This is a genomic window from Robertmurraya korlensis, assembly GCF_023715225.1.
Lineage (GTDB): Bacteria > Bacillota > Bacilli > Bacillales > Cytobacillaceae > Robertmurraya_A.
In genome coordinates this window covers 172,337-230,007 of record NZ_JAMBNS010000005.1, presented here as the reverse complement: position 1 = coordinate 230,007, position 57,671 = coordinate 172,337, and the positions used below count along the sequence as shown (strand labels likewise).

Genomic DNA, 57,671 nt, shown 5'->3' with positions numbered 1-57,671 from the left:
TACAACCGTAATTCTATGATGTCATCACTGTATTTACGTGCATTATCCATAAAAATATAGATAAGCTGTTTGAGTCTTTGATAATCCGCTTCAACAACGGAATGATCTTCAATATGGATCTGTATTTGTCGATGGTACGCCTGTCGAAAGGAGTGAGCAATGTCTTGAATCAATGGTGATAGCTCTATTTTCACATTGTGGACTTGCCATTGCTCGTCGTGCTTGGCCAATAAAAGGAGATTATTGGTTAGATCCCGCATCCGTTCTGTTTCAGAAAGAATCGCATGAACGGATTCATCAAACACTTCTGGCCTCTCCTTCCCTCTTCTTCGTAATAAAGTAGCATATGATTCAATCACCGTTAAAGGTGTTTTAAGTTCGTGTGAAGCATTGCTAATGAACTCACCTTGTTTTTGATAATTCACCTCTAATAAGTCGATCATTTTATTAAATGCATCTCCCATTTGGTAAAGTTCATCATTTGTTTTCTTCGGTAAAGGAAGTCTTTTAAAATGACCGCTATTTTGTATTTCCTTCATGGTGTGAATCATGGATGTTATCGGTCTCGTGATGACATTTCCTAATAGCCTCGACGAAATCAAAGCAGGAATGGTGGCTAAAAATGTGACAGAAATAAGAAGTAGTTTTAATATGTGAAGCATTTCATCGGTGGAGTGTAAACTTACCATTACCTGAAGATCCACAATTTCACCATTCAACCAAATGATGGGGAGTGATACAAATGCAAAGGAAATACCGTTATTGGTAATAATTTTCTTCTCTTCTTTGCCGTAGTAGGTTATGGGTAAACTTCGTAATTCCGATAGTTGTGCCGTATCAGCTGCTGCCCCTGCCCCTTGGCTGCCATCAGGCTTTATAACTTGTAGAAGGCCATCTACGGGTACATATGCTCGGAGAAGCTGTTGGACGGGAACGGACGCATCCGACTGGTGAATACCAGTTGTTGCTTGTTTCACCTCTTCATACACTCTATCTATTTCACGGTTCTTCGCCATTGCGCTAAAAGAGAGATAAATGGTTAATACAATAATGATTAACAGAACAATAAACATGACTGCTGACGATAAATTAATTTTATTTTTAAGTTTCATTCTGTTTCCCTAAGTACATAACCAACTCCGCGAATCGTATGAATCAAATTCGTAGGATAGGGCTTGTCGATTTTATTTCTTAAATAGCGTATGTAAACATCAACAACGTTTGTGTCGCCGTAATAATCATAGCCCCAGACACCGTTTAAAAGCTGTTCTCGGCTTAGTACCTGACGTGGGTGTTTAATGAGATATGATAGTAACGTAAATTCTCTTGGAGTCAATTCTATCCGATCATCCCCTCTTATCACTTCGTGTGTTGTCTCGCTAAGTTTTAAATCAGAGAAACTTAGCCAGCTGGATTCAGACACCTTATCGAGAATCGGCCGTTTATTACGTAGACACACACGAATTCTTGCAAGAAGTTCTTCAATTTGAAAAGGCTTTGTCATATAATCGTTTGCTCCAAGATCCAGTCCAGATACCTTATCCTCAACAGAATCCTTTGCGGTTAACATGATAATTGATACGTTCGACTGTGCTGAACGTATCCGACGCAAAAGTTCAATACCACTAATACCAGGAAGCATCACATCTAATAAAATGACGTCCCAAGTTTCTGATTGAAACAACTGAAAACCTTCTAAACCATTTAGAGCTGTCTTCACTTCATAATCTTCATAGGATAGTTCAAGCTCAAGAACACGGGCAATCTTTTCTTCATCCTCAATAATTAACACCTTTGGTTTATCCATTAAAACCTCCAGAAGATGGAATTTACCGTCATTTTATCATAAATAGATGAGGATTACTTAATTTGAGCTTCGGAGTAAGGTTAAAGGAGAATAATGAAAAGATAAACCCTCCATTATCCAATGGAGGGCTAAAACGTCTGTATATTTAATACTATTAATCTCTCAATATTCGAGTTTTTTCTCCCCATTGTTTGGCGAGTCGTGCCAACTCTGAAACAAGCTCTTGCTTTCCTTCTTGGTATCGATGATGATCATCGGGATATTTGGTGGCTAGCTCGAGCTTTTTTTGTCTGTATCTGGCAGCTTGTTCCGGGTGTTGTAGTAAATACCTTTTAAAGTCTAGGTGGAAATTAATCTGTTTATCTCCTTGTTGAAAAACATGGACATGATGGGTACGTTGGTCCCCGCCCTTTTGAAAGAAACGTCTTCCAGATATCCCGTTTTCACCTTTAACTTCATACCCAAGCTCGAGCATCGATGAGTTTAAACGGTCAATACTGGAGATGTCATCAACGACTATTAATATATCGATTATAGGCTTGGCGTAACCAATTGTTTTAATGGAGGTACTTCCTATGTGATGAATGTGGATCGCGGTATCCTGAAAAATTTTATTGAGAATCATAGCCTCTTTTTCAAAAATGCTAGCCCATTCTTTCGACCATGGTACAATATTTGTTTTTCGCATAAAATGATTCCGTCCTTTTTTAGGAGCTTGCAGTCATAATTCCTACAATTGAAATGATTGGGATGGCGGAAAGCAGGGCTGCCCCGATAAAGAATAATGTGTTTACCATACCTTTTGATTCCTGACTCATCTTTGGTGTGCCCATCAAATCCCTTTTGATTCGAAGAAGAAAAACAAATGCAACGACTAGGATACCAATAATGACTACGAGTGGGATCATCACATTTGCCTCAATTACCTGGCCAATTAATGTAAATGCATAAACAATAATGAGAATAGGGATCGCTTCAGCCATTGCGACTTGGATAAAAAACTTCGTTTGCGCTGCTTGCATCGTATTCAGGTCTAGTTGGTCTCCTTTTTCTACAATTTCTTGGACCTGTTGCATCATTTTGTTAAAAGCAAAAGAAATACCAACAACCGCTATAGCAGATGCAAGAACAAATAACCAAGAAGTACTCATCTTCATCTCTCCTCTATGTCGAAGGTAAAGGGTGCAATAATTCTTGCACCCTTTTCCATTTTATAACTTATCAAGCTCATACTCAATTTGATTAACTCTTTTTGCGTTTCCTTCAGCCATATTATGTAGTCTTGTTTTAAGTTCATGGTCTTCATGAACCGCTTCTGCAGTAATGGCGTATGTGCGTAAAAGTTGATTTTCAAGCTCAAGTGTTTCTTCTAAAGTTTGCTTTAGCGTTTTTCGGGTCATGGTATCTTCTCCATGATCATGGTCGTGTTTCACAAACCATCACTCCTTATTAGAAATTGATATTAGTATGAACATCCCTCGAGTGCTTATACGGTTTTCGCTATAGAAAGTAAATGATTAGAGGTTTGCTATCAGTTTGTTAGCATAGTGTAGCATATTACTATCCTTAAATGATGCTTTACTTTTATTATAAAAACGTTTATATTATCATTATCAATATTGATAATATATTTTGATAAGGAGCAGCTTTTATGAGTGAATCAAAAACAGATGTGATCCTACACCCTGTTCGAATGAGAATTATCCAGTCGCTTGTTAGCGAGCCCTTAACTGTTCAACAAATGAAGGAACGGATGCCTGACATTCCTCAAGCCACACTTTATCGTCATTTAAAAAAACTATTTGAATCAAAAGTTGTGTTTGTAGTTGACGAGCAACAAATTCGGGGAACGGTAGAAAAATGGTATGCCCTTCAACCAAAAGAAGTGAACTTAGGGACAGATGAACTTGCTAACTATAATAAAGAACAATATATGACCCTTTTCATGAAGTATATGTCTAATATCATGGCTGAATATGAACGGTACGTATCTCAGGAAAAGGTAGACTTTGTAAAGGATGGTGTTTCATTACGCCAAGCTTCCCTTTATTTATCTGACGAAGAGTTTACCTCCCTCATACAAGAGCTCGGGCAAGTGTATTCTAAAGTTCTAACGAATAAGCAAGCACCTGATAGAAAGAAACGAACATTTGCGAATATTATCATACCAGAACCTAATGAATAGGGAGAGGATGTTTATGAAAGAAACAGAGGTTGTCATTCAAAGCAAAGTTACCATAAGTGGAAGCCTTACCCAACCTGAAAATGTTGAGAAAAAGTCTCCAGCCATTTTGCTTATCCCTGGAACTGGTAAACTGAATCGGGACGGTAAAGTGAATAAAAAGTTAGACTTAAAAGTATACAAACAGTTGGCTCAGTTTTTTACAGAGCTTGGATTTATCACTTTACGTTACGACAAACGCGGAGTTGGAAAAAGCGAGGGTGATTATAACCGCACAGGTCTTTGGGATCTCGTGGACGATTCTCAAGCTGCAATCCAATTTTTAAAAATGCAGGATGGTGTTGATGCAGACCAAGTTATCGTTGTTGGTCATAGTGAAGGTTGTCTGATTGGAACAGCTCTTGCAGCTAGAGAACCATTGGCAGGCTTAATTTTACTCGCGGGAGCCGTGGAGCGTTTAGAAGAAGCGTTAAAAAGACAAAGAGAGATTGCGGCTGTGGATATGAGAAGTGCCAAAGGGTTTATTGGGTTCCTTTTGCGATTATTTAAAACGGATAAAAAACTTGAACCGCAGGCTCAAGCCTTTATGCAGAGAGTGATGGCATCCAAAGAGGATACGATGAAGGTTCAATTTCAGACCATTAATGCAAAATGGATGCGTGAACATTTTGCCTACAATGTACGTGAGGATCTAGCCAAGGTAACTTGTCCCGTTCTAGCAATTACTGGGGCTAGAGATATTCAAGTAAACCCTTCGGTTTTAGCAGATTTAGCTAGTTTTGTTAAAGGTGATTCTGAATATCATATCGTGGAGAACATGGGTCATTCACTGAAATTTCAAGCTCAGACGTCTCATATGCTAACGGTTAAGAAAGATTTAATGCTCGAGTCTACCCTCCCCCTTCATCCAGAATTAGAGAAGCTTTTACGAAACTGGGTAGAAAAACAATTTTTAGAAGTGAAAAATCAAAACCACTTTATCTCATAAATGAATGAAACGACCATCCTTATATAGGTGGTCGTTTCATTCATTTATGTTAATTTGGGTGCTTGTGGTGGAGATTCAAACCATCCATGTTCAATCAAAATATTCGCTCCATCTTCTGTATATCTGGCAACATCAGCCATTAAGCTAGTAAAAGTTCTGAAAATATCGCTTCTCATTGAACTAGTTAAAGCTACACCATAGTTGGCGATTCCTTGTGAGTTTAAAAAATTGATAAGAGAAATCATTAGCTTTGTGGAAAAAGGAGCCGTTTTGGAAGAAGTCGTACTCACGCTCCAAGCACCTGGAGTGGAGATTTCTTCTTTCTGGAAAATCTCACTTAATGTGTTCAAGTGCTTTGTGGCTATTTCCTTCCCTCTTATCATATACGATTTGAATGGCTCATCATCTGTGACCTGAATAAATCCTTTCATCACAGTAAGTCCTACTTCATTTGTTAATATATTGTAAAATATCATTGAAATTTCTTGTCCTGTCAACGGACGATGTTCCCCCAGCCACTTCGTTAGATAGCTTTGTTTTTGAACAAATTGAACCTCACTTGGTATGGGTATATACGGTGACCGAATCCATAATCCCTTGCCGAGTAGTAGACTTCTTGCCGTATCCAGCAGTTCTAAAGATTCGGTATTAAATCGCTTAAATAAAGCAAATACATCTTCCCGAGCAATTGTATTCAAGGCAATGGATGAATAATTTAAATTTCCTTTTGAAACAAACCAGTGATAATAAAGGATGAGTGGTTCTGTAAACAGTTTTCCTGCTTGTAAGTTTACATCTTGGTCCGTAAAGGCAACAGGAATTGGAAATTCTTCATTATTCATAATGGTGGTTATTTCACCTTGTATTGTTAGACAACATGCTAAAATTTCCTTATTTAATCCCTTAATTTCATCATCTTCTACGATTTGGTCAAAATACTTTAGAATACACATATTCATGGACAAGGACTGGTACATCGACCAAAGATAGCCTTGTTCACTTGCGGTCAAATCCATTTGCATTTTCAACTATGATCGCCCTCTCAATAAAAACTTTATTTCTTATTGTTGGCGAAACTAAATCAATTAATGAATGATATATCCTTTTTATGAATTTTCTTTTATGATGGCTCTAGACGCATAATATCCACTTAGTGCAGCCGATAACGTTCCTGGTCCAGGAAAGGCTTGTTCCCCGACGATATACCAATTGGGAAGTTTTGTACGGAAGCTTCTTGGTTTCCATACGGCATTCTTTACGGTTAAAGGAAAACCTCCAACCTTTGTTTTTCCGACAAATCTTTTGTACGTAAGTGGTGTACCAGCTTCAGCAAATAATAGATAATCTTTGAATGGACAAACCTTTTCTACTTCTTGCATCAATAGATCCATCAAAAATTTTTTCTCTCTAATATAAGACTCTTTTGAAAGCTGTACCCATCTTTTATCTTCTGTATGAACAGAAATAGTCATTAATACTTCATCTATTTGATGCAACTCCCCTCTACTTTGGGACTCATGAAACGTTGCATAAATAGGATTGTGACAATAGGTTGCTAACTGAGGATGGTCGGAAACAATTTGGTATGCAAACGGAGTAATGTTTCCCTGTAATTGATTAGTTACTTCTTGTCTTAAAGTAGCATCAATTCGAAAAGCACCCCATGAGAAATCATTATTTTCATAAGATGTGTGATCACCAAAAGAGATTCCGGAGTTATTGATGATGATGGAGAAGGATTCGTTGCATTTTTTACTTTCTACTTGCCATAACTTATTAGTTTGATCAAATTGTACTTTTTTTAAGGGAGAAGAAAGATAAACACGACCACCACATTGGATAATAAAGTCCTTCAGTTGTTCGCAAAGTTGGCCAAATCCATTTTCAAGGGCGAAACTTCCTTTTCTGTAGATGGTTAATGCTACACTTGTAGGCAGCAGTGCGGCCTCTGATACATCAGTTTGAACGGCATCAATCAACTGTGCATCAAGGAACTGTCTTAGCGGTAGATAGGTATGCAGATTATATGTTTTTAATAGCTTTTCAACGGTCCAGGTCGCATACTTGGCTAGCCTTGTTACTGATAAAGGATTGTTTAAGGCAAACGACGGAAAACTTCCTAGATCGTACAATCGTTGTATAGGTAAAGATACTTCACTTTTTGTGACTGATAAAACGTCTTCTCCGATCTGTTCAAGTTTTTTCCAAAATAATAAAACGTCCCTATCCCTTTCGGAGAACCTCCTTTCTAATTCTCTTTCCCATCTTGTTTTATCTTTGTAAATTGATACCTTTCGATCGGGTAATATCACATCCATCGGGTGAAATAGCTCCTTTTTCGGAGGCTGAATATCGAGCTCATTTAGTAATTTAGTTAGGATACCATCTTCCTCCAGCCCAAATGCAACGGTAGCTCCCGTTGGAAACCTTCTATCCTTTCTCGTATAAAATCCCGCAGAACCTCCTACACTAGTTGCTTTTTCAAGTATGGTAACGTCATATCCATTTTTGGCTAAAAACGCGCCGGCGGTTAACCCACCCATTCCTGATCCAATAATACAAACTGATGGTTTCATCTAATTATTCTCCTCAATGGGATATTGTTGTATCTATTTTCAACGGAAAGGGCTTAGAATACAATTTTGAATATGCAACCTAAAAAAAAGACATGTATGGCAAATAGCCACACACATCCTCTATACGATCTTTGAAATGTCCTTCCAACCATATACAAGCTCAATTACTTCTTTCCCAGCCAATGTATCTTGTAGCTGATCAATTTCTATCGCTCCAAGAGATTGATAAAAATGCTTTGAAGGATTCTCCTCCAATACCAACACCGTCATTGAACCAATTCCATCATTAGTGAACTGTTCTATTAACGGCTTCATGAGTTGTCGTCCAATCCCTTTCCCTTGGTACTCGTGCAAAAGGTAAATCGCATATAATTCTCCCTCATACCCGGGATAGTCTCCTGTTCTTTCTTTCCCACCTGAAGAAAAGCCAACGATCTCCCCTTGATGATTTTCAGCGACATATACATATCCGTTAGGGATGACACTAGTCCATAAGTTTTCTCGGCTTTCATACGAAAGTGATTGTAGGTAATCTTCAGGGAAAATAAGCTTATAAGTGGTGCGCCAGCTATCAACATGAACTTTGGCGATACCCTTTGCATCTGCTGGTATGGCTTTACGAATCATCATTCTGACCTCTCCCCTCATGAACTTTTTTATAGCCCTATTATATCAAGGAACCTTTCGTTCTCAGTAGTTATGAAATTAAATTCTAGAGGTCCTGTATTAAAAACTAGGACCCCTCCTGTTAGCCTACAAACTGATAGTACAATTTTTTTGCTTCTGAAATATCCTTTGTTCCATGAATAAGCACACGTCCATCTGTAAAGAAAACAAGTCGGTGTTCCCCCTTTGTCAGGGACAGTAAATAATGGTTTTTACTCACTTGGCCAAAGGGTGTTAATCTTTTAGCAAGTGTTTCAAGATTTATACTGGTGTTCGACGCCGGTCGAATTTGTACGGTATTTCTTCCGCAAAGAACTGCTGTTTTTGTTGAGTTGGTTTTATCTAAATACGGATAGCTTGGAGTCTTTCCGCAAGATGGACAATCGTGTTTTTTCATTTTCTCTACTGAAATCGATGACGATGAATTCAGCCACAAATCAAATGAATAAAGAGAGCCTCTAAGTGCTGCTTGGTTTCTAGTAAGAAGCTTAAGAGCTTCTGTTACTTGGTGTGCAACAACGATATGAACTGCGGGTGAAATGATACCGGCTGTGTCACAAGTCATTCCACCTAGAGGAATACTGTCTAACAAGCATTGCAAGCAAGGTGTTTTACCAGGAATAATGGTATAAGATAACCCATAACTCCCCACACATGCTCCATAAATCCAAGGAATGTTCGCTTTTTGCGATATATCATTGATGAGCAGTCTTGTGTCAAAATTATCGGTTGCATCTAATATAAGATCAACACCTACAATTAACTGCTCCATCTCCTCGATACTTACATCCATCACATGTGGAACCACTTCAACATCAGTGTTGATATCTTGTAGCCGTTTTTTTGCTGCCACAGCCTTCGGAATCCGATCACGAGCGTCTGATTCGCTATATAGCTGTTGGCGTTGAAGATTGCTCCATTCGACGTAATCGCGGTCAACTATGGTCAATTTTCCTATCCCTGCTCGTGTCAGAGATTCAGCAAGTGCTGTTCCTAATGCACCAGCGCCAATAATTAAGGCGTGTGATTGCTGTATTTGTTTTTGACCTTCTTTCCCTATTGGTGAAAAAAGTTCTTGTCTGGAGTAACGATCATACAAATCCATCAGCCTCCCCCAACAAAATGTACGAGTTCGATATAATCCCCTTTTTCAAGAATCGTTGACACATAGTTTTCTTTTGCAACGATATCTTTATTACGTTCAACAATGACAACCTTAGGATTTAGTCCGTAAGATTCAATGAGCGTCATGATTGTCTTTGTTTCAGTTCCTAATAACTTTTCCTTTCCGTTTACGTAAATCTTCATCTTTCTATCACCTCAAGTTCCTTATGATAATTTAATGCAGCTCTTGATGGATCATCCGCTCCAAAAATACCCGATAAGACAGCTACTCCACACGCTCCTGCCGTAAGTACGTCCTTTACATTTGAAGGGGCAATTCCGCCGATAGCAATGACAGGAATAGCTACGTAGGCAGTGATTTCTTGTAATGCATGCAGACCACGAGGACGGAGTCCAGGCTTTGAATTACTTTCGAACACATGGCCAAAAAGTAAAAAGTCGGCACCTCTTTTTTCTTTTTCCAATGCTTCACTGAGCGAATGTGTGGAGCATCCAACTCGTAACATAGGATAATGTTTTTTTACCATTAGAACATCTTCGCCTCTATGGGAAAGCTGAACACCGCTTACTCCTCCAGCTAACGCCACACTTGAGGACCCATTCAGTATCACCTTTGAAAGGGGGATATCTGCTTCTTTCATGCCTTGAATGAGGTGAAGAATTTCTTCTGGTGACCGATGGTTCTCTCGTATATGAATATAATCCACATATGAGTGAATGCTTCGGGAAATTTTAATCATTTCTGCTTTTTCTTGCTGTCCCGTTGAAATGACATGCAATTCTTTTTTCATCATACGCTCCTTATTTCATCGTATATCCGCCGTCAACGATGATGGTTTGACCTGTAACAAATCGTGCCCAATGGCTAGCTAAATAAAGTGCTGTTCCTGTAATATCTTCAGGTCGGGCAATTCTTCCTAGTGGTGTTTCAGCAAATATGGCTGATTTCACTTCCTGCTTTGTTCGTTTACTTGCTTCTGTCGGGTATACTAGCCCTGGAGCAATACAATTAACGGTAATCCCGAACCTTCCTATATCAGCGGCTAAGTTTTGCGAATAGGTCATGACGGCTCCCTTTGCTGTGTTATAGTCGTGGTAAGGTACAATCGGGCGATACAATAAATTGGTTGTCATATTGATGATTCGACCGAAGTTCATGTCTTTCATATGCGGTATTGCGTATTTACTCAGGAGAAAGGTCCCCTTTAAGGAACCATCGATTTGTTTTTGATAATCATCCCACTCCACTTCCCATGCCCATTTTCTTTCTGTGGGATCAAAAAGGTATCCATGGAGGGCATTATTAACTACAATGTCGATCCGATCAAACTCTTCGATTACTAAGCTCATCAATCTTTTTACATCGTTTTCATTCGTAACATCCGCTTGAATCGTAAGACAATCTACTCCGTATTCTCTTTGTAGTTTTTCCGCAAGTATTTCTGCCTTTTCTGCATTTTTTAAATAATTGATTACTACATGACACCCTTCGGAGGCGAAACTTTCAGCAAATGCAGCTCCAATGCCTCGACTTGAGCCCGTGATAACACATACCCTTCCTGCTAATGACAGATTCACATTAACACCCCTTACTTCAACTGCTCAACCAGAGCATTTGTTGTAAGATCTTCAATATTGACCGCTTTTTGTAGTAATCCCATTTCTACGTAAGACGCTTCAACCTCTTTTAAAACAGTAAAGTCGAACATACCGAGTCCGTTGTTGTTCTCACTTGTTTGATTTCTAATGGCAATAATCTCTTTGTTTCTTGTAATATCGGTACCGTCCACTGCATGCTTCGTTGCAATTTCAGCGGCCTCATCAGGGTTCTCCATGGTATACTCTATGCTATCTTTATACGCCTGCAGAAAGCGTATTAGCAAATCTTTCTTTTCATTAAATACCTTTTCGGTAACAACAAACACATCAGATGGAGTATTTAGTACATCTTTCACTTCAATGATATTTACATCGCCTAAGCCTTTTTGCTGGGCATCATATAAACCGGTATCTGTAGCAGCGGTTGCAGCCACTTGACCTTCCATTAAAGGGGCAAAATTTAGAACACCGGTTGCCGTTACAGTAATATCCTCTTCCTTTACCCCAGCGTCATGCAACAGCACTTGTAAATTTTGATACGTACCGCTTGCCAAGCTATAAACACCGACGTTTTTTCCTTTTAAATCCTCTATCGATTGAATATTGCTCTCCTTTAAGGAAACCAAGTTAAATACATTTTCAGGATAAATATTATAAATGATCTTCAATTTTTCGCCTTTTTCGGCAGCTAACAGGACGGCCTCTAGGTTAGCGAAAGCTATATCAGCATTTCCAGCCAGGATGTTCTTAACTGCATCTCCTCCACCAGCGCCAGGTATGTATTCAAATGTTAGATTTTCTTTATCAAAAAAACCTTTTTTCTCAGCTACGTATAAGTTGCTTTGTTCGACAATTGGCTTGCTCCATGAGGCCATTCGAATCGTTTCCTTTTGTTTTTCCGTTTCTACTGGTTGGCTACTTTCCTTTGAACAACCTGCTATGATGACTGTTAAAACTAGTAAAATAGGTAGTAATACTTTAATGGTTTTCACGAGTTTTTCCTCCGATAAGATGTATATTTTCTTAAAAATAGATGTTCGATGGCATATATCGAAGCGTACAAAAGGATGCCAATAGATGTTAAAAGGATAAAGGCTGAAAATAATAAGGGCGTATCCATCATTCCTTGTGCCACGATAATTAACGCGCCCAATCCCTTATTCGCACCAATAAACTCACTTACAACTGCTCCAACCACACTAAGGACAACCGCCACCCTCGTGCCCGAAAGCAAGTAAGGGATAGCGGTCGGCAACTGTAGTCTCCACAAGGTTTGCCATTTGCTAGCTTTTAATAGCTGAAAAAGGGCTAAACGGTCCTTGTCGACTACTAATAAGCCCGTAATCGTACTCTCAAATAATGGAAAGAAACTGATTAATGCCACAATCAATATCTTTGGCGTGTATCCGTACCCAAACCATAGAATGAGTAGCGGAGCTAAAGCGACCTTCGGCATAGCTTGGGTTGCGATAATATAGGGCCTCAAGATAAGTTGAAGGGTGTTCGACTGAGCAACCAAAAGCCCTAGCCCGATTCCAATAAGAGCACCTACAAAAAATCCACTAATAATTTCAACTAGAGTTGTAAAAATATGTGGTGTAAAATATCCACTCAGTAACGAGGTGAAAAGATTTTCTGCTATGGTTGTTGGTTTGGGTAAAATTAACGGTGAAATTTTCTTCACCTTTACAATTGTCTCCCACAAAATAAGCAGGGAAATAAATAGTAGAGTCGAATATAGATAGATTTTCTTCATGATTGAAGCCTCTCATGCAGATCTTGCTGAAAGTTGAAAAAAGACTGATCAATTAAAATAGACTTCTGTCTTGGTCGAGTAAACGGTACTTGGTACTCTTGAAGAATCCTTCCAGGTTTCCCACCTAGAAGAATGATCCGGTCAGACAGATAAAATGCTTCCTGCAAATCATGAGTGACAAATAATACGGTTGGTTTGTACATATCAATTAATTCATTAAGCTGAACATGCAACTGATCTCTTGTAAAAGAATCTAGTGCAGAAAATGGTTCATCCATCAAAAGTATTTTTGGCTGATCAAGTAAAGCGCGAATGATTGCCACTCTCGACTGCATTCCTCCTGAGCACTCATATGGAAATTTATGAATCGCATCCGAAAGTCCAACACGATCTAGCATTTCCTTTGCTTTATTCATATCCTTTTCTGTCAATTTTCTCTTTAGCTGGAGTGGAAGTAAGACATTCTCTAAGATCGTCTTCCATTCTAGTAAAATTGGTTTTTGAAAAACGTATGAAAGCTTATCAACCGGTTCTTTCACCTCATGTCCACCTATTGTAATCCATCCAGTTGTAGGAATTTGCATTCCTGCAACCATTTGTAGAAGACTCGTTTTTCCGCAGCCACTTTTTCCAACGATACTAATAAATTCGCCTTCCTTTATATCAAGGGAAAATCCACAGATGGTATCTCTTTGATCTTTGTCATAGGAAAGACCGATCTCTTTAAATTGTATATATGGTGCCTGCATTTCCCTTCTCTCCTTACATTCGGTTCGGATCATACGCATCCATTTCAATTTCTACGCTAGCTTCCACGTCGACCCAGCGAACCAAATCGGCTAAGTGAGGTCTGCCATCATGATGCCAACCAGGTTCCGGTTCTCCCATTCTGCCTAAAAAAGTAACTCGACTGACTCCACATTGGCCGAGCACTTCTATGATGGAACGAAAATTATTTGGCGTGCAGGCGACTCCAAAGGTCTGTAATAATCCTCGTACTTCATGTAGATAGGAAGGAACATCGTCAATGGACATAACGGGAATCACATACACAAAGCGGTTTAATGGTGATATCGGAAATGATGTCGTTTTCTTATCGTAAACAACGGTCCAAGAAGTACTTTTTTCGCTTTCCAAAAGTGCTATTTTATTCGTTTGAAAAGCTTGAAATTGAAAGGTTGAGCGTGCCTGAATGATCGCTTGATTTTCCTGTTCGCTTAATCTAGCTCTTGGCATTTTCACCTCGTAATTATTCATTTCCTGGGCTAGCAGACTAGCAAATTCACGTACCGTTACATTCCCCTTTTCCTCCACAAAAAAGACATGAGGAGAAAGACAGGCTTGTTGATCAAATTGAGAGGCATCCTTTGCGGCCCTCCTGGCAGTTTCGGTTACGAGAACGCGCTGTAAGCAGTCTTTTGCTATAAAACCAGCACTCAATTTATGTCCATGTGCATATAGGTTGACGTGAGGTGGAACTTTTTTTCTAATCGAATTAATGGACTTCTCGCTTCCATATGCAATCACTGCCTCTGACGAAGAGTATGCTATACGCTCTAATTCTTCTTCTCCACCTTTCCACCAAATGATGGCAATTGATTCCGCCAAGTCTCTATCAATCTCTCTCAATGTTTCAACAAACAGACTTGGAAACAAAGGCTCGGAGGAAGAGAGCTTCCCAAGTGTACTAGATTTAACTAATAAACCACTCACTAAACTCCATAATGGCAAGGCAGGAACATTTCCGGAAAACACATGCGTAATGAGCTCGGGTCCATAGGCTCTGGTTAAGCCACCTGATGAACGTGGACGAAAGTCGTCAAGAACAAGAGGATTGGGAAAATCCACTTCTACCATTCTTTGCAGCTTTTCTTTCCGAAACGAACGTAAATATGAATATAAAAACACACGTATCATTTCCGAGTCATATCCCGTTACAATTGGAAGAAGCTCTTCCGCTAGTTTTCGATAGTGGTAGTTCGAATCAAGCCAGAGTTGAATAGCCTGATCAAGGATGTCAATAATGTCATTCGTTTTACGAGCTTGTAGTTTTCTTTGTTGGTGTTTTAGATGTAATATGACTTGTTTCAGTTCCTCACTCGTAAGTTTTGGTACAAGAAGAGATAGTGAATCAAATGTTCGTTCTTCATAAGATGGTGAGATGATGCTTGGGACAAATCCAATTTTTAGTTCCATTTGCTAACTCCATGACGAAACTGCTCTACAGCAAGGGAACAGCCCTTGGCTTCTGCCCCCTCGCTTCTTCCTAACAAGAAAAAAGCATCTTTTTCTGCTATCCCCAAGTCCTCCGTCATAACCCCAAGGACCGAATGGAAGTTGGCTAGATCATAATGAACGAGTATTCCTCGCTCTCCATCTTGTACACACAAACCATTTTCCGGATTGATAACTACTGTTCTTACCCAATGAGGGGCTTTTTGTTGACCAGTTCCCTTTTGATCGTAAAATTGGGAGCTTAATTCGGTCATCCCATACATGTTCACGCAATCCTCAAGGGGCAAATTCAACGCTTCTGCCACCATTTGTTTAAATTGAGATGAACTCATTTCAATAGCCCGACCCTTAGAACCACCTGTATCCATTAACCGGCTTCCTTTTGGTAATTGAAATTGGAGGTTTTTGTCTTTCATATACTCAACAAAATGGATAAAGGAAAACGTAGCCCCTAACAACAATACAGGGGTGCTAGTGCGTTCAGATTCTACAAGGAACGAGACGAGTTTTTCGAAATCATAGGCACCATTATTGGCAATGTAGACACTTTCCTCTGATCCGTAATCGCGAATGGCTGTATACAAATACTGTGACAAAGAGGAATGTGGCATTTCCTTTGGATGAGGAAATAGAATGGCCATTTTCACACGGCAATTATCTTTCATGATATTTTCTTCAAAATGTGACTTCATCGAAGCTGTCCACACTTCTAAGTCACGGTGAAAATTTCTTCCTTGCTTTCCACTTGTCGTTCCGCTTGTTTGAAAGTACGTCTCTGCGTCATCAATCGGTGTACAAGCGATGTCCGCCTCCTTAAACGCACCTACTGGTACAGGGGGGATTTGTTGATATGATTGCACCATTGATGGGTGAACCTTTCTTGATCGACAAAACTTCCGGTAAATACGATTGTTTTCGTATTGGTAGGCGAAGACCTGTAATGCTAATGCATTAAATGAATCTCTTTTTTCATTTTCAATAAAAGTGAGAATTCTTTGCTTGATATCTTCGTAGTGCATGATGTGAATCTCCTTAAGATGAATGTGTTAGTATTTCCCAATCTTTTACGACAGGTTGATAGCCAAGTTCTCTTAATGATTCCTTTACCTCAGCTACACTTCTTTTGTCAGAAATTTCAAATTGACTATGTGTATGTTCTTTATTGGCATATCCCCCAACAACGGTCGATGAGGCCGCAGACATTTTGGTCACTCCTAATGGAAGTAAGTGACGTCTTAGTTCCGCGCTTTCTCGTGTGGATAGAGTCATACCTGCACGTGGCAAAAATAAACGGGACGCAAGCATGGCTTGAACCAGGTTTCTATCTGATACATCGACCTTTGGTTGAAAGCCTCCAAGATTTGGCCGAATTCGAGGGAACGATAAAGCAATATCCGTTTCAAGATAATTTTTTTGTAAGTACTGAGCATGTAGTCCAGTGAAAAAGACTTCCTTCCTCCACTCATCCATTCCTAGTAGTGCACCGATATTGACCGATCTCATGCCAGCTTTCGCGCCTCTTTCTGGTGCATCTAGTCGATAACGATAATTCCGTTTCGGTCCCTTTAAGTGATGCTCTTTATAGATATCTTCGTTGTATACTTCTTGGTAAACCGTTAACCCATCAATGCCACGGGCAACAAGCGTTTGGTACTCATCTGTGTCTAATGGCTGTATCTCAATGGATAAAGAAGAAAAATACTTTTTCATCACATCAATCGTTTCACACAAATAATCAACGGAGGAATGTAGGCGGGATTCTCCCGTTAGCAGAATAATATGGCGTAAGCCCATTTTGACAAGTGCCTTCGATTCTTCTTCAATCTCAGCCAATGTCAGTTTTCTACGTGGAAAATCATTATCAATACTAAAGCTGCAGTACGTACATTTGTTCACACAATAATCGGTCAAATATAATGGTGCGTATAATTGAATCGTACGTCCAAAATGCTGTACGGTACGTTGATGAGCCATTTGTGCCATTTCTTCTAAACAATGTTCAGCTGCTGGAGATAATAGAATTAAAAAGTCTTCTGTATGAAGGCTCTCTTTTTGCAAAACCTTCCTTACGTCTTGAATAGTGATGGTGGAGAAAAAGTGGTCAAATGGATAATTTTTTATTTGTACATACTCTTCATAAAATGACATGTCACTCACCTACCCTAAAAATCCTGTTAATGGAGATGACGCTTGTGCAGTCGTTGTCGTTGGCCCTACACCACTTAAGTAAGCTTTCCTTCCAGCCTTGACTGCAAAATCGAATGCAATGGCCATTTCAACAGGATTCTTAGCTGTAGCAATGGCTGTATTTACCAATACAGCGGCTGCCCCCATTTCCATCGCTTCCGCTGCTTCAGAAGGCTTTCCGATTCCAGCATCAACAATGATTGGAAGCTCCATTTCTTCTATTAAAATTTGGATCAGTTCCTTCGTGCGGATACCTCGATTTGAACCGATCGGAGAACCAAGTGGCATGATCGCTGCTGCTCCAGCATTTTGCATCGCTTTTGCTGCCATTAAGTCAGGGCTCATATATGGTAGAACGACAAACCCTTCATTTGCTAGAATCTCAGTTGCCTTAGCTGTTTCATAATTGTCAGGAAGCAGGTACTTTTGGTCGGATATGACCTCAATTTTAATCCAGTTTCCCATACCGGCTGCTCTTGCAAGTCGAGCAATTCGAACCGCTTCATCTGCAGTTCTCGCTCCCGATGTATTTGGAAGTAAAATCATGTCTTTAGGAATGTCTTCTAGAATGTTCTCTTCTCCAGAAGCATTCAAGTCTACTCGTCTTAAAGCAACAGTAACCACCTGTGAACCTGATTGGGTTAGTGCTTCTTTCATTAGCTTGTGATTATAAAATTTCCCAGTTCCTGTTAGTAGTCGGTTATGTAGCTGTGTGTTTCCAATCGTTAATAAGTCAGTCATTATGGTTCCTCCTATTGGTTCATTTTGGATAAATAAAAAAGACTTACCAATCTTGGCAAGTCTTCACATTCATACATAGATCTTTTCCCTTAAAAAGAGCTCATGCAAAATGATTGCTTTCCTACGTTGGTTCTAACCAAATCAGGTTCAAGGGTTGGAAAGATTCCTCTCAGCCTATAGGCACCCCTAGCTAATTTAATATTTTATTTGATTCCGATTTTTTCTTTGGTTCTTTTGTAAGCCCAATGATTGGTTGGTCCGTGACCGGATCCGATGTGTAAATCCTCCTCGATGGCTGCCTGAATAAAGTCTTTTGCCACCTGCACCGCTTGAACAACGGAGCTCCCTTGTGCGAGTTGCGCGGTTATAGCAGCGGAAAAGGTACATCCTGTGCCGTGAGTATTTTTTGTAGAAATCCGATTTGATGTAAAGCTGTGAAAATTTTGACCATCATATAAAAGATCAATCATTTCTTCACTTCCTGGATCATGGCCGCCCTTAATCATAACAGTCTCAGCACCCATCTCATGGAGCAATTTTGCTGCTTGTTTTCGGTCATCCATCGTCTCAATTTTAATCCCTGTTAGTTCCTCTGCTTCGGGAATATTTGGTGTAACGATAGTCGCGAGGGGAAGTAATTTTTCTTTTAATGCTTTTACTGCTTCGCTTTGTAAAAGTGAAGCCCCCCCTTTTGCAATCATTACCGGATCTACGACGATCTGTTTCATTCCATAATATTCTATAAATCTCGCAACTGCCTCAATGGTGTCACTGTTAAATAACATTCCGGTTTTAATCGCATCTGGACGCAAATCTTCAGCAATCGATTGAAGTTGTTCTTGAATTCCATCTAAAGGTACACTATAGACACCTTGTACCCCTGTGGTGTTTTGTGCAGTTACGGCTGATATCACAGACATTCCGTACACATCTAGTTCTTGAAAAGTCTTCAGGTCGGCCTGTATACCAGCCCCTCCACCACTATCCGACCCTGCGATGGTTAATGCCTTCTTTACCATAATGAATAACCTCTCCTTGCCTAAAATTCATCAACTAATCTACGTAAAAGCTTGGAATGCTCTCGGATATGGCTGTTTCTACAAATATCGGAAATGATGGCAAGACCATTAGCTCCTGCTTTCATTACAGTTTCTCCGTTGGTAGAATTCAATCCACCAATCGCAACAAGAGGCAGAGAGATTCCTGCGTTACGAAATTCAGTGAAAATATCCACGCTTTGTTGCTTTTCCGTATCCTCTTTTGAAATTGTTGGGAACATTGGACCAATTCCTAAGTAATCAGCTCCGTCTTGAACCGCTTGAAGTCCCTCTTCCACGGTGTGAGTGGATACACCAAGAATTTTATTTGAACCGATGGTCTCCCTTACATATTTGGCATTTTCATCGTCTTGACCAATATGAACTCCATCAGCATCTAGAGCGATCGCTAGTGGTAAATCATCATTGACGATAAATGGGATCTTATATTTTGCGCAGAGTTCTCGCAGTTTTTTTCCAAGCTCGTACTTCTCTACTTCTCCAAGAGAGTTGGTCCCTTTTTCTCGATATTGAAAGCAGGTTATTCCACCTTCAATTGCTAAAGCTAACGTTTCTTCAGGTGTTTTATTTATGCAATCTTGACTGCCCATAATAAAATACAGTTTTAGAATTTCCATTTTCCTATGCCCCTCAGATGGTTGTGACTTTTGAATACACTTTGGCGAGGTCTACCACATCAGAGGAAGAAGTGAGCATGAGTTGATTAAGAAATTCCATCTGAAAAGTGCCAACCTGTTGGTCACCTGTCGTTAAAATCGCACGCTCAGCAACTGCTCCATAAAAGGCTGAAGCCCCTGCCGAAGCCAGTAAATAATTTGCTTCTACACTCGCAAATGCTCCTACGACTGATGAAAATAAGCAACCAGTCCCAGTGACTTTTGTTAGAAGAGGATGCCCATTTGAAATAATAATCGATTCTTCTCCATTAGAGACAACATCGTCTTTTCCAGTAACGACAACGGTCATATGTAATTTTTGCGCGGCAATACGGGCGAGATCTTCGATATTGCCTTCACCTGTACCAGCGTCAACTCCACGTGTCTGCCATTCTTCTCCTATCACGTTGGCCACCTCGGCAGCATTTCCACGTAGTATGCTAATGTTCACTTCAGTTAGAAGTCGATTAACGGTATTTGTACGGTATGGAGTTGCACCAGCTCCAACAGGATCAAGGACGACTGGAACTCCTTTTACATTAGCCGCTTTACCAGCGGTGATCATTGCTTCTACTTCAGGTTCCCTTAATGTACCGATATTGAGAACAAGGGAATTCGCGATGCTTACCATGTCAGCTACTTCTTCTTTGGCATAGGCCATAACAGGTGAAGCACCAAGAGCTAATAACCCATTTGCAACAAAATTAGTGACAACTACATTCGTCATATTATGAACTAACGGTGATTGCTCTCTTACTCTATCAATTAATGTTAAAAAGTCATGACTCATTTTTTCCTTCTCCTTTCATATTAAAGAACTATCTAAAAACAAAAAAAGCCAGATTCTTATAGAACCTGGCATAGTTACGAAACAAAAAAACAGTGATCATCGTAGTAACTACTTCCCTCCGCTGGTATGAGCCAGATCAGGTTCCAAGAGTCGAAAACTGCAAATTGTTTTCTCTCAGCCCGAACTTACGGGCCCCCCTAGTAGATTTCATATGAAACTATAATTCCATCATAGAGGAAGGTTTTCCATAACGCAACCATTAATTATTTAAAAAGTAAAAAAATTCCCCCTGTAGCAACAGGAGGAATTCTCTTAAATTGTAAATCTCCTTAAAACTTCTTTTAAGCTAAGTGCCATTTCATTGACTGTTTGAACGGATGAAGCGATTTCCTCCATCGTTGCCAACTGACCTTCAGCAGATGCAGCGACTGAACGTGAGGAGGTGGAATTTACCTTTGCAATGTCTGTTAGTATTAGGATGTTAGCAGTTACATGTTTGGAGCTTTCTGTCATTTTTTGTACGTATTCATGAATCGACTGAATCGTCTTTCGTATATCTGTGATTGAATCAGTAATTTGTGTAAAAGATTTTCCCGCTTCGTTTACAGCAATTGACCCATTTTCTACCTCAAGTGTGCTCTTTTCCATCGCTTTTACGGCTTGATGTGTTCCGGTTTGGATTTTTATAATAAGATCAATAATTTCGTTAGAAGATCTCTTTGACTGTACGGCAAGTTTACGTACTTCATCAGCGACAACAGCAAAGCCTTTTCCATGCTCACCTGCTCTTGCTGCTTCAATCGCAGCATTTAAAGCAAGTAAATTGGTTTGATCCGCAATACTTGTGATCACTTTTGTTATTTGACTAATTTCCTTTGATTGACCACCAAGGTTATCAATCACTCCTGCCACTTCTAAAACGGAGTTATGTATATGCGTCATTTGCTTTATCGCATGCTGTATGACCTGGTTCCCGTTTTTAGACACTCCCTCGACCATATTAGCGGAAGCTTCAAGTTCTTCTGATGAAAGGGTTAGAGTTTCTTGAATCGTAGCCAATGTATTCATTGTATGTATGGTTTCATTTACCCTTTCTAATTGTTGGTGTGAGGCGGCAGCAACCTCTTGAATGGAAAAAGTAATACTTTCTGTCCCTTGCGCTGTTTCCTCTGAGCTTGCTGTTAAATCCTCCGCAGACGCTGAAACCTGGGAGGTTGTTTCATATGCTTGGGAGATTAATGCTCGCAATTCTTTTACCATTCGGTTGAAAGTAAGGGTTAGCTCACCAATCTCATCTTTTGAAGTGACCTTCATCTCTGATTGACTAAAATCACCCTCTGCTACCACTTGAATTCTCTCCGATAAACGACGAATCGGACCGTGAATAGAGTTCATTAATACAATGGCAACTAATACAGAAATACAAATAACAATTATTGTAAGAATCATGGTCCATATTTGAACTTGATTTCCATTTGAAATAATTTCTTCTCCCAACTGTTCGACTCTATTATTTTTTTCGTCGGCTAAAGCTTTTAATTTTGCCATTGTTTGTTCTGCTGTGAATTTTTCAGAACCTACATTAAGCAGTGCTTTACGCTTTTCACCACTATCAAACACGTCAAAAGCATCCTTCATCATAATGTCATTCCATTTGGAACCATCGGAAATGACCTTTTTTACTGTGTTTTCATCCTTGTTTCCCGCAACTTTCGTCAATAATCTTTTTTCTAGTAGTTTACTTTGCTGAACATTACTTGCAAAACTTTCCTTGGCCTGGGGAGAACCTTCAAGCATGTACTCATTAACAAGCCTTAATCGCTCTGCCATGAAAAATCGTAAATCTTGAAGATCGTTTAATTGCTGTGATTCTTCTAAAATTAGTATTTTCGCTAATTCGTTTGCTTTTTGGGTATTAATCATGGAGTAAATAGCTAGTCCACTAGAAACTAGTAGCACTAGCCCAAAGCTAAGCATGATTTTTTTGCGAATACTTTGTGATCGAATTGGATTTTTTAATAGTGAAAAATTCCTGATACTTCCAATTCGTTGTTTAAACCATATTCCTAAAGACTTCAATCCTTACACATCCTTCACCCGTTGTCTCATTCATTATGGCAAAGGAATATTAAGCAATTGTAAAGGAACTGTAAGCATTGTATAAAAAATAAAACTTTATACCCGATTCCTAAGAACTATTCGAAAATAAAAAGCCTAGGAAATGATGGTATTTCCTAGGCAAGCGCAGGTTATGACATTTCTCTGCAAAATTCCTTATCCGACTAATCGATTAGTTAGTTTTTTGACGTAAAGAGATAAAAAGACGCTTCGGGATAAACTAAATAAGATAAACGCCAACCATACTCCGTGGTTCCCAAAAACGGGTACAAGCCATACAATGGCGGCTAAAAACACTAGTAAAGCAATGAAAATAGAATTTCTTACCGATTTGGCGTCCGTTGCTCCGGAAAAAATTCCTTCTAGTTGTAATCCCCAAAATCCGACAAGTGGAAATAGAAACATCCAAAATAAATATATATGAGTGGTCTCTTTAACCTCGTGAATGGTTGTGAATAATGAAACGATAGAATCTCCAAACAGGAAGGTCAAAAGAGATAAAAGAATAGCTGTGCCAAATCCCCAGGTTGCAGAAAGCGAAAAGGCTCTAAAATATAGAGAGCTGTTTTTTCCTCCAATCGCCCTGCCCACTAAAATGCTTGACGCATTAGCAAATCCACCAAATAAATAGGCCATGACGTACTGAATCTGTAAAAGGATCGCATTTGCTGCTAGAGTGAGTTCACCCATGCTTGCACCTTTTGAGGTGAAAATTCCAGTCATAGTAACTAAACATAATGTTCGAAGAAAATGGTCACGATTAACAAGAAACATCTGAACTAGGGTGTCCTTCTGGATTAATGAAGCATACGAAGGAATAAAAAAACGACTTTTATTGGCATGATAAATAATGAACATTCCCACTAAAACGGAGGACACTTCAGCAATCAATGTAGCATATGCGACGCCTTCTACTCCCATATGTAGCCCTAGCACAAAGACTATATCAAGGACGATGTTTAATAGATTCATACCAATTTGAAGGAATAAGGACATTTTTACTTTTCCTAATCCGACTAGCCATCCGATAGATACATAGTTTAGTAGAATAAACGGAGCTCCCCAGATTCGAATGAGGAAGTAAGTCTCAGCCAGGGCATTTGTTGATGCATTCCCTCCCATAAGGAGAAGAGATACTTGGATGATTGACTTTTGAAATAGGATGAAAATTAAACCCATTAGAATAGCAATAATCATCGGGCGATAAAGCGCAAGCATAATACCTTCTTTATTTTTTGCTCCATCAGCTTGTGACGTGAAGCCACTTGTCGTTACACGTAAAAAGCCGAGTAGCCAGTACATCGTATTAAAAATTACGGCAGCAATCGCGACGCCGCCTAACGCCGTAGGGTCTTGTATTCTTCCAACGACGGCCGTATCTACCACCCCAAGTAATGGTGTAGAGACTCCAGATAAAATTAATGGAAAAGCGAGTATTAAGTATTCGCGATGAGTACATGTATGTGAATATCGGTGAACCATTTGTCTAACGGAAGCTATGTTCATACAACTCCCCTTTCTTACAGCATAGCAGCTTGTAACAGCGCTTTTGTATATGTATGTCGTTCAGGAGCATACAGATCATTTAGTTGAAAATTATCGACCAAGCACCCCTTTTTCATTACAAGGATTGTATCACATAAATGGGTGACTGCTCGTATATCGTGAGAAATAAATAAAATTGACATTTGTAAGGTTTTTTGCAATGTTTTTAAAAGGTTAATAATATGCACTTGGACGGACACATCTAAGCTTGCAGTTGCTTCATCACATACAAGTAAAGCAGGTTCAATACTTATGGCACGTGCAATACACACTCTTTGTTTTTGCCCTCCACTCAGCTCATCGGGATAGCGATCAACCATCTTATTATCTAGTCCAACCATTTCAAGCAATCTCTCTGCCTTTTCACGATTGGTATACCTTCCTGGCGGCATATAAGAAGGTGTAAAATCTTTAAAATTCTTGAGTGGCTCAAGTAAGCTTATCCCAATTGGTAATTTAGGATTCAAGGCATTACTAGAGTCTTGGAAAACCATCTGGATATTCTTTCGGTAGGAACGAACATCTGATCGCTTTTTGGGTGGGATTGGTTGGTCGTTAAATGAGATACACCCTTTTTTATAGGATTCGTGACCAAGAATCAGTTTCGTAAGTGTACTCTTCCCACTACCGCTCTCTCCTACAATTCCAACCACTTCTCCTTTCCGTATTTGGAAGGAAACGCCCTGTAATGCCGCAAAATTATTTGAATATACTTTTGAGACTTGCTCCACTTTTAATAGACTCATACTGATTGAGCTCCTTGAATGATTTGAAGATGATCTTCTCCTGGAAGTGACAACAAACACGAGCATAGTTTTTTTGTATATGGATGCTTGTGTTCACAACGGATTTGTACCGGAGATCCTTCCTCGACGATTTTCCCTTTTTGCATCACATAGATCCGGTCGGTCCGTTTGTAGGCTTGGACGAGATCATGTGTGATAAATAAAACCGCACAGCCTGTTTCTTTTCTAACTTTCTCAATCGCATCTAGTACCGTTTCCCCTGACATAACGTCTAAAGCTGTTGTGATTTCATCGCAAATCAACAATTTTGGTTTTAGTGCTAATGCTAATCCGATCGCAACACGCTGGACTTGCCCGCCACTTAATTGAAAAGGATAGCTATGAAAGATTTGCTTGCTATTCAAATGAATTTCCTCGAGCACATGAAGAGACAATTCTCTGGCCTCTTTTTTATTTATGGAAAAGTGTGAACGAATCGCTTCTACCATCTGCTTTCCTACTTTTATAAAAGGGGTAAAACTGCCGCGATAATCCTGGAAAACACTCCCTATCTCACTACCTAACAGTTGATGGTGGTTCCTTTTTCCCATGGAAAGAAGGTTATTATTCTGGTAGAATACGTGACCAGTAACCATCATATTCGAAGCTAACAAGCCTTGGACCGTCCTTGCAGTTAGGCTTTTTCCACTCCCGCTCTCTCCGATCAGTGCGACCATTTCCCCTTTATTCACTGCTAAGTTAATATTTTGTAAAAGTATTTGATGATCATCAATCATTCTTATTGAAAGGTTTTGTATAGATAATAGACTTTCCTTCATTGAAGGTTCCTCCTTTTTCTCGCCTGAAAATAACCTTTTAACCCATCTCCAAGCAGATTACAACAGAGAACTGTTAGTAAAATAGCTATTCCTGGATAGACCATTAGAGATGGATGAACTTGAATGAAGGTTCTACCTTCATTCAACATAGCTCCCCATTCGGGTAATGGTGCTTGAGCACCAATCCCAATATAGGAAAAAGAAGAAATCAGCAAAATAATTTTACCGACATCAATGGCTGCCATAACGACAATCTCAGAAAATATTTGTGGGATAATATGTAACCGTATGGTATGAAAGGTACTAGAATAAGAGAGCCTTGAGGCAAGAACAAACTCCTTCTGTTTCTCTTCTAACACCAAACCTCGAATAACACGAGCATAGACAATCCATTTTACGAGGACAATCGCAATTACAATATTGGTTAAGCTCGGTCCTAGGATTCCTGCTATCGCAATTGCTAAGATGAAATCAGGAAAAGCGAGGATTCCATCTATGACTCTCATAAAAAAAGCGTCCATTTTCCCTCCGATATAGCCTGATAGCAATCCGATAGGGATACCTATACACATTGCTAGCAAAATGATAAGGATTCCTAGACCGATTGTTAATTTGGCTCCATAAACCATCCGGGCAAATATGTCTCTTCCCATATGATCCGTACCAAGCCAGTGGGGAGCTGATGAGGAACTTAGTCGGTTAGCCATATTTATATAAAACGGATCTTGTGTTCCAAAGGTACTTCCCAATAGAAAGATGCTGGCTAAAATCGATGCAAGAACGATTCCAAGCAACATACTCAGATTTTGTTTGTTTGTCATACCCTTGCCTCCTTTCCTTGCTGAATTTGTGGGTTAATCACCATGTAAAGTAAGTCAACGAGCAAATTGGTTAGAACGATTAAAAAGCCAATTACTATAATAAAGCCTTGAATAAGTGGATAATCACGTTGAGTAACAGCTTGAACAATTAATTCCCCCATTCCTGGCCAAGAAAAGAGAATTTCAATTACTGATAAGCCCCCTAGTAAGCTTCCGAGACTAAGACCAAACATCGTGACAAGGGGAATGAGGCTTCCTCTTAAAGCATGGAAGAATACGATTCTTCTTTTACTAATTCCCCTTGCTTTCGCTGCTTCTATATAAGGACTTTGGAGAATGGTAATAAGCCGTTCTCTTAACAAGGAAATATACATCGGTGCCATGGCCATTCCAAGAGTGAATGACGGCAAAATAAAATGGGCAAATGTCCCTCTTCCCATCATGGGTAACCATTGCAGTTTTAAAGAAAAGAAATACATAAGAAGTAAACCTAACCAAAAACTTGGGATGGAAGCACCAACTAGCGCAATCCAGCGGCTTATGTAATCGGGCCAACGGTTTTCATATAAAGAACTGATCACTCCTAATGGAATGGAAATAAGGAAAAGAACCGTTAATCCTCCTATTGCTAAAGCAAGAGTGGCAGGTAATCTTTCTAGGATCAGTTCAGAGACTGGTTTCTTTGAGATTAATGATTCACCTAAGTCAAATTGAGCTACATTGATGATCCAGTCACCGTATTGCTTTAGGATCGGTTCATCAAATCCATATTCCTTTTTCAGCTGCTCCTCTTTCTTTGTGGTTACAGAAACATCATCAACCTTCAGGATGGACCGTATCGGATCTCCGGGAGTGATTTTCATTAACAGGAAAGTGAAAAAGGATAAAACAAATATCATAATAAAAAGCTGAGACAATCTTGAACCAATCATCTTTCCTACTGTTTTCAAAAATAATCACCTTCCTCATAAGAATAGTGAAAGTGTCAAAGGACACTTTCACCCTTTTTTATTCAACCTCTAATTGGTTTGTTAAAATATAGTATTCTTCTGAACCAGGAGCCCAGTTTTTCACACGATTGCTCACTCCTACAATAATATGGGGATGTACAACAAACGAATGAAGAATATGTTCTTGGATTAGCTGAACGGCTTCTTTTTCTAAATCCACGCGCTGCTCTAAGTTACTCGTAGTATTTAGTTGTAAAATAGTGTCCGTTAGTTCCGGTACGTTAATCTGTCCAGGGTTTAATGATCCGTCTGGAACATACGCAGAATTCAAGAAAAATCCACCATCACCACGAGGAGCGGTTAAATTGGAATACGTCGCAATATCCCAGTCTTCTTGCTTTTCCCATAAAAATGTATCAATATTTTCAACTGTAACAATGTTGATTTTAATGCCAACATTTGCTGCTTCTGCCTGTAAATATTGAGCAATTAACGGTAATTCAGGTCTTCCTTGATACGTAGCAACGGATATCTCAAGCGGCTTTCCGTTCTTTTCGAGTGTTCCACTTGCATTTTTTACATAGCCTGCTTCCTTTAACAGTTCCTCTGCCTTCAAGGGGTTAGACTTTACCACTTCCGTATCAGACGAAAATGCAAACATGGGGTTAAAAGGACCAGTAGCTTCTGTCGCATGGCCATTCATGATTTCATTCACAATGGTCGTACGGTCTAACAGTAGATCTAACGCTTTTCTGACGTTTTCCTCCTGTAATTGAGGATTGGTCGAATTGTATACAAGGAAATGGGCACGCAAGCTCATGATCGATTCAACATGAAGATTCTTGCTTTCTTCAATTGGTTTCAATGTTTCGGGAGGCAAGTGATAGACGATATCAGCTTCTCCTGATTGAAGAGCTAACGCACGAACATTTCCGTCCGAATTAAATGTGACCTTAGCTTCGTCGACTTTTGCTTTACCATCCCAATATTGCTCATAGCTTACTAAATTAATCTCTGATTCTGGTGTGAAACTTTGCACTTGAAAAGGACCAGTTCCTATGGGTTTCTCACTGATTTTATCAGTATCGACTTTGATGACAGAAGCATTCGTATGAATTAATTCCGATAGAAAGGCTGGATACTCTTCGGTGGTTTGAAACGTAATATCTTGGCCATTAGCTGTGATAGTTGCGATTTTTAAGTTAGTATTCATTGCTTCATTCACTTCTATTAATCTTTCAAATGATCGCTTTACTGCTTCAGCATCAAGTGTAGATCCATCATGGAATGTAACGCCTTCCCGAATATGAAACTTCCATGTAGTCGAATCTAATTGTTCCCAAGAGTCCGCTAACCATGGCTGAATTTCTAGGTTTTCATCAATCTTCACTAACGTCTCAGCAATCCCTGCTCGAACTCCCATCCAATCCTGATGCGGATCCAAGGTTTTAGATGCAAAGCTAAATAACAGTTTAACAGATTTCTTTTTTTCGCTTTCTTGAGAAGAAGTCGAACTGCTGCAAGCAGACGTGAAAACCATAACGAAAATAAGTAGTATGTAAGAAATATATGACTTTTTCAAAAAAAACCATCCTTTGTCCATTTTTTACAAACAGAAATCATTACGATTTAAATATTATAAATATTGGTAAATCGAAATCATTTCAGTTTACATTACTAAACTATAATGTGTTGAAATCATTGTGTCAATATTAAATCGTAATTTTTACGATTTAATGGACAGTTTACAAAAAAAGATGATCTCTTGGGCAGAGATCATCTTAGCTTTATATTTATCATCTACCTATTACTTATTGAGAAGGGTCCTCTACCTGAAGATGTAATGAACCAACAATTTCTCCATCAATAATCAATTTCCCATCTTTAATACTAAACGATTTGTCAAAGTAATAGGATTGGTCTGAATGGTAATCGTATACAGAGTTTAATAAATAGTCTCCTTCTGGAAGTCTAGCTTTGAAAGTACCTTCTTGAATCCATGTATAGTAACCTGCCGACCAGTTTTCATCTACAGAAGTGATTGACACATATCCTTCATTTAAAAAGTTTCCTTCTTTAGAAACGGTCCCAGTTAATGTTACTGGGGAAACTTCTATCGAAAGTTGATTAGCTCTCTCTCGGTTTATATACAGTTTCCCGTCCTTAACAGAAAATTCGCTTTGTGGACTATATGAAGTTCCATCATGGAGCTGAACATTATACACCTTGTACTCGCCATCAGGCAATCGCAGTAGGAATTTCCCTTCTTCATTTGTTATTCCCCAAACTTCCAAAGGGTTTTCTGCATTGTTCATTTCCATGATATAAATACTTCCGTGTATTGCTTTTCCTTCTTCCAATAAGATACCATTTACTGATACTGGAGGAACTAAAACGGTAAGAACATCCTGATGTTGATTGTCAACATATGTTTGTCCATTGATGATAGAAAAATCTTGAGATAAATTAGTGCTTGTACCATCGTTGAGCTGAACATCCATAACAGTGTAATTCCCATCAGGAAGACGCAACGTAAAGGTTCCATCAGAGTTGACCTGTTTCCAGCTGTAAAAATAATCATCTTTTGACATAACGGTTACATAACCTTCTGTAATTGGTTGGCCATCTTCAACAATCACCCCATGCAAACTTACAGGAGGGATTTGCAATTCTAGTAATTCTTTCTCTTCCCCGTCAACGGTTAATTTCCCATTCTGAATCTCAAAGGATATGAAAAACGAAACCTCTTCCCCTTCATCAAATAGGTAAGCACTCGTTAACTCGTAGCTTCCATCTTTTAATCGAAGCGAGAAGACTCCGTTTTCATCTGTTATAGCATTAAAATTATCTGCATAACCTTCATCATAAAAGCTAGTTACACTCACTGAACCTTGGTGAACAACTCCGGCATCTAATAGTTTACCTGAAAGAGTAACTGCTGGTACCTGGATATTTAATGTCGAAGTGATTTCCCCGTTTTGAACGATTTTTCCATTAACAATTTCAAATGATAGACTAATTGTTGAGCTTCTATTAGGTTCTTCTATAAAAAGGACTTCATACTGCCCATCTGGAAGTCGGTATTGAAAATTTCCTTTTGAATCAACTTGTACACCGTAAGTGTAATATTCATTTACATCTTTCTTTTCAATCACAATATAAGTATTTTTAATGGGTGTTTTTCCTTCCAGAAGCGTTCCTTTTAAAGTGACCTCAGGGATAGATAGATTGATATCTGTCACTTTTTGGCCTGATATATATACTTCTCCATTCACAATATCAAAGGTTTGTTCATTCGAAGAAGAATAGGTTTCATGATATACACTGACCGTATATGTTCCATCAGCTAGAGAACGTAAGGAATATTCTCCCTTTTTATTGGTATATGTTACTTGAATGAAATGGGTATCATATTCTTCATTAGAAAGGCGCTTTTCTAATATAACAGTCGCACTAGAAATTGGAGTATTAGAATCACTTACTATCCCATTGTAGGCATTGGCAGGAATATTAATAGTTATATTCGTTTGCTGGACTCCATTAACATACACTTGCTCATTGGCAATTACTACTTCTAGTTCATAACTATAAAAGCCATCCGGGAATTCAATTCCATATAAATAATACGTTCCATCAGGGAGAGATGCTAAAAAACTACCGTTGTTTTTTGAAGTAACAGAGTAAATCTCTTCCCCATATTCATTGTATTTATAAAATAACAGCTCAGCCTTTAAGCCATTATGGTCATCTGATAAGGTTCCAATTAGATTAGCAGATTTACTTGTTGGCTTTTTTGACTCTTTTTTATTCGTAAGTGTAATCACTTCTTCGTTGATACCTTTAACTTTTCCTTTCCTTACTTCGAAACTTTGATTTGTACTATACCAAGAGCTATTAATCCCCTTAACTGCTTTTACCTCGTATGTACCATCCTTTAATTTTGTTGTAAAAGATCCTCTTGCATCTGTAACCGTTTGAATTAGCTTTGAGCTCCCTTTCTCTTGCATAAGAACAGTACTGTTTTTTAACAAGAGGTTCCCGTCCAGGATCGTTCCTGTAACAAGATTAATGTTTTCCTTTAGTGATTTGTTTTTATCCGGCGTGGATGATAGATTTGCGCTAGCCATTGTACTGCTCATTAGAAACACAATAACTAGCAAGATTAGCCTCATTGCCTTTTTACCCATTTTTAATTCCTCCGAGATAAGAGTGAAAATAGAAAAAATACCCATTCTATTTTCCAACCTAAAATATTCGTGTAAGATTTGCATTTTCCTTCAGACTATTTGCTTATTTCCATGTACAAAAATAATAATTATTTTACAAAAAATAGGACCAACTATAATCGGTTGGTCCTTGTACTTATGATTTATTTAAACACGTCTGTCTCGTTCAAATATCCATCCTTTATTACGGTATCTCGAACGTTTTCTTTTGTGATGGCAATTGGCTCTAGGAAGACAGCTGGTACATCGATTTTTCCATTGTTAATTTGTTTGTCTGTCTTTACTTCTTCTCCCTTTGCTACCATCATTGCCATTTCGGCAGACTTAATTGCTAATAGGTTGATTGGTTTATATACGGTCATCGTTTGTAGGCCTTGAACGACACGGCGAACTCCTTCGAGCTCGGCATCCTGTCCAGATACGGGAACCGTACCAGCTAAACCAACGGCAGCTAATGATTCGATTACTCCACCAGCCGTTCCGTCATTGGCGGCAATAACCGCATTAATAGCATTTCCATTTTTACTCAGGGCTGTTTTCATATTTTCCTTTGCAATAGCTGGGTTCCAATCATTTGTATACTGATCATGAACAAGCTTTACCGTTCCGTTATCGATCAGAGGCTGTAATACCTTCATAGCGCCTTGACGGAAAAGAATCGCATTGTTGTCAGATTCTGCTCCACCGATATATGCGAAATTTCCGTTAGATGCTTTCTTTAATATTTCCGTAGCTTGAATTTCCCCTACTTTTTCATTATCAAAGGAAATATAGTAATCAACATCGGCATTTTTTATCAAACGGTCGTAGGAAACCACCTTTACACCTGCTTCATGAGCGATTTCTACGATTTCAGCTGATATTACCGCATCATGAGGAACGACGACTAATACGTCAACTCCCTCTTCAATTAACAATTTGGCTTGTTTAATCTGAACTTCATCCAAACCGTTAGCTGCTAGTGTTTTTACTTGACCACCCAGCTTTTTAATTTCTTCTTCAAACAGTGCTTTATCCTTGTACCATCTTTCGTCTTTTAACGTATCTAATAAGAAACCAACATACGGTTTTGATTCATCGGTAATCAATTTTGACTCGTTATAACTAGATGTTTTCTCTGATGAGGAACAACCTGCTGTAACGATCATTACGATTACTAGAAATAAGCTTGTTAGTGATATTTTTGTAATATTCTTCATATACTTCCTCCTTTCTAATAAGCCATTATAGTTCAAATTTTTTAATCAAGTTGTTCATTCTTTCTACCATACTTGTTAGCATTTTGGCACTTACAGAAATATTGTCGAGCGATTGATTTTGCTGAAGTACTGCAGCAGAAATCTCCTCTGATCCAGCCGCGGTTTCTTCTGAAACGGCAGCAATATGCTCAATATTTTCACTCATCGATTGACTTGATTGTTGAACTTTATTTAAGCCCTCCGAAATGGTTTTTATGCCAATGGACATATGTTCTACTTTTTCTTTAATATCGGCAAATTGTTGGCCAGTTAGTTCAATTTGTACGGTTCCTTTATTTACTTCACCGTACCCTTCGTTCAAATTATCTGCAATTTTTGAGGTTTCTTCTTTAATGCTGAAAACAATGGAGGCAATCCCTTCGACAGAACGGGAAACCTCTTCGGCTAATTTTCTTACTTCTGTTGCTACAACTGCAAAGCTTTTTCCTGCTTCTCCAGCTCTGGCCGCTTCAATGGATGCATTTAATGCAAGCAAGTTCGTTTGATCGGCAATGGACTTGATCACATGGACAATCTCTGTGATCGATTGTGTCTTGCTTTCTAAATTCTTCACTTGGTGAACAGATTCACTTACCACATGGTTAATTCTCTTCATTTGTTGTAGTGATTCTTTCATTTGATTGTCTCCACGAACCGCTACATCTAATACTTGGCCCGAGAATTCTACTAATCTTTCACCCTGTGAATTCGAATGAACAATTTCTTCATTGAATTCTTTTGTTTTTGACGCGATATTGGCTGCATTATCCGCCTGGGAACTTGCTCCTTTAGCCATTTCTTCAATGGTAATAGAAACTTGTTCACTTCCAAGTTTTACTTCCTCTGATGACTCAAACAATGTGACACTTTGCTTGTCCACTTCAGCTGATAAAGTCGAGATTTCAGAAATCATTCCTCGTAAGCTTGTTGCCATTTCATTAATAGAGTGAGAGAGCTGTCCAATTTCATCAGTCCCACGGTAGGTTAATTCCTCATTGTTGAGTCTTCCGCTAGCAATCTCATTACTTTGAACGACGATTTCTTCTAGATTTTTTTTGATTCTACGACTAAGAATAAAAATCATGATAAATGAAAGAACGATCGATCCAACTGATGAAATAATCAGAATCAAATAAAGTCTCTCTAGTTGACTTTGTGCTGCCGCTAAATCAGCTTCACTTGTTTTTGTTGCCGAATCTTTTAACTCATAGCCCAATTTCATCGTTTCATTTTTTAATTCTCTTGCTTCGCTTTCTAATGTCGCAAACTCTTCTGTATTAATTTGTTGTACTTTTGGAACGATCGTACTAAAAAAGTACTCGTCGAGTTTATGATTGTTTTCAATAAGCTGATTAAACGTTTCCAATTGATTGGTAGAAAGGTTTTTCTTCAGTTTTTTTGCAATGCTGACAAACTCTTGACTATGGTCCAAATATACATTCAACTTTGTTTCATCAGACAATAGAATGAACTCCGGAACTAGTAAGTACTTTTCATGGTAAAGGGTTACCAAGTTTCCAGCATCTACAGCTACTTGATTTCTGGTCACTGTATCTTCCATTTTTTCGCTCGTGTCTTTAATAAAAATTCCCGTTACTACTACAGAAATGAAAAAAGCAATGGTCATAAACGAGAAGATCACCATGTACTTCCCACCAATTTTGATGTTTGACCATTTTATCCTTCTTAACATACTACTCCCCCTAACTCGGTGATTGTTTTAACAATCGACAAAATTCTTCAATATATTTATCGGCATAGGAATATAGTTTGTTAAGTTTTCTCACAAAAATATTAAACAGTAAAAAGCCAGTTTCCCGCTTTTAGAAAGAAACTGGCACAATTTTTTTAATAGCCTTTATCAAAATCCACCTCATTAGGTAAGGGATGATTTGATTCAATGGCGTGTAAGGTTTGAGCAAAGCCTAGAATTGCTTCGTTTAATTCGGTAACGGCAGAGATATGTGGAGTAATAATAACATCTTTTCTTAACCAAAGAATCGAATCTTCTGGTAGTGGTTCTATTTCAACTACATCTAGGATTGCCGTATGTATGTTCCCTGAATCGAGCGCAGTGATCAGTGCATTTTCATCAACTGTTGCGCCTCTGCCTACGTTTATAAAACCAACTGACTTCATTTGAGAAAATATTTCATTATTGAATAACTGTTTTGTCTGTTGAGTCAGCGGAAGAGTGCTGATGATCCAGTCTGTATCTTCGATAATAGAAGATACGGAGTTTATTGGAACAATTTTATGAAAATATTCCTTTTGTTTCCCGCTTTCGGAGACACCATTTACCGTGGAACCAAAATGGGTAAATGTCTTGGCTACTTCTTGACCTATGGCCCCAGTTCCAAAAATAATGATCGAAACATCCTTCAGTAATTTTGGTGTCCTTTGATCCCATTTTTTATTTTGCTGTTGTTGCTGAAATTGTCTGTGATATTGTAGGTTTTTTAATATATAACTTAAACAGTACTCACTTATTCGTTCTCCAAAGGAACAAATGGTACGGGTAAGAAGAACGTGGTTCTCTTTCCACCCTTCTATGTCTAAATAATTATTCACACCTGCATTAAAGGAATGAACCCATTTTATTTTCGATAATTGAAAATTCGCACATGGTTTAAAACCCACGTAGGCATCCGCCCAGTCTAAGTCGTGCTCGGTGATCGACTCTACTGGTAGAAAGCGAAATTCCTTTTGATTCATATTTGGAAAATAGGCCTCAAATTCCTTCTGATACTCCCCTGCTATAAGAATGTTATGTATGTTCATACAAACCTCCGATGGTCTATTTATTGTATTGTACTATAGCTCGAAGAATAGAAGTAGCTCTTTGGTATTTCCACTTCTTCTCTTTCATACAGTGTAAAAATGGGGTGATTGCTATGAAGAGATGGCTGAAAATGGTGATACTCGTCTATTTATCCCTTTTATTTTTCGGAAGCTTTGTCGCTGTAGGTATGCTTTGGACGGGAAGCATTGAAAAGTGGATTCCAGAGGTTTCTAAAATAGAAATCTTTCTTTATTATTTCTTTGCAGGTGCCATTGGTGGTTCGCTTCGTCATCTGTATATGTTTTGCTCTCATTATATGAAGGGGGAATTAACGGATTATCGAAAGTGGATCATGTATATATTTTATCCAATATTTGCTACAGGGACGGCCGTTGTGGCGGTTACCCTCATACAAAGTGGGATCTTATTAATTCAATTTATTGAGTATGAAGATACCCCATACGCGCAAATCAGCATCGCATTTTTTGTTGGTTTTGGTTTTAATCGGTTTTTAAACAAACTAAACGCTGTATCCACGAAGTTGTTTCAACCGGAACAAGAAACGGATAAACCATCCAATTAAGGCTCATGGAACTTTCCGTGAGTCTTTTAAAATTTGTTTCGTTATCTTACCAATTTTTGCTTATAATATGGGAAACACCTAAATAATTGTGAAGGGAAGTTTGAAGATGAAAAAATGGGCATTTGTATCAGATTTTGATGGTACTATTTCTAAAAAAGACTTTTACTGGATGGTCATTGATAAATACTTTTCAGAAGGGAAAGAGCTTTTTAACGACTGGAAGGCTGGCAAGATCAAAGATATTGATTTCCTTACCACCGTCTTTCGAGCGATACACCAAGAAGAAGCACATATTATTGAAGATATACATACGATTCCAATTGACGAGTATGTCCCTCATTTTATCAAGCATGTTCAAGAAAATGGTGGAGATTTTTACATATTAAGCGCAGGAACTGATTATTACATTCATCATATTCTCAAGAAATACGACATTAGAGACGTGACTGTGTTTTCGAATGAAGGGTTTTTTCATGAAAAGAATATTCATATGAAAATTGATAGTAACGATTGGAAATATTCTGAGCGATATGGAATAGATAAATCAAAGGTGATTCAAAAATTAAAGGAAGAATACGAGTTAGTGTATTTTGCTGGTGACAGTGAGCCTGACTCGCATCCGGCTGTGTTTGCTGACCTCACCTTTGCCAAGGACGCCCTTCAAGATATGCTAGAGGAAAAGGGTATCCCTTATAAAGCTGTGGAGGAGTTCAAAGAAATTGAAGAATATTTAATTGATAAAGGGCTGATTTCACGATAATGCGGCAAGGTACAAATATTTCGATTCCTTCTTTACTAGAGATTAACAGTGGGGTTATTCATCATTTAGAAGGCTACTTAATTAAGCATGGCTTTCGTGATGCAATGATCTTTTTTGATGAATTTACGAATGAAGCTTTTGCTGAAACCATTGGGTCCTCCTTTTCAAATATCTCCCTTGATACCAAGGTATTGCACGCAGGATTAGATATCAATGATTTGATTCAAGTAGCCTTTTCAATAAAGAACTATGATGTGGTCCTTGCTATGGGTGGTGGTGCTCTAGTCGATTATGGAAAATATATTGCCTTTGTTAGGAAGTTTCCGTTTATTAGCATCCCTACCTCTGCCTCAAATGATGGATTTGCAAGCTCCAACTGTTCAATTGTGGTAAATAGCAAAAAGACGACGGTTCCAGCACAAATACCATATGGGATCGTTGTGGATCTTGATATCATACAGACCGCCCCTTCAAAAATGATTCTAGCGGGAATCGGCGATTTACTCTCAAATATCACTGCCCTGTATGATTGGGATTTTGAAGAGAAACATGGGGTTGGTTATGTGAATGCATTTGCTGCGATGCTAAGTAAAAAAGCGGTAAATAGTTTTATCCGAACACCTATGAAGGATATTAAGAATCCGATTTTTTTAAAAGAATTGGTAAGTTCGATGACGATGGGTGGAATTTCGACCGACATTAGTGGGAATAGTGCTCCGATTAGCGGCTCAGAGCATTTGATCTCACATGCATTAGATAAAATATCGGTTGCTCCGCAAATGCATGGTGTTCAAGTTGGAATTGCGACATATATTGTAGCAAAAGTTCAGAATCACAGACACGAACGTGTGAAAAAGGTGTTCGAACGGACGGGCTTTTTTGAATATGTACAAACATTGTCCCTACATAAAGAAGAATATCAATTAGCAATTGATTTGGCACCTTCCATGAAGCCGAATCGGTACACATTTTTACACGAAGAAAAGTATCGTGAAAAAGCCAAACAGTTGCTCGATGAAGATGAGATTTTGAAGGAAGTATTTAAAGAATAAAGTGGGTGCTAGTCAGCACTCCCTTTATGGGTTTTCTTTTTAAAAAATGAAATAGTTCGAGATTCTTTATATTAACTCGTGATAAAAGAACAAAATTCCTATTAGCACTATAATATTTTATTTTGTCTTTTCATCTGATCACAAAAAAACAAAAATCCAACTCACCATTCAACCAGTGAGTTGGATCTTTTAGTTACTTACTTAATTCTGCCACTTGCTCTTCAGTTAATGCCCCTTCATATACATGTAAGTCATCGATTAACCCTTTATATGGTGTATCCCACCAGTTTACACCAAGACCAAAGGTTCCATTCGTTGTTGAAAATACGTTCGGGAACCCGCCTTTGTTAAATTTCTCTTCTCCATTCACATACACCGTCATTTGACCTTCGTTGACTGTAAATGCGAGATGTGTCCATTCTCCAGCTTTAATCGTCATCCCCGTAACGGCATCGTACCAAGCGGTACCAGACCAGATCATGGTTTGGTTGCCAACTGGTCCCATTGGAACAAGACTCACCCAGTTATTTGCATCTCTTGCCCCAAAGAATGTTGTCGTAAATGATGTTAGCTGTTCAGGCTTTAACCAAAGTGCCACGGAATAGGAGTTGCTTGAAATTAGTCCATTTGGTAGTCGTACTCCTGACTCCCCGTTAAATACAGCTGCATTTCCATTTTTTCCTTCCGCATAGCTGATATTTCCGGTTGTATTATCGATTCGATTGCCAGTAACGGTACCTGGATTTACATTCCCTAAAGAATCTGATAAATTTCCGTTAAAGGAATAGTGTGCAATTTCCCCACTAGCCTTAGCTGGCAGAACAGTAATGGAAAAGACTTTCGTTGCTGTTTCGTTTCCTTTTTGAATCGTTGCTGTTAAAGTTGCTACAACAGGGTCAGAGCCAGCTGCAGGACGTGTAATGATTCCTGTGTCTGTAACCACATTTGCATTTGAAGATGACCAACTGATGACTGCATCACTAGTTCCTTCGGTTGGTAGCTCGAGATTATTAATCACAGCTGTCGTATCACCAATTTTCAAATCTGCTTCAACGTCTGCGACTACTTCTTGCTCTGTCTTAGTTGGAACTTTGCTTCCCCAAACCGCTATCCCTTCCTGAGATAATGCACTAAATGTCATCACATATGTTTCTGAGCTAGGGTCCCACTGACGTAAAAATACCCCTTTATACATACTGCCATCAATAGTCAACTCGGCTGTGTTATGGTCCGTCTTCTTCCACGTTCCGGTCACGTCACCAGTGATTTTATTTTTTTTCGCTAGCGTAATATCAATGGTTTTCTTAATTTCTGCTGAGATGTCTTTTCCATGGTTAATCAATTTGTAATCACCAATGATCTCTTCACGGTACACTTTTTCTAATGTTTCACCAGCATAGCGATAGGGTGCGACCACTGGCCAACCATCTTCATTCATAAACATTTGATGAACACGAATTTCATGCATTTCGCCAGTTTGTGGAAAACGAGTATGGAAAATCAAAAAGTGTTCACCTGTTTCTGGATCATAGTAGGCTGAGTTATGGCCTGGAGATACATAGCCCGTACCAATTCCTGTCCCTTCATCACCTATCTTTCTATCAAATAGGTGATTGCCCATGATTTTTACTCCATACGGCACGATCGACTTATCATCGAATAGAGGAAGGCTAGGGTCTGCTTTCACGTTAATCATGTCATTTCCTTTTGCATCATAGTATGGGCCGTCTGGATTCTCGGAGCGAACGACACGCATATTATACCCGCCAACTGCATCAAGACCTCCAAATGATAGATACATATAATAGTAGTCCGTTTCTGGGCTGTATAATACGTAAGCGCCTTCAATTCTGCTATGGTTTCCACCTAGTAATTTCTTTCCATAGCCTTGGCCCGGTAATGGCTTCCCTGTTTCAGGATTCATTTCCATAATAAAAATACCCCCGGAATACGAACCGTACATCATCCAAAGCTTTCCGTCTTTATCAAAAAAGACATCTGGATCAACCGCATTCGGATGAACTCTTGCATCGTAAATCGTTCCATCTTCGCTTGATTGATTCCACATACCCGATTTAATTATTATTCCTAAATCTTTATAAGGTCCTTCTACACTGTCAGCTACTGCCACACCAAGTGCGGATCTTGGAGAGTCCCCTTTACAAGCATTGTAATACATATAGAACTTTCCATCTTCTAGCTGAATCACATCAGCTGCCCATAACGTATCTGATTGGGCCCAATCAAACGTCTCTTTTAATTCTTTAACCACATCTTCAAAAAGTGGATTGCTGCTACTAACTCCATTTGCTACCTGTTCCCACTTCATAAGGTCATTCGATTTAGCAGCGGCTAAATGCGAGCCAAATACATAATACGTTTCGTCTACTTTAATAACGGATGGATCGTGAACAGACGCATTTTCAAACGTTGGAGCTTCGATTGGATCTTCTGCTGTATTTTTACTAGTTGCAAATGCTGAGATCGGAATAATTAATGATATAGCGACGATACTCAAAAACAATTTTTGTAAAGTTCGTTTACTCATCTTTCCCTCTCGCTTTCCGATTTAAATTCCTGTTTCACAATAAATGTACTAAATACCTCCCATTCATTTTATATGTACGTACAACTATATTTAGATTAAGCGCTTCCAACTTAACCTAAATACAGAGTACACTATGTTCTACTAAACTATCAATGTGACTAAAGAACTATATTTGTACGGTCAAGTTGATTGAGATATTACAAAACCACTTAATATATGTGCAATCAAGTTTGCAAAATGCTATGAAACCTCTGATTTTAGTCCTTCTCTTGACATATACAACCAATTGCTTTAATATACTTCAAGTTCAAGATACTTCTGTTTTCGAAGTATTATATATATCAAGCCGTAAAAAGGAGAATTTTTATGAATAGTCGAGTAACCGTCATGATAAGTATTGTACTCGCGATGCTAGTTGCATCCATTGATACAACCATCATGAACACCACCATGCCCATCATTGCGGAGGAACTTGGCCGTTTTGATTTGTATGCATGGTCGTTTGCTTCCTATATGATTGCAAGCACCATTTTATCCCCGGTGGCCGGAAGATTATCTGATTTGTTTGGAAGAAAGAAAGTGTTCGGCTTTGGAATTTTACTTTTCTTAGCTGGATCATTGTTATGTGGCTTATCTGCGAATATGATTCAATTGGTTATTTTCCGTGCCGTACAAGGAATGGGTGCTGGTTTTATGATGCCCTTTCCAGCCATTATTGCGGGTGACCTGTTTTCTGTAGAAAAACGTGGAAAAATCCAAGCTTTGTTCACTGGAATGTGGGGGTTGTCTGCCGTACTTGCTCCCCTTTTAGGTTCTTTCTTTGTTGAAGTTTTGACATGGAGATGGATTTTCTATATTAACCTACCAATCTGTCTGATTTCTTTTGTCACTTTATTAGCTTATAATGAGGAATATGAACCGAAGAAAGCGAAGGTCGATTATATTGGCGCCGTACTGTTTGGTGCTAGCATTACTAGTCTCCTTCTTGTTACAGTGGTTGAGGAAAATAGATGGATCTATTGCATTGTAGGAGTGTTATTGCTTGTAGGTTTTTATTTTTTCGAGAAAAAACAAGCTTCACCGATTGTTCCATTTTCTATGTTTAAAAATCAAATGATTTCAAGAATTAATTTTAATGGTTTTATCGGGAACCTGGCTCTTTTTGGTACGGCTAGTTATATTCCATTGTTTTTACAACATATCGCTGGTCTTTCCTTATTTCTCAGCGGTGTCGCCCTGCTTGGTTCGGCTATTGGCTGGATGATGGCAGCCGTTCCAGCAGGAAAGTGGATATTAAAATACGGATACCGAAGATTGCTGATAATCGGTAATGTATTCTTATTTACGTCAGGTCTATTGTTGCTTCTTCTAGATCCAAGTCATGGCTTTTGGTTTGACTTCTTTGTCATGGTTATTCAAGGGATTGCGTTTGGCATGCTTTCAACAGTTGGAGTGATTGGAGTTCAACAGCTGGTGGGCGTACATGAAAAAGGAGTCTCCACAGCGTTCTTTATGCTTTGCAGAAACATGGGTACCGTTATCGGGGTAACGGTTATGGGTTATCTGTTAACTACAGGTGCATCCGATATGGAAGGAATTCATCATTTATTCCAGTTTGGATTTATCGGTAGTATTTTTGCTCTACTCACTTCTTTCTTAATTCAAAAAAATACAGCCGAGCAATCTGCTCCTGCTGCTAAAATTGGGTAACACAAAAAGGACGCTCAGGGGCGTCCTTTTTACTTGCTATGTGCGACTCTTCTTTTAGTTGATGTCTGAACTCCGTTTCCGCTCCAGAAAACAACAGCTGTTGCTGCAAATAATAATATTGCGGTCACGAGGAAAACGGTTTGGATTGGAAATAGACCACCGATTGCTCCACCAAGCATGGGCCCAATCATCCCGCCTATTTGGTTCGCGGTTTGGTTCAGTCCGAACGCTCTGCCACGGAAATCCTCTTCCGTTGCCTTTACCACAAGACCGTTTATTGCAGGGAATACTGCACAGAAAAAGATTCCAAACAAAAAGCGGACGATAGAGAATCCCCAAATTTGTGTGAAGGCGATTTGTGCAAGCATGCCAATCCCCCCACCGAGTAGACCAATAAATAATACTTTATGAAATCCCACTTTATCTGCCCATTTGCCCCATACCGGTGCGAACAAGGCACTAGCAATTCCAGGCAAGGAGAAAATGATTCCTGCTAATAGTGAAGTATTTTCATAGGATCCGCCGATTTTTACCACATATAGTGGAAGAACAGGCTCAAGGATCATGATCGAACAACTGGTAATAATGGTCAGTACAATGACTATCATTAATGGGCGGTTGGACATCGCTAACTTGATATCATTCGTAACTGATCCTCGTTCTTTACTAGGAACGAAGTTTTCTTCTGTGACCCATAAAATAATAAGAACGGTGGCAATAAATACAATCAACCCACCTGTTGCAAATGCCCATCTGTTACCAACCCACTCTGCAATGGCACCACCAATTAATGGTCCAGCAATCATACCGGATGCTGACGCTGTCGATATAAGTGATAACGCATAACCGACGTGCTTGGAGGGAGTATTCGTTCCAATTAGTGCGATTGCTCCAGGAATAAAGCCACTCAGCAACCCTTGCAAAATTCGAAGTACCAAAATTTGATAAGGGTTCGTAACAAAGGCCATTAAAGTGTAAATAAAGAACAGAACAATTCCAGCCCGTACAATCATTGGTTTCCTACCGTATTTATCAGCTATTCTTCCCCAAAAAGGTGAGGCGATTGCCCCTGCAAAAAAGGCGGAGCTAAACAATAAGCCTGACCACGTTTCCGTATGGTCGTGCACACCAATTTGTATCAGAAAGATGGGTAAGAACGGAATGACCATAGAAAAACTAGCAGCTGTAAAAAAGACACCAATCCAAAGTACCCACAAATTTCGCTTCCACGTTTCCATCCTTTACATCTCCAATTTCTTCATTCGCTAATACTTTGCAAGATTTATATCTTAATATGATAACATAAAATGGAATTATTTTCACTTCCGAAATATTCGGTGTTTGAAATAAAAAGCATCCACCCAAAAGGTGAATGCTTCTGTTTTATGTTATACTCCGCGCTTATTTCCCCATAAAAACGCATGTAATTGTGGCAAAACTTTTACATCGTTAAGCTCGGGGGCAGCAACAGCACGATCCACTAACCACTCGTATTTTTGTAAAAGCTTTTTCACAAGCTCGTCGTTGTTTGTATTGGTGAGGTCGTCATTCCCTACTTGCAAGTAAAAAGGAATGGTAGCGTATCTTTTGTGAACCATTTTCGCATACTCTAAATCAAGATCATCAAAAATAACCACTTTGACACTTACTTGATTCGCAAATTCCCCTGCTTCCAAGTTGGAAAAAATGCTATCCAACACCTCAAAATTCGTCTCCATGCCAGAGCTAGGAGGCTTTGGAGAAAGAGTTAGTTCGTCAATTTGTAAAAACCAATCTTGCCAACGGCTTCCTTGTGTTTCAATCCCGATTTTAATATGCTTTTCTTTTAGCAGGACAATCAAATTGTTTAGATTTTTCAAAAGGGCTGGGTTTCCACCAGAGATGGTTACAAATGAAAAATTGTCTCCGCCGATTTCCTTAAGCTCGTGCCAAATTTCTTCGGCGGTCATCATGCGGATATCGTCTTTTGCACTTCCATCCCATGTGAAGGCTGAGTCACACCAGCTGCACGAATAATCACAGCCAGCTGTGCGAACAAACATCGTTTTTTGTCCGATGACCATGCCTTCCCCTTGAATTGTTGGACCAAAAATTTCTAACACAGGAATCTTACTCATTCCTCCATCCACTCCCTTCTTGCTTCCGCATAGCTTGTAGGAGTTTCATAGAGTTTAACAAATTCCACTCTTGCCCCATGATACAGCTTTTGACGTTCTTCTGTTGTAACTGCCTCTTGCATTTTTTCATAAATCCAGACAACCATGTTTTCCGCCGTTGTGTTCATCGGTGGTAGTGTTTCGTTTAAATATCTATGATCAAGGAAAATTTCTATTTCATTTTTCCAAATTTCTTTAATGTCACCAAAGTCCATCATTAAACCTCTGTCATCAACAAAGCCGCTAATGCCAAAGATTACTTTGTACGTATGGCCGTGAAGGTTTTTACATTTTCCTTCGTAACAATGGAGATGATGTGCCGCATCAAATGTAAATTCCTTACTCACAAGCACACGCTTGGTATGATATTTTAGTTCGTTTCGTTTGATGTCTTGATCAATTTTCTGAAGATTTTCTACGATGCGAAATCCGTACATGTGTTAAAACCTCCCGTTATAAAAATCATCAAGGCCTCTTTTACGTAACACACAAGCCGGGCATTCACCACAGCCATCAGAGATGACGCCATTGTAGCAGGTTAAGGTATTTTCACGAACGTAATCTAGCTTGCCTAGCTCATCCGCTAATGCCCAGGTTTCGGCTTTATTTAACCACATAAGCGGGGTATGGATCACAAATTGATCATCCATGGAAAGATTTAAAGTAACATTTAATGATTTAATAAAAATGTCACGGCAATCAGGGTAACCGCTAAAGTCTGTTTCGCAAACGCCTGTTACTAAATGCTTCGCACCCACTTGACGTGCTAATACACCAGCAAATGTAAGGAATAATAGGTTTCTCCCTGGAACAAAAGTTGATGGAAGCTCGCCTTCTTCTCCTTCTTTTACTTCAATATCTGAACGAGTTAACGCATTTGGTGCTAATTGATTAAGTAAGGACATATCTAAAATATGGTGTCTGACACCTAATTCATCGGCTATATTTTTTGCACATTGTATTTCTAAGCTATGACGTTGGTTATAGTCAAACGTTACCGCTTCGACTTCTTTAAAGTTTTTTAGTGCCCAAAATAAACAAGTCGTGCTATCCTGTCCGCCGCTAAATACAACAATGGCTTTATCGTTTTTCAATTTGCATGCTCCTTTTTAACGGAAAAAACAGTACCACTAAGAAAGCAGTACTGTTTTCCTTAGTTTTTTAGAGAGGGTAGCTAGAACCTCTTTTTATTTATCCCTCGAGAATTATATCATATTTCGACAAAAGTGGTAGAGAATTGTTCTTACTATTATACTTATTTATTAAAACTATAAAATATGTAATCTATTTGCATAAATTTCATATATGTGTATAATATATTCTGTTATATATGGAAAATGTTTTCTAGGGTTCCGCAACAGCTTGTTGGTCTGGACCGAGAGGAAACTCACAGTTTTTTGCTGTGTCACGGAGGGATAAAAGCCCGGGAGGTAACTGATTTTTCAGTATCTCTCGGGCTTTTTTATTTTGTGGGAATAATAATTTTCGGAGGGATTTCACATGAATAAGCATTGGTTTATGGTATTTATTGCTTCTTTTTTTGAGGTGTTTTGGGTAATTGGCTTGAAGCATGCCGATGATGTGTGGGGATGGTTAGGAACAGGAGTTTCGATTGCTATCAGTTTCTATGTGATGCTTCGCGCGAGCCGCGCCCTGCCTGTTGGAACGGTGTACGCAGTCTTTGTCGGGTTAGGAACCGTCGGCACGGTATTGGCAGATATCTTGTTTTTTGGAGACATCTTTAAAATAGAAAAAATGCTACTGATTCTTATTTTGTTAATAGGGATCATTGGGCTTAAGATCGTTACGGGAGAAAAAGTTCTGGAAGGAGAGGAAAGCTAATGGCTTGGTTTGCCTTAATATTAGCAGGAATGTTTGAAATTGTTGGTGTGAGTTTGATCAATCAATTCAACCTAAAGCGAAATTGGTACTCACTAGCATTCGTTGTTCTTGGATTTGGAGTGAGTTTCTTTCTACTCTCATTTGCGATGAAAACCATTCCGATGGGAACAGCGTATGCGATTTGGACAGGAATTGGAACTGCAGGTAGTGCTATTATCGGGATTATGTTTTATGGTGAATCGAACGATTGGAAACGTATGTTATTTATAGCCATGGTGTTAGGGTCTGTGATTGGATTAAAGCTAGTATCATAAGAGGAGTAGCCTATATAAGAAGCTACTCCTCTTTTTACTACTTAATGATTTCATCAATAATCCCATATTCCTTTGCTTCTTCTGCGCTCATAAAATAATCTCGGTCTGTATCCCGTGCTACCTTCTCCACAGGCTGGCCTGTGCGGTCGGAAATAATCCCGTTGATATGTTCACGAAGTTTGATAATCCGTTTGGCTGAGATTTCGATTTCTGTTGCTTGCCCTCTGGCTCCCCCTAAAGGTTGATGAATCATGATCTCACTATTTGGGAGCGCCATCCTCTTCCCTTTTGTTCCAGCAAGTAAAAGCATCGCCCCAAAGGAAGCTGCCATACCTGTACAGATCGTTCTTACATCTGGCTTAATGTATTGCATTGTATCAAATATCGCAAATCCTGCCGAAGTGGAACCGCCTGGGCTATTTATATAAATAGAAATGTCTTTCTCTGGGTTATCAGCTGCTAAAAATAATAACTGTGCCACGACGTTGTTGGCTAAGGCATCATTAATTTCCTCACCGATCATTATGATCCGATCCTTTAATAATCTAGAATAGATATCATACGAACGTTCCCCGCGGTTTGATTGTTCGATTACATATGGAATTAAACTCATGTTTGTTTCCTCCTTCGTTTCACTTGCATAAAATTATGCAGCCATATAGACAGTGCATGAAGGACGATTGAAGAGAGGTGATGATTTCATCGTGCAAGTCGGGTTACTATCTTTTCGTAAAGAGCGAATGTTCGGAATGGAACGAATGAGTATTGATGGATCTTGAGACTTAAGTGATTCATGAAGAATGAATTCGATTTGTTGGCGATCTTCCTCATTCCAATACTTTTCAATTAGAGGATTGTTTTCTTCTGAGTCCTTTTTTTCAAGCCGCTGTTTTGCTCGAAAGATAGCCGCCTTTACAGCTGCTTCAGAAGAATCCATAAGCTCCGCTATTTCCGAGATCTGGAATTGAAAGCCTTCTTTTAAGGCAAACATGACCGCTTGTTTCGGCGTTAATCGATGAATGAGTTGTTGGATGGCCTCCAATCGATTCACCATTCGATCGGGCTCATTTTGGAAAAATTCAGGGATGTCTTCAAGAGATTCTTTGCTTCGCTTCCTAATGGTGTCGATCCATTCATTATGAGCAATTTTTTTCACAAGCGCGGTAGATATTTGGGGTTGATACTTATAATGAAGCCAAGCCTTCAGGAATGATTCCTGAGCCAAATCCTCTCCATCCCATATATTTTGAGAAATGAACTGGCAATATCGATGAAGCTTTGAATACAGTTCCTCGATTTCTTCCTCACATCTAAGACTAGGGTGTTCCTGAACATCAGTCTCATTCGGCCATAATTTACTATGCACAACCATCACTCCTTCAGCACTCTCTATCCTTTAAACGAAGAACGGATATAAAAAGATACGGGGTCGCCATCTTTTTTTAGTTTATACGAAATGTATGTGGTGGTACCACTATTCGGAACATAAAAAATGTGACTACTCTAATAGAATAGTCACATTCGACTCTAAGGAAACAGCTTTAACTTTTTTGCTTCCTCTTCATGATTGGTCATCATTTCATCAAAAAGTTCTTCCGTCGTTTTATTTTCGGTAGAAATCCCTAATTTCTTAGCTGCCTGAAGAATTTTTGCTTCTCGAACTTCATGAGCTAGTTGACGGAAATCCTTATTTTCTGTAGAGATTCCCAATTCTTTTGCTTCTATTTTAATGCTGGCTTCACGAACTTCTTTGGCTAGTTCTTTCAGTTCTTTACCCTCAGTAGAAATGCCGAGTTCCTTTGCCTCTGTTTTTATGATGGTTTCTCGTACTTCTTTTGCTAATGTGTCACTATCTTTTCCTACTGTTTTGATTCCAAGCTCGTCTGCTTGTTTTTTAATAAAGGTTTCTTTTACTTCTTTCGCTAAGGTGTCAAAATCTTTTCCCTCTGTATTGATGCCGAGCTCCTCCGCCTTTTTCTTAATCATGGCTTCACGAACTTCTTTCGCTATCGTCTCAGAATCTTTTCCTTCGGTAGAAATTCCTAACTCTTTTGCTTTTTTCTCAAGAAACTCCGGACTGTGGTGGAAATGTCCTTTATGAGCATGTGCTTCTTTCAATTCCACTTCCATCTTTTCCTCTGTTGCAGCAAGTGCTTGAACAGAACCAAGCAATCCAAAAACCAGAACAACCAAAAATATTCGACGGATTCTTTTCACCATTTCTTTCCTCCTTCATCTTATTTTTTGTACTACAGAAGGTAGGATGTCCAGAAATTATTACCAATTTATGAACAAATGATGAAAGAATCATTAAACAATTTTGTAACCACTTTTCTTGACGCAGTTTTCTTCCATAATTACATCAAGAATTTCCTCGGTATAGTGATGGAAGGTTGGATTGGATCGACTTCTTGGCCTAGGTAAATCAATATTTTTGTTCATTACTACTTCCCCTTCTCCAATTACAATTACACGGTCGGATAGAAGAACGGCTTCTTCGACATCATGAGTCACTAAAATCGCGGTGAGTCGATTTTCTTTCCAGACGGATTCAATCAGATTTTGCATGTCCATTCGAGTCAATGCGTCAAGAGCTCCAAGTGGCTCGTCTAACAGCAATAGCTTTGGTTCATGAACAAGGGCCCGAGCTAGTGCTACTCGTTGCTTTTGTCCCCCTGATAAGGAAGATGGATAATGGTCTGCAAGATCTTTTAAACCAACACTATTTAATACATACGTAGCTTTCGGTTTCCAATCACCCGTTAAGCCTAAACCGACATTTTGGAGAAGTGTCTTCCAAGGCAGCAATCTTCCATCTTGGAACATCATTCTTGCATCTTCGTTAATGGTTGTTAATCTTTCACCATTCACCTTCACTTCACCCTCATTAATATTCTCTAGTCCAGCAATAATACGAAGCAACGTACTTTTTCCACAGCCACTTTTCCCAACAATTGAGACAAACTCTCCTTGAAAAATAGACAAATCAATTCCTTTTAATACCGGGGTGTTGCTATATGATGTTTGAACATGATCCACATGTAATATTTGGTTAAAGTGCATTCGATACCATCCTCCTTTTGTTAGGATAATTGCTTCCACATCAGCCATTTTTTTTCAAAGAGCTTTGCAATCCAATCGGAGAGTTTTCCGAGTAAGGAGTAAATGAGAATGCTTAATACAATCACATCCATTTGCATAAATTCTCTCGCGTTCATGGCCATATAGCCTACTCCAGAATTGGCGCCGATTGTCTCGGCCACGATAAGGGTCGTCCACATGATTCCTAAAGCGTAGCGAATTCCAACCAAAATGGAAGATAGCGCACCTGGTAAAATGACCTGAAAGAATAACGAATATTCTTTCAGACCATAGGCTCTTCCCATTTCAATTAGTCCTTTATCAACAGACTTGATTCCGTGGTACGTATTGATATAGATGGGAAAAAGAACCCCTAATGCGACGAGAAACACCTTGGACACTTCATCAATTCCGAACCAAAGGATAACGAGTGGAAGTAACGCTAAATGCGGAATATTTCTAAGCATTTGTATGGAAGTATCCAATAGTAAATCCAAAGGTTTAAATAATCCATTAAATAACCCGAATAAAAAACCTAATAACCCACCGATCAGAAATCCAGTTAAGGCACGACCTAGACTAATAGAGATGTGGTTAATTAATTCGCCTGATGCGGTAAGCTCCTCGCCAGATTGAATCACCTCGATCGGTGATGGTAGAATGGTAGCCGGAATCATCCCGTTCATACTAAGAATCTGCCATAACCCAAGGATGGTCATTGGAATCATCCAAGGAATCAGCTTTTCCCTCCATATACGATTGACCATTCCCTTTCCCTCCATTCTTCCTATTTGACTGCTTCAGTTGCATTTTTTTAACTGTTTTAAACTTATCGATTCTCGTAAATTTTTTGTATTCTCTCATTTAAAAGGATAAATATGACGATTTTGTTACCATTTATGTAACAAAGTAGGTAGAATTCGAAAAGGTGAACCTGATGGCTCACCTTTTTAAATGGTTATCAAAAAATTGCTGAACGGTTTTTAATATTTCCGGTTGGGAAAATCCTCCGTGCCCTGCACCTTTAATTTTAACCATGGTTGCTTCTACGTTTGCTTTTTTAAGTGCTTCAAATAATAGGACACTTTGATTGTAAGGAACTCTTCGATCTTTGTCTCCATGCATAATTAAAAATGGTGGATCATCCTTGGTTATATAAGTGATGGGGTTGGCGCGTTTCACTTTGTCCTTGTTTTCTTGAAGAGCTCCTCCAATAAGCACCGATTCTGGTGAGTCCGGTGAGTCAAAATCAACATCAGCAGGATATTTACTCATCTGTAACATATCTGTCGGTCCATACCAATCGACTACAGCCTGCACGGAGCTCGACTCATTTGAGTATTCACCATCGCCATCTAGTTCACGGATTTCTCCTGTGGTTCCTAGTAATGCAGCTAGGTGTCCACCGGAGGAGTTACCCCATACACCGATTCGATTGGGGTTGATGTTGTATTGAGTTGCGTGCGCCCGTAAGTACCGAATGGCGTTTTTTACATCGTATAGCTGGGTTGGAAACTTCCCTTCATGACTTGTTCGATGCTCGATGCTTGCCACCACATAGCCGTTTTTGGCGAACATCACTAATTGTGGAATGAACTCGAAGGTCTTTTGAGGATGATGAAATCCCCAGCCCCCTCCCTTTATAAACACAATTAATGGACGAGGTCTTGACTTTTGTTTTGGTAGCAAGATGTGCATATGTAAAGGTTTGACCTCAGTCTTCGCGTACACAATATTTGCTAGAAGATGCACACCGTTATAGGCTGACTTTTTTGTGGGAATGGTTCGAATCCCATTGTTGTTTTCAGCATAAGAGCTGCAAGTAGTTAAATTCGTTATGGCGATGATAATTATTAAAAGAACGCTTTTTTTCATTTGATCAACTCGTTTTGTTAGTTTGGTTAACTTTGAACTGCTTTATTTTATTAAATTAACCAAATGTTTCTAATTTATGAAACCTAGACTACCCATTTTAGTTGGTAAAACTACTAATTTGCGTTATCCTTAGATGGAGAAAAATGAAGAAGGCAGGGAAATTTATGGATCAAATTATGTTTATTGAAACAGGAATGGGGATTGATGTTCACGGGCAAAACGTGACGAAAGCAGCGATTCGCGCGGTGCAAAATGCAATTCATTTTAACTCAATGCCTGGCATTCGCACGGTCCTTCCGGGAAACAAGCTGGAAAATATGAAGGTGAATGTAAAATTGGCGGTTCCTGGAGATAAAGAGTTGCTAGATATTGAAGCGGTGAAGGCAGTTCTTCCGTACGGTGAGGTGTCCGTTCAAGTTCAGGACGGCGGAATGCTTACAACAAGCGGAATCGTTCTTCCTGATAAAGAAGATAAAAACGATTTGATGTACATAGTTGTAGCGGCTGTTGAGGTTGGCTACTAATGAATTTAGGGCAGAAAATATACTTTCTGCCCTTCCTCTTTTTTACTAATAATTATTCTTGGTCCGTACCTTGTGGATTATTTTAACGGTCTTCCATTTCCTTGTCCCTTATCTTTTTCATCATTGCTCTTTGACTTACCTTTAACAAAGGTCCAGATAGGTGAAATGGTTATCCCAGTATATCTGTCAGAGGCAACTGTGTACCAAGAATACGTTTGATTTTCCTCTAGTCCCTTCCAAGTTGTTTCGGCTATTTCGCCACTTTTTACCTTTCGATCTTCTCCGATGGTGTTGTCTGTATAAATATTAACGGAGAAATAATCGGTTGCCACTCGTTTATCCGCAGCGGTTAGATCTAGATCCATTACAAACTCGTCCTTATTTCCATACGTATCTGTATTATAAAAATTGTAATCATCTAAATAAGGAGAGTACGTATTCACGAACACCCGATTTTGATCAACATCAAAGTGTAACAACCTCATGTAGCCTTGCCCACCTTCAGGGCCAGCTTGGTAGTCAGCTAACATTTGATATACTTTTCGGTCAGGAGCGCCATCGCCATTGTCATCAATTTCATCAATTAATGTTTGTGCTTCATGATAATGTCCACTTAATACCGCCATGACGTTTTTATTCGGTACCACGATTTCATTGAAAAGTTTTTCTCCGAGTGGATGACGGGTTCCCGTAGCTAAAAGGTATTCATGAAAACTTAGGATTGCTTTCCGGTCCGGATGTGCCTTTAACACATCATTAACCCATCGGATGCCCTCATCTGTTACGCCCCAACCTAGATAAACCATAATATAATCATTGCCACCGACAGAGATGAGGTCATAATGGCCCCGATTATTCAAATACGAACCACCATAATACGGTTGATTTTTAAAACGGTTCTCACCAAAGTTTTGATAATAATTGGTGTAATCGGTCGAAACCTGGTCTACGTCGTGATTTCCAGCTAGTACCCCATACGGGACGTTGTAGTCATCAAGCACCTTCATATACTCATTTGCACGACTCCACTGGGTCATATCGGTTGAAATGTTCACAAGATCTCCCGTGTGGAAGACATATTTGATTTTCATATCGTCTTGATGCTCAGCAATCCATTTCGTTTGTTGCTCATAAATATGCGGAAAGCTCTCCGAGTAATATTGCGTATCCGACATCCAAACAAAGGTATAGTCATAATCGCTTGGGTTAGCAGGAATCTCGTCCTGAACAAGTACATTTATTTTCTGTTGGTGAACAAATTCATCCACTTTAACATTTCCTTTTAAGGTAAAATCGCTCTCTTCAGCAATTTTATAGTCGATGAGCTCCCATTTGTTCGTAGCGTGGCTCCATGCGTACATAGATACCTTTCTCCCAGGTAGAGAATTTCCTGTCCAAAATAGTTCAACCACATCATTCGCATCCACTTTTTCATCGACGGTCACATCAAATCGGTGATATGGAAAACCTTCGCTAGAATCTTTCGTTAAATATTTTCCGTCTAGCTCTGCTACAAGCGAAATTTCGTCTTCTGAAAATGTAACCTCACCTTGAGGCGCGGGTTCATTAGGTGGCTCCACATCGGCCACGTTTGAGTACCCTTTGACTTTTGAGTGATCACCTATATCGTATTGGAACCCTTCGTAGAACGATACATCCATTTTGTCATTCGTAGGATCTGTCACTTTTACCTTAAGTAAGGGGTCTCCTTCTACAGGTGTTGCTCCAAACGATGAAACGTCCGTTGGCAGTGCGGGATTTTCATTGACAACTGAAAAATGGACAATCATCGTGGAGGAATTCCCTGTTGAATCCTTTGCTATAATAGAGAGCTTATGCTCACCTGGCATGAGTTTTGATGAAGCTGTCTCATACGGTATTTTGATAGGCTCATCGTCTAAAAATGCTTCCACTAACTCGACCCCTGCCCCACCATCCTTTGCTTTCGCTTGAATCGTGAAGGCTCCTTTGTAGGTTTTTCCTTCTTTCATATTCGTTGTGATCGTAGGGGCGGTATTATCTACTATAACCGTCGCATTCACTTCCTCATCGAGGTCAGCTATCGTAATCGTATGTTCGCCATCAGGCACAGTTGTTGTATTCCATACATAAGACTTTGATCTTGCGTGCTCTTCCGTAATTGGAAAGTGGAAATCGACGAATGGGTTTGCATCATTCATTTTTAAAATACGGGCAGGATCGCTGTAGGTAGAATCTTTAATCACGGTACCATCAGCTAAAACGAGCCTTACATTACGAAGATCATAATCATCCCTGTTTTCTGCTGATTCTAAGTTAAACGGTGAGGCTTTATTTCCTGAACGAATCGTTAAGATATTGTCTCCCACTTGTAATCGGTCGGCAGCGATTGGTACAGAGAATGTTTTCCAAGCTGATAACCAGTCTTTATCCATCAAAAATAAAATTTCCTCACCCATCGTAACCGCATTTTGGAAGTAGGTGTTTAATCCATTTGCTTCAAATGCGAGATACGCTGTATGTTCCAAAGAGGAATACAGATCCGTTGTTACTTCGGTCTCGTCGATCGCAAACTTGACGTTTTCAGGACCATCAGTCGCGGAAGTTGCTTTTAACACTTGTTCTCCAGCTAGAATATCGCCATCTTTTATATTTAAGCGTAAACTAGATTGGTCCAAATCATTGGTGATCTGTACGCGATGTGTCTCACTAGTTACATCATTGATGCCATCGGATGCAAATAAGTAATAGTCTACATACTCTTTTCCGATAAGGTCTGGAGAGTAAATCGTATGGTGAAAGAAGCTATCATCGTAATTCTCCTTCACAATGGCTTCAGTAAACTGCTCTTGACCTGAAATTTTATAAAAAATCTTTACCGTTTTTACTTCTTTATCATCCGTTGCTTTTGCAATGACTTCGATATCTTCTTTTTGACTAACCGTTGTTACAGCTGTTAGGTTTTCAATTACCGGATTGCTTGAATCAACTGGGTATTCACGTTCGGATGTTGGAACTTGAATGGCCCTTACACTCCCTGGAGTGGCTGCTTCAATCGTTATTTTTTGCATTTTCGTGCTCTTATCGGTTGGGTATTTATATTGAATTCCTTTGTCTGCATACGTATCATCCACATTGGATTCATCATTATAATAGGCGACGGCGATTTCCTTCCCTGTATTGGTTGCCATTACGAGTCCACGTAAGCTTCCATTTGCCATGCCACTGCTGAAAATACGAACAATGTCCTCGTTTTCTACTAAATTAGTAGAAAAATGTTGATTAAAATCGGCTACCGTTTTTGAACCGTTTTGTTCGTTAATGATCCAAAATACTAGAGTTTCCTTTGCAGGGATCATCACGTCATCAGGTACAGAGGCCCAGACGACATCAGATCCAGGATCATTTGTATAATAGCGATAATTTAGTTTGTAATCTTTAAGACTGACAGGACTTGATGAATTATTATAAATCTCGATAAATTCATACCCATCTGCTGTGCCAACATTGGTAGAGTCTGGTAACACTTCCGTAATTAAAAATGGTGGTACCCCGTTGTAATCTACAGGTGTGAGTTTGACTTCGATTCGGTATTCCTCGGATTTTACCGTGTTTACCCCATCTGATGCTTCTATGTAATAGGTCATTTGACTAGATACATCTATTTCGGGTATGTCAACAGTAAACAGATTGGATTCTCCCTCTTTTACCATAGAGACACTCGAAAAATTGTCCATTGTCTCATTTTTATAAAAGAGAGTAGCATTTGGTAAGGCCAAATCGTCCGCAATTTCTGCTGTTATTGTTATTGGTGAAAATTCGGTTGCTACTTGTACGGGTTCGTGTTGAATACTTGGTGGTTCTTTATCTGTTGGAATTTCAGGTATTTCAACGGGTTTGTCAGGAACCTGCTGAGATTCAATCACACCAGGTGTCGGGGATGCTAAAACGCTGTACTTATCCATCAAAGAACCAGACAGAGGGTATTTATAAGCAATACCGTTCCCGTTATTATCGTTTTCACTTCCTAAGTATGAAGCTGTAATCAAGTCCTTTCCCTCTTGGTTACGAATCGTGATGGCTCGATTGCCTCCGTTTGCAAAACCAGGAAACGTATCTTTGAATTCAACCACTGAATCTCTCGGAAGGATTGTACCAAAATTTGTATTAAACTCCTCGAGCGTCTTTCCTCCATTATTAAACCAAAGAACGATGGATTTCTGAGGTTCAACCGTAACAGCAGGAATTTGGAATGGAAGGTCTGTCCGACTGCCATCTGTGTACTGATAGACGAATGAATAATTCGTAAGTGGTAAAGGTTGGTTACTATTATTATAGATTTCGATAAACTCAAAATAATCGGTTCCAGTCCCTTTTGAATTTGGTGATATCTCGGTAATCAGGATAGGTGGGTAAGATTGATAATCTTCATCGGCTGCTTCTAAAGTTGAATTTGACTCAACTTCTGTAATAGAGTTAATTTCTTTCTGTGGTGTTTCTGTAACTGTGGTTTCTTGATCGGTTGATAAGGATTTTTCAGATGTTGTTGGTGTGGTTTCATCTGTGCTGTTCGAGGCTTCATTTTCTTCCAGTGTTCCTTTACTTGTTGAAACCGTAGTTTCATTAGCATAAGTGTTAAAAGGAATTGAAGTCATGAAACTGGTAAAAATCAAACTAGTGCTTAGTACTATGCTATAGTACTTTTGAAATGAGTTTCTTTGTTTCCTTTGCATATGCATCCCCCAGTTTTTTAATAGGAAGGAGAGTAGTTTACTAGACTCCCCTCTATTAAAAAACTTTACCCTTCCATTTTTAATGTTCTGTAAAAGGGATGTAAATTTACTGTTTAGATTTTCCAGTTAGTTTTATGCGGGTGAAAGTGAAGTTCTTAAAAGACAAATTAAAAGCTAACTGGTATGGAAGCTGAATTTCTCTTCCTACTAGTCAGCTTTCTTTTTAAAATTCGATTCCTTTTACCGCAGGAATGCCTTCCTCATAATAATGCTTGACCTCTTTCATGTCGGTAACAAGATCGGCAAGCTCTAAAATTTCCTGTCGAGCCGAGCGTCCTGTAATCACGAGGTGCATAGCTTCAGGACGATGTTTGATTAGTTGGATTACTTCTTCAATGGGAAGCACATCCTCAATCGGGAACTTATCGATAGCGAGTGCGTTATTTAGCTCGTCTAGAATTACAACATCGTATTCACCACTGTATACCTTGTCCTTTGTAATTGCCCATGCTTTTTTTAACGCCTCTCGATGTTCTTCTGGAGTTTTTGTCCATGTAAAACCGATTCCGAGTTGCTGCATATCAATTCCAATTTGGTCAAACATGATTTTTTCCCCATAGGTTCGGGATGGAGACTTGATAAATTGAAAAAATAAGACACGTTTTCCACGGCCTTTCGCTCGAATAGCTAGACCGAGTGCAGCAGTGGTCTTGCCTTTTCCATTTCCGGTATAGACGAGAGTTAAACCACGTTGAGACATTTTTTAGAACCTCCCTTTGTACTCTATACATAGCGATATCCAGTTCTCGACTAATTGCGGGCAGGATCCGAAATGTAAATGGGTGTAGCCGGCAACGAGATTTCTTGTTAAGAAACCTTCCTTTTTCGTTCCACGCATGCCTTT

At 39.1% G+C, this 57,671-nt stretch carries 55 protein-coding genes, 1 pseudogene and 4 riboswitches (2 of these 60 running past the window's edge); of the genes and pseudogenes, 9 read left to right on the top strand and 47 right to left on the bottom strand.

Annotated features, from left to right (window positions below):
- From M3175_RS11575 to M3175_RS11555, 5 genes are all read right to left on the bottom strand, one after another.
- On the bottom strand, nucleotides 1-1,112 hold the 5' portion of the coding sequence (locus M3175_RS11575; RefSeq protein ID WP_251519043.1) for a sensor histidine kinase. The gene continues 253 nt to the left of window position 1, outside the view; the window shows 1,112 of its 1,365 coding nt (coding positions 1-1,112); it begins with the start codon at nucleotides 1,110-1,112; the stop codon falls past the left edge of the window.
- Entirely contained in the window at nucleotides 1,109-1,807 is a 699-nt protein-coding gene (locus M3175_RS11570; RefSeq protein ID WP_251519041.1) for a response regulator transcription factor, read from the bottom strand. The genes M3175_RS11575 and M3175_RS11570 overlap by 4 nt, the downstream gene beginning before the upstream one ends.
- A gap of 154 nt (nucleotides 1,808-1,961) precedes the next feature.
- On the bottom strand, nucleotides 1,962-2,495 hold the full coding sequence (locus M3175_RS11565; protein WP_251519039.1) for a GrpB family protein: 534 nt from the start codon (nucleotides 2,493-2,495) through the stop codon (nucleotides 1,962-1,964).
- 19 nt (nucleotides 2,496-2,514) lie between these two features.
- Nucleotides 2,515-2,958 carry a hypothetical protein gene (locus M3175_RS11560; protein ID WP_251519037.1) on the bottom strand — a complete coding sequence of 148 codons (444 nt, stop codon included), beginning with the start codon at nucleotides 2,956-2,958 and terminating at the stop codon, nucleotides 2,515-2,517.
- Between the two features lie 60 nt (nucleotides 2,959-3,018).
- Nucleotides 3,019-3,240 (bottom strand): hypothetical protein, encoded by a 222-nt coding sequence (locus M3175_RS11555; protein ID WP_251519035.1) that lies wholly within the window; start codon nucleotides 3,238-3,240, stop codon nucleotides 3,019-3,021.
- Between the two features lie 218 nt (nucleotides 3,241-3,458).
- Between M3175_RS11555 and M3175_RS11550 the strand changes: the two genes are divergently transcribed.
- Complete coding sequence (locus M3175_RS11550; RefSeq protein ID WP_251519033.1) at nucleotides 3,459-3,992, top strand: helix-turn-helix domain-containing protein; 534 nt, start codon at nucleotides 3,459-3,461, stop codon at nucleotides 3,990-3,992.
- Nucleotides 3,993-4,005: 13 nt separating this feature from the next.
- A complete protein-coding gene (locus tag M3175_RS11545; RefSeq protein ID WP_251519031.1) occupies nucleotides 4,006-4,977 on the top strand; it encodes an alpha/beta hydrolase in 972 nt (323 codons plus the stop codon).
- 44 nt (nucleotides 4,978-5,021) lie between these two features.
- Here M3175_RS11545 and M3175_RS11540 read toward each other — a convergent pair whose 3' ends face one another.
- The 28 genes from M3175_RS11540 to M3175_RS11405 form a co-directional block, all read right to left on the bottom strand.
- On the bottom strand, nucleotides 5,022-5,999 hold the full coding sequence (locus M3175_RS11540) for a DUF3231 family protein (RefSeq protein ID WP_251519218.1): 978 nt from the start codon (nucleotides 5,997-5,999) through the stop codon (nucleotides 5,022-5,024).
- 84 nt (nucleotides 6,000-6,083) lie between these two features.
- Nucleotides 6,084-7,553: a phytoene desaturase family protein gene (locus M3175_RS11535; protein ID WP_251519028.1), complete on the bottom strand. Its 1,470-nt coding sequence runs from the start codon at nucleotides 7,551-7,553 to the stop codon at nucleotides 6,084-6,086.
- 120 nt (nucleotides 7,554-7,673) lie between these two features.
- Nucleotides 7,674-8,183: a GNAT family N-acetyltransferase gene (locus M3175_RS11530; protein ID WP_251519026.1), complete on the bottom strand. Its 510-nt coding sequence runs from the start codon at nucleotides 8,181-8,183 to the stop codon at nucleotides 7,674-7,676.
- 118 nt (nucleotides 8,184-8,301) lie between these two features.
- Nucleotides 8,302-9,318: a thiazole biosynthesis adenylyltransferase ThiF gene (locus tag M3175_RS11525; RefSeq protein ID WP_251519216.1), complete on the bottom strand. Its 1,017-nt coding sequence runs from the start codon at nucleotides 9,316-9,318 to the stop codon at nucleotides 8,302-8,304.
- 5 nt (nucleotides 9,319-9,323) lie between these two features.
- Nucleotides 9,324-9,527, bottom strand: a complete 204-nt coding sequence (thiS, locus tag M3175_RS11520) for a sulfur carrier protein ThiS (RefSeq protein ID WP_251519024.1) — start codon at nucleotides 9,525-9,527, stop codon at nucleotides 9,324-9,326.
- On the bottom strand, nucleotides 9,524-10,135 hold the full coding sequence (locus tag M3175_RS11515; RefSeq protein ID WP_251519022.1) for a thiamine phosphate synthase: 612 nt from the start codon (nucleotides 10,133-10,135) through the stop codon (nucleotides 9,524-9,526). Before M3175_RS11515 ends, thiS begins: the two co-directional genes overlap by 4 nt.
- Before the next feature lie 10 nt (nucleotides 10,136-10,145).
- Nucleotides 10,146-10,922, bottom strand: a complete 777-nt coding sequence (locus M3175_RS11510; RefSeq protein WP_251519014.1) for an SDR family oxidoreductase — start codon at nucleotides 10,920-10,922, stop codon at nucleotides 10,146-10,148.
- A gap of 11 nt (nucleotides 10,923-10,933) precedes the next feature.
- Entirely contained in the window at nucleotides 10,934-11,935 is a 1,002-nt protein-coding gene (locus tag M3175_RS11505; protein ID WP_251519013.1) for an ABC transporter substrate-binding protein, read from the bottom strand.
- The gene (locus M3175_RS11500; RefSeq protein ID WP_251519012.1) at nucleotides 11,932-12,699 is read right to left on the bottom strand and encodes an ABC transporter permease; all 768 of its coding nucleotides are present in this window, start codon (nucleotides 12,697-12,699) and stop codon (nucleotides 11,932-11,934) included. The genes M3175_RS11505 and M3175_RS11500 overlap by 4 nt, the downstream gene beginning before the upstream one ends.
- Nucleotides 12,696-13,448, bottom strand: coding sequence for an ABC transporter ATP-binding protein (locus M3175_RS11495; RefSeq protein WP_251519011.1), 753 nt, complete (start codon nucleotides 13,446-13,448; stop codon nucleotides 12,696-12,698). The genes M3175_RS11500 and M3175_RS11495 overlap by 4 nt, the downstream gene beginning before the upstream one ends.
- 13 nt (nucleotides 13,449-13,461) lie before the next feature.
- Entirely contained in the window at nucleotides 13,462-14,895 is a 1,434-nt protein-coding gene (locus M3175_RS11490; protein ID WP_251519010.1) for an acyl-CoA reductase, read from the bottom strand.
- The gene (locus tag M3175_RS11485; protein ID WP_251519008.1) at nucleotides 14,886-15,953 is read right to left on the bottom strand and encodes a LuxE/PaaK family acyltransferase; all 1,068 of its coding nucleotides are present in this window, start codon (nucleotides 15,951-15,953) and stop codon (nucleotides 14,886-14,888) included. The genes M3175_RS11490 and M3175_RS11485 overlap by 10 nt, the downstream gene beginning before the upstream one ends.
- A 13-nt stretch (nucleotides 15,954-15,966) precedes the next feature.
- Nucleotides 15,967-17,082 carry a 2-iminoacetate synthase ThiH gene (gene thiH, locus M3175_RS11480; RefSeq protein ID WP_251519006.1) on the bottom strand — a complete coding sequence of 372 codons (1,116 nt, stop codon included), beginning with the start codon at nucleotides 17,080-17,082 and terminating at the stop codon, nucleotides 15,967-15,969.
- Nucleotides 17,083-17,091: 9 nt separating this feature from the next.
- Nucleotides 17,092-17,862 carry a thiazole synthase gene (locus M3175_RS11475; protein ID WP_251519005.1) on the bottom strand — a complete coding sequence of 257 codons (771 nt, stop codon included), beginning with the start codon at nucleotides 17,860-17,862 and terminating at the stop codon, nucleotides 17,092-17,094.
- Nucleotides 17,863-17,963: 101 nt separating this feature from the next.
- Nucleotides 17,964-18,060: riboswitch (TPP riboswitch) on the bottom strand.
- Between the two features lie 5 nt (nucleotides 18,061-18,065).
- Nucleotides 18,066-18,881 (bottom strand): bifunctional hydroxymethylpyrimidine kinase/phosphomethylpyrimidine kinase, encoded by an 816-nt coding sequence (gene thiD, locus M3175_RS11470; RefSeq protein WP_251519004.1) that lies wholly within the window; start codon nucleotides 18,879-18,881, stop codon nucleotides 18,066-18,068.
- A gap of 20 nt (nucleotides 18,882-18,901) precedes the next feature.
- Nucleotides 18,902-19,537 carry a thiamine phosphate synthase gene (gene thiE, locus M3175_RS11465; RefSeq protein WP_251519003.1) on the bottom strand — a complete coding sequence of 212 codons (636 nt, stop codon included), beginning with the start codon at nucleotides 19,535-19,537 and terminating at the stop codon, nucleotides 18,902-18,904.
- 13 nt (nucleotides 19,538-19,550) lie between these two features.
- Nucleotides 19,551-20,366: a hydroxyethylthiazole kinase gene (gene thiM / locus M3175_RS11460; RefSeq protein WP_251519002.1), complete on the bottom strand. Its 816-nt coding sequence runs from the start codon at nucleotides 20,364-20,366 to the stop codon at nucleotides 19,551-19,553.
- A 96-nt stretch (nucleotides 20,367-20,462) separates the two neighbouring features.
- Nucleotides 20,463-20,575: riboswitch (TPP riboswitch) on the bottom strand.
- 103 nt (nucleotides 20,576-20,678) lie between these two features.
- A complete protein-coding gene (locus tag M3175_RS11455; RefSeq protein ID WP_251519001.1) occupies nucleotides 20,679-22,445 on the bottom strand; it encodes a methyl-accepting chemotaxis protein in 1,767 nt (588 codons plus the stop codon).
- A gap of 195 nt (nucleotides 22,446-22,640) precedes the next feature.
- The gene (locus tag M3175_RS11450) at nucleotides 22,641-23,990 is read right to left on the bottom strand and encodes an MATE family efflux transporter (RefSeq protein WP_251519000.1); all 1,350 of its coding nucleotides are present in this window, start codon (nucleotides 23,988-23,990) and stop codon (nucleotides 22,641-22,643) included.
- A 14-nt stretch (nucleotides 23,991-24,004) separates the two neighbouring features.
- A complete protein-coding gene (locus tag M3175_RS11445; protein ID WP_251518999.1) occupies nucleotides 24,005-24,775 on the bottom strand; it encodes an ABC transporter ATP-binding protein in 771 nt (256 codons plus the stop codon).
- Nucleotides 24,772-25,593, bottom strand: a complete 822-nt coding sequence (locus tag M3175_RS11440) for an ATP-binding cassette domain-containing protein (protein WP_251518998.1) — start codon at nucleotides 25,591-25,593, stop codon at nucleotides 24,772-24,774. The genes M3175_RS11445 and M3175_RS11440 overlap by 4 nt, the downstream gene beginning before the upstream one ends.
- Nucleotides 25,590-26,414: a nickel transporter permease gene (gene nikC / locus M3175_RS11435; RefSeq protein WP_251518997.1), complete on the bottom strand. Its 825-nt coding sequence runs from the start codon at nucleotides 26,412-26,414 to the stop codon at nucleotides 25,590-25,592. The genes M3175_RS11440 and nikC overlap by 4 nt, the downstream gene beginning before the upstream one ends.
- Complete coding sequence (gene nikB, locus M3175_RS11430) at nucleotides 26,411-27,346, bottom strand: nickel ABC transporter permease (RefSeq protein ID WP_251519214.1); 936 nt, start codon at nucleotides 27,344-27,346, stop codon at nucleotides 26,411-26,413. The genes nikC and nikB overlap by 4 nt, the downstream gene beginning before the upstream one ends.
- Before the next feature lie 76 nt (nucleotides 27,347-27,422).
- Nucleotides 27,423-28,946 carry a nickel ABC transporter substrate-binding protein gene (nikA, locus tag M3175_RS11425; RefSeq protein ID WP_251518996.1) on the bottom strand — a complete coding sequence of 508 codons (1,524 nt, stop codon included), beginning with the start codon at nucleotides 28,944-28,946 and terminating at the stop codon, nucleotides 27,423-27,425.
- Between the two features lie 229 nt (nucleotides 28,947-29,175).
- The gene (locus M3175_RS11420; protein WP_251518995.1) at nucleotides 29,176-31,551 is read right to left on the bottom strand and encodes an MSCRAMM family protein; all 2,376 of its coding nucleotides are present in this window, start codon (nucleotides 31,549-31,551) and stop codon (nucleotides 29,176-29,178) included.
- 182 nt (nucleotides 31,552-31,733) lie between these two features.
- Nucleotides 31,734-32,789 carry a sugar ABC transporter substrate-binding protein gene (locus tag M3175_RS11415; protein WP_251518994.1) on the bottom strand — a complete coding sequence of 352 codons (1,056 nt, stop codon included), beginning with the start codon at nucleotides 32,787-32,789 and terminating at the stop codon, nucleotides 31,734-31,736.
- Between the two features lie 25 nt (nucleotides 32,790-32,814).
- Nucleotides 32,815-34,521, bottom strand: coding sequence for a methyl-accepting chemotaxis protein (locus M3175_RS11410; RefSeq protein ID WP_251518993.1), 1,707 nt, complete (start codon nucleotides 34,519-34,521; stop codon nucleotides 32,815-32,817).
- A gap of 155 nt (nucleotides 34,522-34,676) precedes the next feature.
- Nucleotides 34,677-35,609 (bottom strand): D-2-hydroxyacid dehydrogenase, encoded by a 933-nt coding sequence (locus M3175_RS11405; protein ID WP_251518992.1) that lies wholly within the window; start codon nucleotides 35,607-35,609, stop codon nucleotides 34,677-34,679.
- Between the two features lie 113 nt (nucleotides 35,610-35,722).
- On the opposite strand from M3175_RS11405, the gene M3175_RS11400 reads away from it, so the two are divergent.
- The 3 genes from M3175_RS11400 to M3175_RS11390 all read left to right on the top strand — a co-directional run bounded on the left by M3175_RS11400 (nucleotide 35,723) and on the right by M3175_RS11390 (nucleotide 38,005).
- A complete protein-coding gene (locus M3175_RS11400; RefSeq protein WP_251518991.1) occupies nucleotides 35,723-36,193 on the top strand; it encodes a hypothetical protein in 471 nt (156 codons plus the stop codon).
- A gap of 106 nt (nucleotides 36,194-36,299) precedes the next feature.
- Nucleotides 36,300-36,953: an MtnX-like HAD-IB family phosphatase gene (locus M3175_RS11395; protein ID WP_251518990.1), complete on the top strand. Its 654-nt coding sequence runs from the start codon at nucleotides 36,300-36,302 to the stop codon at nucleotides 36,951-36,953.
- Nucleotides 36,950-38,005: an iron-containing alcohol dehydrogenase family protein gene (locus tag M3175_RS11390; protein WP_251519213.1), complete on the top strand. Its 1,056-nt coding sequence runs from the start codon at nucleotides 36,950-36,952 to the stop codon at nucleotides 38,003-38,005. Before M3175_RS11395 ends, M3175_RS11390 begins: the two co-directional genes overlap by 4 nt.
- A 193-nt stretch (nucleotides 38,006-38,198) precedes the next feature.
- Here M3175_RS11390 and abnB read toward each other — a convergent pair whose 3' ends face one another.
- Nucleotides 38,199-40,553, bottom strand: coding sequence for an arabinan endo-1,5-alpha-L-arabinosidase AbnB (gene abnB / locus M3175_RS11385; protein ID WP_251518989.1), 2,355 nt, complete (start codon nucleotides 40,551-40,553; stop codon nucleotides 38,199-38,201).
- 366 nt (nucleotides 40,554-40,919) lie between these two features.
- Here abnB and M3175_RS11380 point away from each other — a divergent pair, with 366 nt between their 5' ends.
- Complete coding sequence (locus M3175_RS11380; RefSeq protein ID WP_251518988.1) at nucleotides 40,920-42,263, top strand: MFS transporter; 1,344 nt, start codon at nucleotides 40,920-40,922, stop codon at nucleotides 42,261-42,263.
- A gap of 29 nt (nucleotides 42,264-42,292) precedes the next feature.
- Here the strand turns inward: M3175_RS11380 and M3175_RS11375 are convergent, their stop codons facing one another.
- The 4 genes from M3175_RS11375 to queC all read right to left on the bottom strand — a co-directional run bounded on the left by M3175_RS11375 (nucleotide 42,293) and on the right by queC (nucleotide 45,513).
- Nucleotides 42,293-43,501 carry an MFS transporter gene (locus M3175_RS11375; RefSeq protein WP_251518987.1) on the bottom strand — a complete coding sequence of 403 codons (1,209 nt, stop codon included), beginning with the start codon at nucleotides 43,499-43,501 and terminating at the stop codon, nucleotides 42,293-42,295.
- A 150-nt stretch (nucleotides 43,502-43,651) separates the two neighbouring features.
- Nucleotides 43,652-44,380, bottom strand: a complete 729-nt coding sequence (gene queE / locus M3175_RS11370) for a 7-carboxy-7-deazaguanine synthase QueE (protein ID WP_251518986.1) — start codon at nucleotides 44,378-44,380, stop codon at nucleotides 43,652-43,654.
- On the bottom strand, nucleotides 44,377-44,856 hold the full coding sequence (gene queD, locus M3175_RS11365; protein WP_251518985.1) for a 6-carboxytetrahydropterin synthase QueD: 480 nt from the start codon (nucleotides 44,854-44,856) through the stop codon (nucleotides 44,377-44,379). The genes queE and queD overlap by 4 nt, the downstream gene beginning before the upstream one ends.
- A 3-nt stretch (nucleotides 44,857-44,859) precedes the next feature.
- Nucleotides 44,860-45,513: a 7-cyano-7-deazaguanine synthase QueC gene (queC, locus tag M3175_RS11360; RefSeq protein ID WP_251518984.1), complete on the bottom strand. Its 654-nt coding sequence runs from the start codon at nucleotides 45,511-45,513 to the stop codon at nucleotides 44,860-44,862.
- Between the two features lie 53 nt (nucleotides 45,514-45,566).
- Nucleotides 45,567-45,609: riboswitch (PreQ1 riboswitch) on the bottom strand.
- 143 nt (nucleotides 45,610-45,752) lie between these two features.
- Nucleotides 45,753-45,851: riboswitch (guanidine-I (ykkC/yxkD leader) on the top strand.
- Between the two features lie 68 nt (nucleotides 45,852-45,919).
- Between queC and M3175_RS11355 the strand changes: the two genes are divergently transcribed.
- Both M3175_RS11355 and M3175_RS11350 read left to right on the top strand, forming a co-directional pair.
- Nucleotides 45,920-46,261 carry a DMT family transporter gene (locus tag M3175_RS11355; protein ID WP_251518983.1) on the top strand — a complete coding sequence of 114 codons (342 nt, stop codon included), beginning with the start codon at nucleotides 45,920-45,922 and terminating at the stop codon, nucleotides 46,259-46,261.
- Nucleotides 46,261-46,575 (top strand): DMT family transporter, encoded by a 315-nt coding sequence (locus tag M3175_RS11350; protein WP_251518981.1) that lies wholly within the window; start codon nucleotides 46,261-46,263, stop codon nucleotides 46,573-46,575. The genes M3175_RS11355 and M3175_RS11350 overlap by 1 nt, the downstream gene beginning before the upstream one ends.
- 37 nt (nucleotides 46,576-46,612) lie before the next feature.
- Here M3175_RS11350 and clpP read toward each other — a convergent pair.
- From clpP to M3175_RS11320, 6 genes and pseudogenes are all read right to left on the bottom strand, one after another.
- Nucleotides 46,613-47,197 (bottom strand): annotated as a pseudogene (gene clpP / locus M3175_RS11345) (ATP-dependent Clp endopeptidase proteolytic subunit ClpP); the annotation flags it as partial.
- Nucleotides 47,198-47,221: 24 nt separating this feature from the next.
- Complete coding sequence (locus M3175_RS11340; RefSeq protein ID WP_251518979.1) at nucleotides 47,222-47,941, bottom strand: sigma-70 family RNA polymerase sigma factor; 720 nt, start codon at nucleotides 47,939-47,941, stop codon at nucleotides 47,222-47,224.
- Between the two features lie 161 nt (nucleotides 47,942-48,102).
- A complete protein-coding gene (locus M3175_RS11335) occupies nucleotides 48,103-48,795 on the bottom strand; it encodes a hypothetical protein (RefSeq protein WP_251518978.1) in 693 nt (230 codons plus the stop codon).
- A gap of 90 nt (nucleotides 48,796-48,885) precedes the next feature.
- A complete protein-coding gene (locus tag M3175_RS11330) occupies nucleotides 48,886-49,638 on the bottom strand; it encodes an ABC transporter ATP-binding protein (protein WP_251518977.1) in 753 nt (250 codons plus the stop codon).
- A gap of 20 nt (nucleotides 49,639-49,658) precedes the next feature.
- Nucleotides 49,659-50,423: an ABC transporter permease subunit gene (locus M3175_RS11325; RefSeq protein WP_251518976.1), complete on the bottom strand. Its 765-nt coding sequence runs from the start codon at nucleotides 50,421-50,423 to the stop codon at nucleotides 49,659-49,661.
- Nucleotides 50,424-50,598: 175 nt separating this feature from the next.
- Complete coding sequence (locus tag M3175_RS11320) at nucleotides 50,599-51,531, bottom strand: prolyl oligopeptidase family serine peptidase (protein WP_251518975.1); 933 nt, start codon at nucleotides 51,529-51,531, stop codon at nucleotides 50,599-50,601.
- Between the two features lie 164 nt (nucleotides 51,532-51,695).
- On the opposite strand from M3175_RS11320, the gene M3175_RS11315 reads away from it, so the two are divergent.
- Complete coding sequence (locus tag M3175_RS11315; RefSeq protein WP_251518974.1) at nucleotides 51,696-52,055, top strand: Lin0512 family protein; 360 nt, start codon at nucleotides 51,696-51,698, stop codon at nucleotides 52,053-52,055.
- A 77-nt stretch (nucleotides 52,056-52,132) separates the two neighbouring features.
- Here M3175_RS11315 and M3175_RS11310 read toward each other — a convergent pair whose 3' ends face one another.
- From M3175_RS11310 to M3175_RS11300, 3 genes are all read right to left on the bottom strand, one after another.
- Nucleotides 52,133-56,689, bottom strand: coding sequence for a lamin tail domain-containing metallophosphoesterase family protein (locus tag M3175_RS11310; RefSeq protein ID WP_251518971.1), 4,557 nt, complete (start codon nucleotides 56,687-56,689; stop codon nucleotides 52,133-52,135).
- A 301-nt stretch (nucleotides 56,690-56,990) separates the two neighbouring features.
- Nucleotides 56,991-57,527 carry a cob(I)yrinic acid a,c-diamide adenosyltransferase gene (gene cobO / locus M3175_RS11305; protein ID WP_251518969.1) on the bottom strand — a complete coding sequence of 179 codons (537 nt, stop codon included), beginning with the start codon at nucleotides 57,525-57,527 and terminating at the stop codon, nucleotides 56,991-56,993.
- Nucleotides 57,528-57,530: 3 nt separating this feature from the next.
- Nucleotides 57,531-57,671: the 3' end of a cobyrinic acid a,c-diamide synthase CobB gene (locus M3175_RS11300; protein WP_251518967.1), read on the bottom strand. 1,230 nt of this gene lie beyond the right edge of the window; only the last 141 of its 1,371 coding nucleotides appear in the window; the start codon falls outside the window, past its right edge; it ends in the stop codon at nucleotides 57,531-57,533.

Excerpts from the sequence above, each read along its gene's own strand:
- M3175_RS11570 (WP_251519041.1), bottom strand. The coding sequence starts at position 1,807 with ATGGATAAACCAAAGGTGTTAATTATTGAGGATGAAGAAAAGATTGCC.
- M3175_RS11565 (WP_251519039.1), bottom strand. The coding sequence starts at position 2,495 with ATGCGAAAAACAAATATTGTACCATGGTCGAAAGAATGGGCTAGCATT.
- M3175_RS11560 (WP_251519037.1), bottom strand. The coding sequence starts at position 2,958 with ATGAGTACTTCTTGGTTATTTGTTCTTGCATCTGCTATAGCGGTTGTT.
- M3175_RS11550 (WP_251519033.1), top strand. The coding sequence starts at position 3,459 with ATGAGTGAATCAAAAACAGATGTGATCCTACACCCTGTTCGAATGAGA.
- M3175_RS11545 (WP_251519031.1), top strand. The coding sequence starts at position 4,006 with ATGAAAGAAACAGAGGTTGTCATTCAAAGCAAAGTTACCATAAGTGGA.
- M3175_RS11540 (WP_251519218.1), bottom strand. The coding sequence starts at position 5,999 with ATGCAAATGGATTTGACCGCAAGTGAACAAGGCTATCTTTGGTCGATG.
- M3175_RS11535 (WP_251519028.1), bottom strand. The coding sequence starts at position 7,553 with ATGAAACCATCAGTTTGTATTATTGGATCAGGAATGGGTGGGTTAACC.
- M3175_RS11530 (WP_251519026.1), bottom strand. The coding sequence starts at position 8,183 with ATGATGATTCGTAAAGCCATACCAGCAGATGCAAAGGGTATCGCCAAA.
- thiS (WP_251519024.1), bottom strand. The coding sequence starts at position 9,527 with ATGAAGATTTACGTAAACGGAAAGGAAAAGTTATTAGGAACTGAAACA.
- M3175_RS11515 (WP_251519022.1), bottom strand. The coding sequence starts at position 10,135 with ATGAAAAAAGAATTGCATGTCATTTCAACGGGACAGCAAGAAAAAGCA.
- M3175_RS11500 (WP_251519012.1), bottom strand. The coding sequence starts at position 12,699 with ATGAAGAAAATCTATCTATATTCGACTCTACTATTTATTTCCCTGCTT.
- M3175_RS11495 (WP_251519011.1), bottom strand. The coding sequence starts at position 13,448 with ATGCAGGCACCATATATACAATTTAAAGAGATCGGTCTTTCCTATGAC.
- M3175_RS11490 (WP_251519010.1), bottom strand. The coding sequence starts at position 14,895 with ATGGAACTAAAAATTGGATTTGTCCCAAGCATCATCTCACCATCTTAT.
- M3175_RS11485 (WP_251519008.1), bottom strand. The coding sequence starts at position 15,953 with ATGCACTACGAAGATATCAAGCAAAGAATTCTCACTTTTATTGAAAAT.
- thiH (WP_251519006.1), bottom strand. The coding sequence starts at position 17,082 with ATGTCATTTTATGAAGAGTATGTACAAATAAAAAATTATCCATTTGAC.
- M3175_RS11475 (WP_251519005.1), bottom strand. The coding sequence starts at position 17,862 with ATGACTGACTTATTAACGATTGGAAACACACAGCTACATAACCGACTA.
- thiD (WP_251519004.1), bottom strand. The coding sequence starts at position 18,881 with ATGGTAAAGAAGGCATTAACCATCGCAGGGTCGGATAGTGGTGGAGGG.
- thiE (WP_251519003.1), bottom strand. The coding sequence starts at position 19,537 with ATGGAAATTCTAAAACTGTATTTTATTATGGGCAGTCAAGATTGCATA.
- thiM (WP_251519002.1), bottom strand. The coding sequence starts at position 20,366 with ATGAGTCATGACTTTTTAACATTAATTGATAGAGTAAGAGAGCAATCA.
- M3175_RS11450 (WP_251519000.1), bottom strand. The coding sequence starts at position 23,990 with ATGAACATAGCTTCCGTTAGACAAATGGTTCACCGATATTCACATACA.
- M3175_RS11445 (WP_251518999.1), bottom strand. The coding sequence starts at position 24,775 with ATGAGTCTATTAAAAGTGGAGCAAGTCTCAAAAGTATATTCAAATAAT.
- M3175_RS11440 (WP_251518998.1), bottom strand. The coding sequence starts at position 25,593 with ATGAAGGAAAGTCTATTATCTATACAAAACCTTTCAATAAGAATGATT.
- nikC (WP_251518997.1), bottom strand. The coding sequence starts at position 26,414 with ATGACAAACAAACAAAATCTGAGTATGTTGCTTGGAATCGTTCTTGCA.
- nikB (WP_251519214.1), bottom strand. The coding sequence starts at position 27,346 with ATGATTGGTTCAAGATTGTCTCAGCTTTTTATTATGATATTTGTTTTA.
- M3175_RS11420 (WP_251518995.1), bottom strand. The coding sequence starts at position 31,551 with ATGGGTAAAAAGGCAATGAGGCTAATCTTGCTAGTTATTGTGTTTCTA.
- M3175_RS11415 (WP_251518994.1), bottom strand. The coding sequence starts at position 32,789 with ATGAAGAATATTACAAAAATATCACTAACAAGCTTATTTCTAGTAATC.
- M3175_RS11410 (WP_251518993.1), bottom strand. The coding sequence starts at position 34,521 with ATGTTAAGAAGGATAAAATGGTCAAACATCAAAATTGGTGGGAAGTAC.
- M3175_RS11405 (WP_251518992.1), bottom strand. The coding sequence starts at position 35,609 with ATGAACATACATAACATTCTTATAGCAGGGGAGTATCAGAAGGAATTT.
- M3175_RS11400 (WP_251518991.1), top strand. The coding sequence starts at position 35,723 with ATGAAGAGATGGCTGAAAATGGTGATACTCGTCTATTTATCCCTTTTA.
- M3175_RS11395 (WP_251518990.1), top strand. The coding sequence starts at position 36,300 with ATGAAAAAATGGGCATTTGTATCAGATTTTGATGGTACTATTTCTAAA.
- abnB (WP_251518989.1), bottom strand. The coding sequence starts at position 40,553 with ATGAGTAAACGAACTTTACAAAAATTGTTTTTGAGTATCGTCGCTATA.
- M3175_RS11380 (WP_251518988.1), top strand. The coding sequence starts at position 40,920 with ATGAATAGTCGAGTAACCGTCATGATAAGTATTGTACTCGCGATGCTA.
- M3175_RS11375 (WP_251518987.1), bottom strand. The coding sequence starts at position 43,501 with ATGGAAACGTGGAAGCGAAATTTGTGGGTACTTTGGATTGGTGTCTTT.
- queE (WP_251518986.1), bottom strand. The coding sequence starts at position 44,380 with ATGAGTAAGATTCCTGTGTTAGAAATTTTTGGTCCAACAATTCAAGGG.
- queD (WP_251518985.1), bottom strand. The coding sequence starts at position 44,856 with ATGTACGGATTTCGCATCGTAGAAAATCTTCAGAAAATTGATCAAGAC.
- M3175_RS11355 (WP_251518983.1), top strand. The coding sequence starts at position 45,920 with ATGAATAAGCATTGGTTTATGGTATTTATTGCTTCTTTTTTTGAGGTG.
- M3175_RS11350 (WP_251518981.1), top strand. The coding sequence starts at position 46,261 with ATGGCTTGGTTTGCCTTAATATTAGCAGGAATGTTTGAAATTGTTGGT.
- M3175_RS11335 (WP_251518978.1), bottom strand. The coding sequence starts at position 48,795 with ATGGTGAAAAGAATCCGTCGAATATTTTTGGTTGTTCTGGTTTTTGGA.
- M3175_RS11330 (WP_251518977.1), bottom strand. The coding sequence starts at position 49,638 with ATGCACTTTAACCAAATATTACATGTGGATCATGTTCAAACATCATAT.
- M3175_RS11325 (WP_251518976.1), bottom strand. The coding sequence starts at position 50,423 with ATGGTCAATCGTATATGGAGGGAAAAGCTGATTCCTTGGATGATTCCA.
- M3175_RS11320 (WP_251518975.1), bottom strand. The coding sequence starts at position 51,531 with ATGAAAAAAAGCGTTCTTTTAATAATTATCATCGCCATAACGAATTTA.
- M3175_RS11315 (WP_251518974.1), top strand. The coding sequence starts at position 51,696 with ATGGATCAAATTATGTTTATTGAAACAGGAATGGGGATTGATGTTCAC.
- M3175_RS11310 (WP_251518971.1), bottom strand. The coding sequence starts at position 56,689 with ATGACTTCAATTCCTTTTAACACTTATGCTAATGAAACTACGGTTTCA.
- cobO (WP_251518969.1), bottom strand. The coding sequence starts at position 57,527 with ATGTCTCAACGTGGTTTAACTCTCGTCTATACCGGAAATGGAAAAGGC.